Annotated in this window: 43 protein-coding genes, 20 pseudogenes and 2 riboswitches (2 of these 65 running past the window's edge); of the genes and pseudogenes, 20 read left to right on the forward strand and 43 right to left on the reverse strand. The window is 36.5% G+C overall.

Annotated features, from left to right (window positions below; translation table 11 throughout):
* On the reverse strand, window positions 1–665 hold the 5' portion of the coding sequence (gene treR, locus D0Z64_RS07855) for a trehalose operon repressor (protein WP_080882007.1). 61 nt of this gene lie to the left of the window's left edge; the window shows 665 of its 726 coding nt (coding positions 1–665); it begins with the start codon at window positions 663–665; the stop codon falls past the left edge of the window.
* Between the two features lie 183 nt (window positions 666–848).
* Here treR and D0Z64_RS07860 point away from each other — a divergent pair, with 183 nt between their 5' ends.
* The 4 genes and pseudogenes from D0Z64_RS07860 to D0Z64_RS08860 form a co-directional block, all read left to right on the forward strand.
* Entirely contained in the window at window positions 849–2,780 is a 1,932-nt protein-coding gene (locus D0Z64_RS07860; RefSeq protein ID WP_080882008.1) for a glucose PTS transporter subunit IIA, read from the forward strand.
* Between the two features lie 317 nt (window positions 2,781–3,097).
* Window positions 3,098–3,169: pseudogene (locus D0Z64_RS08850) on the forward strand (hypothetical protein); the annotation flags it as partial.
* Window positions 3,170–3,286: 117 nt separating this feature from the next.
* Window positions 3,287–3,437 (forward strand): annotated as a pseudogene (locus D0Z64_RS08855) (IS3 family transposase); the annotation flags it as partial.
* Window positions 3,419–3,577, forward strand: a pseudogene (locus D0Z64_RS08860) (IS3 family transposase); the annotation flags it as partial. The pseudogenes D0Z64_RS08855 and D0Z64_RS08860, both read left to right, overlap by 19 nt.
* A gap of 194 nt (window positions 3,578–3,771) precedes the next feature.
* On the opposite strand, the pseudogene D0Z64_RS07870 reads toward D0Z64_RS08860, so the two are convergent.
* The 3 genes and pseudogenes from D0Z64_RS07870 to D0Z64_RS07880 all read right to left on the reverse strand — a co-directional run.
* Window positions 3,772–4,141, reverse strand: a pseudogene (locus tag D0Z64_RS07870) (MFS transporter); the annotation flags it as partial.
* Between the two features lie 214 nt (window positions 4,142–4,355).
* Window positions 4,356–4,613: a hypothetical protein gene (locus D0Z64_RS07875; protein ID WP_006351348.1), complete on the reverse strand. Its 258-nt coding sequence runs from the start codon at window positions 4,611–4,613 to the stop codon at window positions 4,356–4,358.
* A 74-nt stretch (window positions 4,614–4,687) separates the two neighbouring features.
* Window positions 4,688–5,281 (reverse strand): NAD(P)-dependent oxidoreductase, encoded by a 594-nt coding sequence (locus D0Z64_RS07880; protein ID WP_236943554.1) that lies wholly within the window; start codon window positions 5,279–5,281, stop codon window positions 4,688–4,690.
* Window positions 5,282–5,569: 288 nt separating this feature from the next.
* Between D0Z64_RS07880 and D0Z64_RS07885 the strand changes: the two genes are divergently transcribed.
* Window positions 5,570–6,601, forward strand: a complete 1,032-nt coding sequence (locus tag D0Z64_RS07885; protein ID WP_006351345.1) for a branched-chain amino acid aminotransferase — start codon at window positions 5,570–5,572, stop codon at window positions 6,599–6,601.
* A gap of 121 nt (window positions 6,602–6,722) precedes the next feature.
* On the opposite strand, the pseudogene D0Z64_RS07890 reads toward D0Z64_RS07885, so the two are convergent.
* Window positions 6,723–7,044, reverse strand: a pseudogene (locus tag D0Z64_RS07890) (DapH/DapD/GlmU-related protein); the annotation flags it as partial.
* Between the two features lie 170 nt (window positions 7,045–7,214).
* On the opposite strand from D0Z64_RS07890, the gene D0Z64_RS07895 reads away from it, so the two are divergent.
* The gene (locus D0Z64_RS07895; protein WP_241244180.1) at window positions 7,215–8,003 is read left to right on the forward strand and encodes a lysophospholipid acyltransferase family protein; all 789 of its coding nucleotides are present in this window, start codon (window positions 7,215–7,217) and stop codon (window positions 8,001–8,003) included.
* 152 nt (window positions 8,004–8,155) lie between these two features.
* A complete protein-coding gene (locus D0Z64_RS07900; protein WP_164742144.1) occupies window positions 8,156–8,911 on the forward strand; it encodes an SDR family NAD(P)-dependent oxidoreductase in 756 nt (251 codons plus the stop codon).
* A 35-nt stretch (window positions 8,912–8,946) separates the two neighbouring features.
* Here the strand turns inward: D0Z64_RS07900 and D0Z64_RS07905 are convergent, their stop codons facing one another.
* Together D0Z64_RS07905 and D0Z64_RS07910 are read right to left on the reverse strand one after the other, a co-directional pair.
* The gene (locus tag D0Z64_RS07905; protein WP_080882012.1) at window positions 8,947–9,570 is read right to left on the reverse strand and encodes an NUDIX hydrolase N-terminal domain-containing protein; all 624 of its coding nucleotides are present in this window, start codon (window positions 9,568–9,570) and stop codon (window positions 8,947–8,949) included.
* A gap of 101 nt (window positions 9,571–9,671) precedes the next feature.
* Window positions 9,672–10,067, reverse strand: coding sequence for an MFS transporter (locus tag D0Z64_RS07910; protein ID WP_127345884.1), 396 nt, complete (start codon window positions 10,065–10,067; stop codon window positions 9,672–9,674).
* Window positions 10,068–10,219: 152 nt separating this feature from the next.
* Window positions 10,220–10,386: riboswitch (M-box (ykoK) riboswitch) on the forward strand.
* Window positions 10,387–10,463: 77 nt separating this feature from the next.
* Between D0Z64_RS07910 and mgtA the strand changes: the two genes are divergently transcribed.
* Window positions 10,464–13,145 (forward strand): magnesium-translocating P-type ATPase, encoded by a 2,682-nt coding sequence (mgtA, locus tag D0Z64_RS07915; protein WP_080882014.1) that lies wholly within the window; start codon window positions 10,464–10,466, stop codon window positions 13,143–13,145.
* A gap of 95 nt (window positions 13,146–13,240) precedes the next feature.
* Here mgtA and D0Z64_RS07920 read toward each other — a convergent pair whose 3' ends face one another.
* The 5 genes and pseudogenes from D0Z64_RS07920 to D0Z64_RS07935 form a co-directional block, all read right to left on the reverse strand.
* Window positions 13,241–13,429 (reverse strand): hypothetical protein, encoded by a 189-nt coding sequence (locus D0Z64_RS07920; RefSeq protein WP_006351337.1) that lies wholly within the window; start codon window positions 13,427–13,429, stop codon window positions 13,241–13,243.
* Window positions 13,430–13,448: 19 nt separating this feature from the next.
* Window positions 13,449–13,571: pseudogene (locus D0Z64_RS08885) on the reverse strand (Fic family protein); the annotation flags it as partial.
* Window positions 13,572–13,605: 34 nt separating this feature from the next.
* Window positions 13,606–14,106 carry a GNAT family N-acetyltransferase gene (locus D0Z64_RS07925; protein WP_080882015.1) on the reverse strand — a complete coding sequence of 167 codons (501 nt, stop codon included), beginning with the start codon at window positions 14,104–14,106 and terminating at the stop codon, window positions 13,606–13,608.
* Between the two features lie 36 nt (window positions 14,107–14,142).
* The gene (locus D0Z64_RS07930; protein ID WP_006351335.1) at window positions 14,143–14,697 is read right to left on the reverse strand and encodes an RNA 2'-phosphotransferase; all 555 of its coding nucleotides are present in this window, start codon (window positions 14,695–14,697) and stop codon (window positions 14,143–14,145) included.
* A gap of 337 nt (window positions 14,698–15,034) precedes the next feature.
* A complete protein-coding gene (locus tag D0Z64_RS07935) occupies window positions 15,035–15,331 on the reverse strand; it encodes a hypothetical protein (RefSeq protein WP_080882016.1) in 297 nt (98 codons plus the stop codon).
* Window positions 15,332–15,543: 212 nt separating this feature from the next.
* Here D0Z64_RS07935 and D0Z64_RS07940 point away from each other — a divergent pair, with 212 nt between their 5' ends.
* A complete protein-coding gene (locus D0Z64_RS07940; protein ID WP_127345885.1) occupies window positions 15,544–16,383 on the forward strand; it encodes a site-specific integrase in 840 nt (279 codons plus the stop codon).
* On the opposite strand, the gene D0Z64_RS07945 is transcribed toward D0Z64_RS07940, so the two are convergent.
* The 9 genes and pseudogenes from D0Z64_RS07945 to D0Z64_RS08635 all read right to left on the reverse strand — a co-directional run bounded on the left by D0Z64_RS07945 (window position 16,366) and on the right by D0Z64_RS08635 (window position 22,288).
* Complete coding sequence (locus tag D0Z64_RS07945) at window positions 16,366–17,004, reverse strand: hypothetical protein (RefSeq protein WP_080882018.1); 639 nt, start codon at window positions 17,002–17,004, stop codon at window positions 16,366–16,368. The two genes, D0Z64_RS07940 and D0Z64_RS07945, sit on opposite strands and share 18 nt — an antisense overlap.
* 310 nt (window positions 17,005–17,314) lie before the next feature.
* Window positions 17,315–18,421: an ABC transporter ATP-binding protein gene (locus D0Z64_RS07950; RefSeq protein ID WP_080882019.1), complete on the reverse strand. Its 1,107-nt coding sequence runs from the start codon at window positions 18,419–18,421 to the stop codon at window positions 17,315–17,317.
* 121 nt (window positions 18,422–18,542) lie between these two features.
* Window positions 18,543–19,382, reverse strand: coding sequence for a helix-turn-helix domain-containing protein (locus tag D0Z64_RS07955; protein WP_080882020.1), 840 nt, complete (start codon window positions 19,380–19,382; stop codon window positions 18,543–18,545).
* Between the two features lie 21 nt (window positions 19,383–19,403).
* Window positions 19,404–19,529 carry a helix-turn-helix domain-containing protein gene (locus D0Z64_RS07960; RefSeq protein ID WP_080882051.1) on the reverse strand — a complete coding sequence of 42 codons (126 nt, stop codon included), beginning with the start codon at window positions 19,527–19,529 and terminating at the stop codon, window positions 19,404–19,406.
* 56 nt (window positions 19,530–19,585) lie between these two features.
* Window positions 19,586–20,168 (reverse strand): annotated as a pseudogene (locus D0Z64_RS07965) (NUDIX hydrolase N-terminal domain-containing protein).
* Window positions 20,169–20,215: 47 nt separating this feature from the next.
* Window positions 20,216–20,715 (reverse strand): annotated as a pseudogene (locus D0Z64_RS07970) (GNAT family N-acetyltransferase).
* A 13-nt stretch (window positions 20,716–20,728) separates the two neighbouring features.
* A complete protein-coding gene (locus tag D0Z64_RS07975) occupies window positions 20,729–20,914 on the reverse strand; it encodes a hypothetical protein (protein WP_006352310.1) in 186 nt (61 codons plus the stop codon).
* A 155-nt stretch (window positions 20,915–21,069) separates the two neighbouring features.
* Entirely contained in the window at window positions 21,070–21,387 is a 318-nt protein-coding gene (locus D0Z64_RS07980) for a hypothetical protein (protein ID WP_080882021.1), read from the reverse strand.
* 346 nt (window positions 21,388–21,733) lie between these two features.
* On the reverse strand, window positions 21,734–22,288 hold the full coding sequence (locus D0Z64_RS08635; protein WP_236943555.1) for a Rossmann-fold NAD(P)-binding domain-containing protein: 555 nt from the start codon (window positions 22,286–22,288) through the stop codon (window positions 21,734–21,736).
* Window positions 22,289–22,627: 339 nt separating this feature from the next.
* Between D0Z64_RS08635 and D0Z64_RS07990 the strand changes: the two are divergent.
* Window positions 22,628–23,161: pseudogene (locus D0Z64_RS07990) on the forward strand (transposase); the annotation flags it as partial.
* Between the two features lie 140 nt (window positions 23,162–23,301).
* Here the strand turns inward: D0Z64_RS07990 and D0Z64_RS07995 are convergent.
* From D0Z64_RS07995 to D0Z64_RS08025, 7 genes are all read right to left on the reverse strand, one after another.
* Window positions 23,302–24,504, reverse strand: coding sequence for an IS110 family transposase (locus tag D0Z64_RS07995; RefSeq protein WP_080881115.1), 1,203 nt, complete (start codon window positions 24,502–24,504; stop codon window positions 23,302–23,304).
* Between the two features lie 233 nt (window positions 24,505–24,737).
* A complete protein-coding gene (locus D0Z64_RS08000; RefSeq protein ID WP_080882023.1) occupies window positions 24,738–24,932 on the reverse strand; it encodes an ATP-binding cassette domain-containing protein in 195 nt (64 codons plus the stop codon).
* Between the two features lie 114 nt (window positions 24,933–25,046).
* Window positions 25,047–26,489, reverse strand: coding sequence for a sucrose phosphorylase (gene gtfA / locus D0Z64_RS08005; RefSeq protein WP_080882024.1), 1,443 nt, complete (start codon window positions 26,487–26,489; stop codon window positions 25,047–25,049).
* Window positions 26,490–26,503: 14 nt separating this feature from the next.
* Entirely contained in the window at window positions 26,504–28,705 is a 2,202-nt protein-coding gene (locus D0Z64_RS08010) for an alpha-galactosidase (protein WP_080882025.1), read from the reverse strand.
* An 18-nt stretch (window positions 28,706–28,723) separates the two neighbouring features.
* Window positions 28,724–29,557, reverse strand: coding sequence for a carbohydrate ABC transporter permease (locus D0Z64_RS08015; protein ID WP_080882026.1), 834 nt, complete (start codon window positions 29,555–29,557; stop codon window positions 28,724–28,726).
* A 14-nt stretch (window positions 29,558–29,571) separates the two neighbouring features.
* Window positions 29,572–30,447, reverse strand: a complete 876-nt coding sequence (locus tag D0Z64_RS08020; protein WP_080882029.1) for a carbohydrate ABC transporter permease — start codon at window positions 30,445–30,447, stop codon at window positions 29,572–29,574.
* Window positions 30,448–30,458: 11 nt separating this feature from the next.
* Window positions 30,459–31,715, reverse strand: a complete 1,257-nt coding sequence (locus D0Z64_RS08025) for an extracellular solute-binding protein (protein WP_080882028.1) — start codon at window positions 31,713–31,715, stop codon at window positions 30,459–30,461.
* Between the two features lie 198 nt (window positions 31,716–31,913).
* On the opposite strand from D0Z64_RS08025, the gene D0Z64_RS08030 reads away from it, so the two are divergent.
* Complete coding sequence (locus tag D0Z64_RS08030; RefSeq protein WP_080882030.1) at window positions 31,914–32,867, forward strand: LacI family DNA-binding transcriptional regulator; 954 nt, start codon at window positions 31,914–31,916, stop codon at window positions 32,865–32,867.
* 51 nt (window positions 32,868–32,918) lie between these two features.
* Here D0Z64_RS08030 and D0Z64_RS08035 read toward each other — a convergent pair.
* A pseudogene (locus D0Z64_RS08035) lies at window positions 32,919–33,316 on the reverse strand (DNA-3-methyladenine glycosylase I); the annotation flags it as partial.
* 12 nt (window positions 33,317–33,328) lie between these two features.
* Window positions 33,329–33,663, reverse strand: a pseudogene (locus tag D0Z64_RS08040) (putative quinol monooxygenase).
* A gap of 383 nt (window positions 33,664–34,046) precedes the next feature.
* Between D0Z64_RS08040 and D0Z64_RS08045 the strand changes: the two are divergent.
* Window positions 34,047–34,580, forward strand: a pseudogene (locus D0Z64_RS08045) (transposase); the annotation flags it as partial.
* 140 nt (window positions 34,581–34,720) lie between these two features.
* Here the strand turns inward: D0Z64_RS08045 and D0Z64_RS08050 are convergent.
* From D0Z64_RS08050 to D0Z64_RS08080, 7 genes are all read right to left on the reverse strand, one after another.
* Complete coding sequence (locus tag D0Z64_RS08050; protein ID WP_080881115.1) at window positions 34,721–35,923, reverse strand: IS110 family transposase; 1,203 nt, start codon at window positions 35,921–35,923, stop codon at window positions 34,721–34,723.
* A gap of 233 nt (window positions 35,924–36,156) precedes the next feature.
* A complete protein-coding gene (locus tag D0Z64_RS08055; protein ID WP_080882023.1) occupies window positions 36,157–36,351 on the reverse strand; it encodes an ATP-binding cassette domain-containing protein in 195 nt (64 codons plus the stop codon).
* Window positions 36,352–36,465: 114 nt separating this feature from the next.
* Entirely contained in the window at window positions 36,466–37,908 is a 1,443-nt protein-coding gene (gtfA, locus tag D0Z64_RS08060) for a sucrose phosphorylase (protein ID WP_080882024.1), read from the reverse strand.
* Between the two features lie 14 nt (window positions 37,909–37,922).
* Window positions 37,923–40,124, reverse strand: coding sequence for an alpha-galactosidase (locus tag D0Z64_RS08065; RefSeq protein WP_080882025.1), 2,202 nt, complete (start codon window positions 40,122–40,124; stop codon window positions 37,923–37,925).
* Between the two features lie 18 nt (window positions 40,125–40,142).
* Window positions 40,143–40,976, reverse strand: coding sequence for a carbohydrate ABC transporter permease (locus tag D0Z64_RS08070; RefSeq protein WP_080882026.1), 834 nt, complete (start codon window positions 40,974–40,976; stop codon window positions 40,143–40,145).
* Between the two features lie 14 nt (window positions 40,977–40,990).
* The gene (locus tag D0Z64_RS08075; protein ID WP_080882029.1) at window positions 40,991–41,866 is read right to left on the reverse strand and encodes a carbohydrate ABC transporter permease; all 876 of its coding nucleotides are present in this window, start codon (window positions 41,864–41,866) and stop codon (window positions 40,991–40,993) included.
* An 11-nt stretch (window positions 41,867–41,877) separates the two neighbouring features.
* Complete coding sequence (locus tag D0Z64_RS08080; protein WP_080882028.1) at window positions 41,878–43,134, reverse strand: extracellular solute-binding protein; 1,257 nt, start codon at window positions 43,132–43,134, stop codon at window positions 41,878–41,880.
* Between the two features lie 198 nt (window positions 43,135–43,332).
* Here D0Z64_RS08080 and D0Z64_RS08085 point away from each other — a divergent pair, with 198 nt between their 5' ends.
* A complete protein-coding gene (locus tag D0Z64_RS08085; RefSeq protein ID WP_080882030.1) occupies window positions 43,333–44,286 on the forward strand; it encodes a LacI family DNA-binding transcriptional regulator in 954 nt (317 codons plus the stop codon).
* A gap of 51 nt (window positions 44,287–44,337) precedes the next feature.
* On the opposite strand, the pseudogene D0Z64_RS08090 reads toward D0Z64_RS08085, so the two are convergent.
* A pseudogene (locus D0Z64_RS08090) lies at window positions 44,338–44,735 on the reverse strand (DNA-3-methyladenine glycosylase I); the annotation flags it as partial.
* Window positions 44,736–44,747: 12 nt separating this feature from the next.
* Window positions 44,748–45,082, reverse strand: a pseudogene (locus tag D0Z64_RS08095) (putative quinol monooxygenase).
* Window positions 45,083–45,465: 383 nt separating this feature from the next.
* On the opposite strand from D0Z64_RS08095, the pseudogene D0Z64_RS08100 reads away from it, so the two are divergent.
* A pseudogene (locus D0Z64_RS08100) lies at window positions 45,466–45,999 on the forward strand (transposase); the annotation flags it as partial.
* Window positions 46,000–46,139: 140 nt separating this feature from the next.
* Here D0Z64_RS08100 and D0Z64_RS08105 read toward each other — a convergent pair.
* On the reverse strand, window positions 46,140–47,342 hold the full coding sequence (locus D0Z64_RS08105) for an IS110 family transposase (RefSeq protein ID WP_080881115.1): 1,203 nt from the start codon (window positions 47,340–47,342) through the stop codon (window positions 46,140–46,142).
* A 665-nt stretch (window positions 47,343–48,007) separates the two neighbouring features.
* Window positions 48,008–48,122: riboswitch (FMN riboswitch) on the forward strand.
* Window positions 48,123–48,225: 103 nt separating this feature from the next.
* On the opposite strand from D0Z64_RS08105, the gene ribD reads away from it, so the two are divergent.
* From ribD to ribH, 4 genes and pseudogenes are all read left to right on the forward strand, one after another.
* Window positions 48,226–49,290, forward strand: coding sequence for a bifunctional diaminohydroxyphosphoribosylaminopyrimidine deaminase/5-amino-6-(5-phosphoribosylamino)uracil reductase RibD (ribD, locus tag D0Z64_RS08110; protein WP_080882031.1), 1,065 nt, complete (start codon window positions 48,226–48,228; stop codon window positions 49,288–49,290).
* Window positions 49,283–49,894 carry a riboflavin synthase gene (locus tag D0Z64_RS08115; protein ID WP_080882032.1) on the forward strand — a complete coding sequence of 204 codons (612 nt, stop codon included), beginning with the start codon at window positions 49,283–49,285 and terminating at the stop codon, window positions 49,892–49,894. Before ribD ends, D0Z64_RS08115 begins: the two co-directional genes overlap by 8 nt.
* Window positions 49,884–51,062, forward strand: a pseudogene (gene ribA, locus D0Z64_RS08120) (GTP cyclohydrolase II). The gene D0Z64_RS08115 and the pseudogene ribA overlap by 11 nt, the downstream one beginning before the upstream one ends.
* 9 nt (window positions 51,063–51,071) lie before the next feature.
* Window positions 51,072–51,536: a 6,7-dimethyl-8-ribityllumazine synthase gene (gene ribH, locus D0Z64_RS08125; protein WP_080882034.1), complete on the forward strand. Its 465-nt coding sequence runs from the start codon at window positions 51,072–51,074 to the stop codon at window positions 51,534–51,536.
* Window positions 51,537–51,583: 47 nt separating this feature from the next.
* Here ribH and D0Z64_RS08130 read toward each other — a convergent pair.
* Window positions 51,584–52,087: pseudogene (locus D0Z64_RS08130) on the reverse strand (GNAT family N-acetyltransferase).
* 134 nt (window positions 52,088–52,221) lie between these two features.
* Window positions 52,222–52,560: pseudogene (locus D0Z64_RS08135) on the reverse strand (FAD-binding oxidoreductase); the annotation flags it as partial.
* A 38-nt stretch (window positions 52,561–52,598) separates the two neighbouring features.
* Between D0Z64_RS08135 and D0Z64_RS08140 the strand changes: the two are divergent.
* Window positions 52,599–54,067 (forward strand): annotated as a pseudogene (locus tag D0Z64_RS08140) (MDR family MFS transporter).
* Window positions 54,067–54,598, forward strand: a pseudogene (locus D0Z64_RS08145) (DUF4811 domain-containing protein). Before D0Z64_RS08140 ends, D0Z64_RS08145 begins: the two co-directional pseudogenes overlap by 1 nt.
* A 61-nt stretch (window positions 54,599–54,659) precedes the next feature.
* Here D0Z64_RS08145 and D0Z64_RS08150 read toward each other — a convergent pair.
* Window positions 54,660–57,671: the 3' portion of a DEAD/DEAH box helicase gene (locus tag D0Z64_RS08150; protein WP_127345887.1), read on the reverse strand. The gene runs 261 nt beyond the window's last position; the window shows 3,012 of its 3,273 coding nt (coding positions 262–3,273); the start codon falls outside the window, past its right edge; its stop codon occupies window positions 54,660–54,662.

Genomic DNA, 57,671 nt, shown 5'->3' on the forward strand with positions numbered 1-57,671 from the left:
AAAGATAATGTCAACTGAAATAGCGTGGTATCCCCCACGAAGTTGTGACTAGCAATTAAAACAGCCAAACGATCTTCCAAACACAATTTCTTTTGCATTTCATGGTCAATTTTTTCAACAGTAATCACCTTTCTCGCATAAGAGATATCCAACTTCAATTTATTCTCAATATAATCATAAATTGAATTCTCCGCAGCTTCTCTTGGCAAATCTTCAATTGGTGGGCTGAATAAATAGTCGCAATCAAGAACAACTGGCTGATCATCAATTAAACGCAGTCTTTCGAGATAAATTCCCGCTTGCTTTTTTTGTTCAGGAAATTTTTTCTTAAACAAGGCAGGCAAATCATGCATTTTTTTCAAAGTTAAGACTTGCGTTTCTGCATGCATGCCCAGCGACTTATTTAATTCTTGAAAGCTTGTGATTCCAGAAATTGGGAAGGAATAACGATCAATATTTAAAACGATTGATCCCTTTCCCCTTATTTTTTGGATCATACCTACTGAATCTAATTGCTGCAATGCTTTGCGCACCGTTTCCCGCGAACTGCCATATAAGGTTGTCAGATCATTTTCGCTTGGCAAAAAGTCACCGGCTTTAAATTGTCCGTGCTGAATCTTAGATGCAATATCTTGCGCAATCAAATCGGATTTTGATTTAGCCATTTCAATCTTTCCTTTCTCAAATCATTTTAAATATATCATCGTTGTCTAGACAAGTAAAGATAATATTTAAATGCTATAGCTATGCTTATGTAATCTCTTTCAAAAAATATGTTGACAACTTGTATAGACAAGTTTATTATAATCGGTGAATTTAATGTAAACGCTTTAGAGGAGAAAAAAGCTATGAAAAAGAATAACGAAACTGCAATTCTTGCTCCTGCAAACGGTAAAGTTATTGCTTTGAGCAAGACTAGTGATCCAATTTTTAGTAAAGGAACAATGGGACAAGGTTTTGGCCTTACCCCATCAGATGGTGAAGTTGTGGCACCAGTTAGTGGTAAGATTTCCATGATTGCGGAAACCAAGCACTCAATTGGAATTACTACTAATGACGGACTTGAAGTATTAGTTCACATGGGTGTTGATACTGTTGGACTTAAAGGCGAACCATTTGAAATTTTGATTAAAGATGGGGCTAGCGTTGAAGCTGGTCAAGATATTGCCACAATGGATCTTGATTTTATTAAAGGTAAGAATTTAGATACCACCATCATGGTATTAATTACCAACTCTAATGATAAAATCGACGGTTTAGACGTTGAAGAAGGTCCGGCAAAAACCGGTGATATCGTCGCTCACGCTTACTTGAAAGAAGCCGGCGAAGATACTTCAGACAAAAAGCTTTCTTATGATGAGCTGGCAAGCTTTATCATCAAAAATGTTGGTGGCAAAGACAACATCAACAATTTAACTCATTGTATTACCCGTCTGCGTTTCTACTTAAAAGATGAAAGCAAGGCCAATGATGATGTCCTCAAGAATCAACGCGGAATTTTGGATGTCATGCATGCTGGTGGTCAATATCAAGTTGTTATTGGAAATGAAGTTACCAATGTCTTCGATGCCGTCATGAAACAGTTGCCAGGACTAAGCGATAACCCTGCTCCAACAACTAATGAAAATGACAATCGCAACCCTGTTTCAAAAGCATTCGGCAATTTGATTGGTTTCATTACTGGTTCAATGAGTCCAGTAATTGGGGTAATTGCTGCTTCAGGTATTATCAAGGGATTGTTGGCATTATTAACATTGCCACAACTTGGTTCTTTGCTTAACGTTAAAAGCCCGGTTTATATTACTGTTAGTGCAATGGCTGATTCGGCATTCTTCTTCCTGCCAGTGATTGTTGGTTTCTCCGCTGCTAAAAGATTAAACAGTGATCCAATTATCGCTGCTGTCATTGGTGGTTTCCTTACCTATCCGCAAATGGTTACCTGGGGAGCCGAATTTAAGACCATGTTCAGCTTGGGTTCTTGGAATTTCCAATTCCTGAAATATAGTTACTCAATTTTCCCAATGATTTTAGCTGCATGGCTTGCTGCTAAATGCGAAGATTGGCTTAAAAGGGTATTGCCTGCATACTTGCAAATGATTTTCGTACCATTAATTACTATTCTTGTTGTTTCAACCATCACTTTAGTAATCACAGGACCAGTTATTCAAGGTGCAGCCAACGGAATCGCTGTCTTCATTAATTGGTTGGTATCTGCTTCAGGCTGGATCGGTGGCTTGGTAATCGGTGCCTTCTACCAATTACTAGTCATCTTTGGTTTGCACTGGGGTGTTGTGCCTTTGGTTGCCCAACAAATTGCTGGTACTGGTCAAAGTGCCTTGAACGCAATTATTTGTTCAACCATGATTTCTCAAAGTGCAGCTGTTTTGGCTGTTGCCATTAAATCTAAGAAAGCTGACATGAAAGAATTGGGAGTCGCTGCTGCTATCTCGGCATTCTGCGGTGTTACTGAACCGGCTATTTATGGTATCAACTTAAGATACAGGAAAGTCTTTGCTTCAGGCTGTATTGGTTCTGCCTTTGGTGGTCTGGTAACAGGCTTAATGCATGGAACAATGTTTGGCTTTACTGGTGGTTTAATTGGTTTCTCAAGTTTCTTTGATCCTAAGAATCCAACTAATTTAAACAGTTTCTATGCTTTTTTAATTGCTAGTGCCGTTTCAATCATCGTTGCCTTCATCGTAACTTGGGTATGGGGCTACAACGACAACATGACGATGGGCAAGAAAGTTGAAAAGAAGAAGCGCCCAGGTACCAAGTAAAAAATAATTTCTAATATAAAAGTGCCAGTAGATTAATTTCTTGAAGTTAACCCCCAGAGTTGGACGAAAATCCAACCTGGGGGTTTACTATGGTCAAATATTCAGTTGAAACAAAATTAAAAGCAGTTAGTTTATATCAAAATGGAATTGGGCCAAGAGAAATACGAGCAAGATTAGGAATTAAATCGGATAGCCTTATTTATCCTTGAATAGAACAATACAAGAAGCATGGCAAGAAAGGGTTAAAAACTAAAGAACCAAAAATAAATATAGCGGTCAGTTCAAGCTTGAGGTTTTAAACTGGAGAAAACAACATAATGAAAGCTATCAAAAGACCGCTGCGCACTTTAAGACGCGATTATAACTTAAAAATTAATCATAAGAGAGTTTATCGCCTAATGAGAGAATTTCATTTGCTCGCTAGAAAATATAATTTGCGTGCAGGCAAATATGTTCTTGAAGGTTTAAACAAGGTGTTTGAAAGCAGAACTGAAGGCCTGAAATATCGAATGACGGTCCATAGTGACCAAGGAGTGCAGTATCAATCAAATATTTATCGTCATACTTTGCGTAAGCATCGTGTCTTTCAAAGCATGTCGCACAGAGCAACCTGTCATGACAATGCGGCAATGGAAAGCTTCTTCCACATTATGAAGGTGGAAATGGATTATTTTACTCATCACTTTGAAACCAAAAAGCAGCTTGTCAAAGCCATGAAAGAATGGATAGAATACTATAATCACAAAAGAATCAGACACAAGCTAAAAGGCCTAACTCCGATAGAATATCGGAATTAGACCTTAAGTAAATTTATTTAGAAATTAACGTCCAGTTTTAGGGGGTTAACTTCATCATAAGTCCTTTTTTCATTACATTGTTAAATGTTCATCATGCAAATGTGATAATCTGATACCTGCTTGTTTTAAGTTCCTCTTAACCTTCAATACAACATTGGCTGAACCAACGATGAAATATTGACCATGTTTTAGCTCATCATTTTAAACGGATGCATCGCCATGTTGGCAGAAACATCCAAAATTGCAATCGCAATCGCACCGAAGACTAGTGCGGCAATTGAACCGTAGCCTAATCCCAAACTACCAATATTTGGCAGAATCAGCATCATTACTACGGCAAAAATCATTCCGACTAACAAATAAGGCAATCTCCGGCCACCTAATTCCGGTGCCCAAGTCTTGTGTACCAATCGCAGGCTGCACAACCAAGCCGGCTAATGGTGGCAAAATAAAGAACCATCCCAATTTAGTTGGATCAGCACCTAACGTTTGGAAAATTCTGCTCATTTGTGAGGTTTCCAAAGTAAAGGCAATTTGGATCCCAAGATAGCCAAAGTTGATCATCCAAATTACGCTTTTGGCCAGATCCGGTAAACCTGTCTTCTTCTGTTTTTACGTCATTTTTATCTCCTTTAACCTTCAAGCGCTTACAGTGTAAAATAATATTGTTAAACGCTTTCAACACAAAAATCATTGTTATCGGTAACAAAATAAGCAGCCAAAAGAGGCGCTCAAGCCTTCTCCTGACTGCTTTTTATATATTAATTCTGATTTCTAATTAATACTTAATTGGTTGATAGCCGTGATTAATTGCATCTGCCTTAAGATTCTTAACTTCATCATCGTTTTGAGCAGAAACATCTTCAACTGGAGCTACACCACGATCTTCTGTTTCATCTCCAGCTTCAATGCTAGGAACTTCTTGATCGTTTAAACCTTCGTCTTTGTGTTTATCAAGAACTCCTTTTACTACAGCACAAGCTGCCAAAGCAAGAGTGCCAATTCCAGCACCTAAGATCCATTTATTCTTTTTCATAATATTTGCACCTCTTTTAAATCGCTTTCATTAATCACATTATAAGACATTTATAGTAGCAAATGCCACTATTATCACCAAAGAATCTGATTATTTAAGTAAAAATTTACAATTGCCTTTTGTCTGCATTTCATGAAGTTTTCGTATGAAATAGAAATCATATCTTCGAGTGCTGGTTTAGTAAATGAATACATATGCGGTGTCATCAAAACTTTAGGATAAGGACTCATTAATTCTCTAACTGCCGGATCAGGTTCCTGTCCGATTGACTCAAACTTTTTGCCAACGAGGTGCTTTTCATCAACAATTACGTCGCCGCCATAGCCCGCAATTTCGCCACTTCTAATCGCATCAACGATTGCTTGGGTATCAGCTAGTTCGCCACGCGCGATATTAACCAAATAAGCCGATGTTTTCATCTTTTTAAGAAAATATGACACATGAACAGAGACAACATCGCTCTTTTGGACCAATTCATCCTGAGAGACAAAATTAACGTACTGCTTAGCTTGATCAGATGGAAATGGCTCATATGCAAGTACCGTAGCACCAATTCCGTCCCATAATTTAGCTTCTGCGACACCGATTTTGCCAGCGCCGAAGATACCGATTGTTAGACGATTAAATTCTGTCGCAAAATATTGGGGATGCATTATGAAATCGCCCAAATGTACCTCTAATTTCAATTGGTAGTTTTATTTTATTTAAATTTTCAAAATATGGTTTTTCCAATGGTCGAACGCCATAACATGCTATTTTCATAATTAGAACTCTTTTCTTAAGTGTGTATTTAAGACTTTAATTCTATTTTATTGCTTTACAATAGCATATAGTGACGTATTTCAACACATATATTATATTTTTACTATTTTATCTGGTTATAAATTTAATTGACAAATCATATATTTTTAACTATTATTTTATCAAATTCTAAAACGCATTAAGGAGGTCTTATTATGACTAAAACAAAATTATCAGATCTTGATTGGAATAACTTAGGCTTTCATTACCATGACTTGCCCTATCGCTGGACTGATACTTTTAAGGACGGAAAATGGCAAGGCGGTCATTTGACCCAAGATTCTACTTTAACTTTTAACGAGGCGGCCGAAGAGCTGCACTATGGCCAAGAAGTATTCGAAGGCCTTAAAGCTTATCGCAGAAAAGACGGCGGCGTTAACTTGTTCCGTCCAGACCAAAACGCCAAAAGAATGGTGAATTCCGCTAAGAGATTGTTGATGGAACCTTATCCAGAAGAAGAATTTTTGAAAGCAGTCAAGGCTGTCGTTAAGGCCAACCAAGAATTCATTCCGCCTTATGGAACAGGGGCAACTTTGTATATTCGTCCATTCATGATGGGTGTTTCACCTTTGACAGGTGTAGCTCCTGCCGAAAATTATATTTTCCGTGTTTATGCAACGCCAGTTGGTTCCTATGTTAAAGGCTTGAAGCCAATGCCTTACACAGTAAGCGAATACGACCGTGCCGCTCCATTTGGAACTGGTCAAGCCAAGACGGCCGGCAACTATGCGGGAAGTTTGTTGCCTTCTCTTTTAGCTAAAAAAGAAGGCTTCGCTGATTGTTTGTATTTGGATCCAGCTCAGCACAAGTACATTGATGAATTTGGTGGTGCTAACTTCTATGGCATTACTAAGGATGGTCAATTCCAAACTCCAAAATCTGATTCAATTTTGCCTTCAATCACGAAATACTCAATTTTGAAGGTAGCCAAAGACCTTGGGATGAATCCAATTGAAACCAAGATTCCAGTAGATGAAGTAGATAAATTCGAAGAAGCTGGTGCGATGGGGACAGCCGCAGTTATTTCACCAGTTGGTTCTTTAACTTATAAGGGTAAAAAGCATATCTTCCACAGTGAAACGGAAGCTGGTCCATTGACTCAAAAGCTTTATAACACTCTATTTGGAATTCAAGTTGGGGATTTGCCTGACAAATATGGTTGGACCGTTCAACTTGATTTGGATTAATACTAAAATTAAAAAAATAAACGCCTTAGCATAAGCTAAGACGTTTTTTGGTTAAATTCTTTAAAACATACTTTAATGTTTTCCATTTTTAGGCATTTTTATAAAGTATGTTTTATAAAAATTAATATGGATAATTATTCAATCGATCTTTTTCGGTTATTTTTCTAACCACTCTGCCTGGCACGCCAACAACCAAAGAATTATCCGGTACATCTTTAGTAACCAAGGCACCTGCGCCAATAACGCAGCCATTGCCAATCGTTACTCCTGGACAAACAGTTATGTTGCTTGCAAGCCAGCAGTTATCGCCAATCGTAATCGGCGGGCGCACCATATTCAACAGTATCGACTTCACCATCAGCTTGCATTCTTGGATTGCGTTGTTGATACATCAAGGGATGGAGTGGTGTAATTAAGGAAACATTCGGACCACACATCACATTCTTTCATCTTTTCCAGGACGATAAGGCTGTCCTGCCAACATTTTTCAATATTTTCTTTCATCGATTTCCCTCTTCCTATGATTTTCATTTTATCATGAAAGCGCTATTAGCAAAATGTTTACAGTAAATACGCTATAATGATTATAAGTTTAGGAAGAAGGTAGAAATGCATGATTATCGCCCGTCATCGACGACAAGTAATTGAGAAAATAAAAAGCAACGCCGAGCAGAAAAAATTTCATAAAAAAGCGGAAATAGGCGACCCGGTTTTAAGCAAAGAACAGAGCAACGCCCTGATTCGCAAGTTTTGGGCAAATAAGGACAAGGCGCCTTATCTTTTCTTTAATTATTTGCTGCGTGGAGTTTTCAATTTGATCACCCCCATTTTTTCTACTGATGTACAATTTCGCGGTTTAGAAAATTTGCCACACTCTGAGCACGCCTTTATTACTAGCAATCATTACAACCAACTTGACGTGTTGCCCATCAAAAAATTAGCCATGAGGCAGCATCGGCGTTTGTTTTTTATTATCAATGATACCAACTTAGTCATGCATTTCCCGATAGGACTGATTGTTCGCAATGCCGATACTATTCCGATCAATCATGATCTGCACTATTTGGGACACACTTTGCCGAACAAAATCAAAGAAGTTTTTCAGAAAAAAGCATGGGTGCTCGTTTATCCAGAACAGGAAATGTGGTTCAACTACTGCAAGCCCCGCCCTCTTCAAAAAGGAGCCTACTATTATGCAGCTAAGCTGCAGGTACCTATTATCTCCTGTTTTGTCGAGATTCGTCCACGCAAGTCAAAAGAATGGTTCCACCGCGACTTTTATAAAACCAACAAAATCGTGCATATTCTGCCAACCATTTATCCCGACGCTAACAAATCGATCATTCAAAATACAAAAGATATGAGAGAAAAGGATTATTTACAAAAGAAAGCAGGCATTTGAACGAGCATTTAACATAAAACTGGACTATCATTTTTCTTATAGTGATATAGCTGGATTTGATAAAAAATAGAAAACGTATAAATATGAAAACATGAATTATTACTGGAGCATCAACTGGAATCGCATTAGCCGCATTGAAGCACGGTGAAAAGGTGATTGTAACTTCCCGCAAGACAGAAAAATTGCAAAGTCTCGTTGACCAATACCCAGATCGTTGCATCCCCAAGCAATTGGATCTAACCGACACGGACTCGATGAAAAAGTTTATGACTTATGTTCAAGACCTGGATCACATTGATATTTTGGTCAACAACGCAGGTTATGGCTACCTCGCCGCCGTAGAAGAAGGAAAATATCACGAAATCAGAAAGGTTTTTGATACCAACCTCTTTGGGCCAGTCGACTTAACTCAAGCAGTTCTGCCAAAAATGTGGACTCTTAAAAAAGGTGCGATTATCAATATTTCATCTGTCGATGCTGTTCGCGGCAGCACGGGCTCCAGTTTTTACGCAGCTACCAAGGCAGCTTTAGAGTCAATTTCTGATGCTTTGGAAAGAGAAATTGCTCCATTTAACATTAAGGTGATGATCGTTGAACCTGGCGGTTTCCAAACTGACTTTTATGCTAGCTTGGAAGAAACAAAGGACAAAGTTAAAGATTACGATCAGCAAAAGTATTCTGGCGATAATGAATTGGATCGCAAGAAGAATATTCCTGCAGATTTAAACGTTCCTGGTGATCCAATGAAGGCCGGCGAAGTCATCTATGAAGAAATTCAAAAAGATGATTATCCAAAGCGGCTTTTGTTAGGCAGCGATGCATTGAATTTCATCCAAAAAGAATTACAACGTAGATTAAATGAAACGAAAAAATGGGCCGACACAAGCAAAAAACAGATAAATAATTAAAAATGCAAGCAATAAAATGCTTGCATTTTTGTTTCTTAATCAAATTTTGTTCTCCAATGATTATCCTTAGACGCTTCATAGCACATCTTTATTTGTTCAGGAGTATTACGATCAATCGAAAGTTTAGGCAAATTATCTAAAGCAAAATAACGGCAATCACTTGTCTCATCATTTTCTTCAAACTCTCCACCTATTACTTGGCACAAATAAAAGGCCTTCATTATTCCTGTAGCTAGAATTGGTTTATTATGCTTATTTCTATCCTGCAAAGCAATCAACAAAACAGGTTTAACATCCCTGCCTGATTCTTCCTTTGCTTCTTTAATGCAATTTTCCTCAGTCGAAAGATTAGCTTCACACCACCCTCCTGGCATTGACCAATCGTCCGTAAGTTTTTCATGCACAAGCAGAATTTTATCATCTTTAAAAATAGCCGCCCGTGTTTCAATTTTGGGTGTTTGATATCCTTCATCACCACAAAACAAAGTTTTGACTTGCTTGATCGACATCTCTGTTTTGATTTCCATCATTTGCGCTGCAATTTCACGAACTTGCTGATAACGTTCACGATCAAAAACATCATGGCTGTACTTAAGACCATTCTGCGCAATACTCTGTAACTCAACAGCCCAGTCAGCAAATTGATCATTTGTTTTCATGTGATTTTCTCCTGACGCTATTCATATAAACTTACTCAAGTTTATTTTAAACATATAAAGTGTCTCACTTTTAGGTCTCAGTTCATATTCAATATGCTTTTTTATTCTATTGGGCCACCAATAGATGTACTTGTTCGAATTGTAGTTAAAATTCTACCTAATATTTGATCATCTGAAACTATTTGAATCATAGATTCGGATAAAATATTATGAATGCTTGTAATAAAACCAAAAGAAAAAATCAATAAACTAAATCCAAACCAATTTTTAGTTAAAAAAAGCATCAATAAAACCAGTAAAGCACTTAGTAACCAAGTAATACTTATTGTCTTTACTTTCACTTTCATTTTTTCTGTCATAATCGAACCAGCTATAAAACCAATTATAAAGCAGATATAAAAAGCACTATAAAAAGTCGCATTTTTAAATTCTTGTGCAACTTTTGGAAGTAGAATTGTCAAGGCAGGAGTGACAAAAGAATAAAGCAACGATGACAAAAAATAGTGCCTATTCACTCAATCGTTTCACAATCTTTACTTATTCTTTACTTATTCTTTACCAAATCGATATAAAATATATAAATGTGTTAAGTAAATTAACACACTAAATTCAGAGCTTTAGGATAGTCACTGAAAATTGAATAGCAAAGCAAATGAACTGTTAGGTGAGACTCCTACGTGAACATATGCTGATGCCCAGCAACATCTAGAGATGCCAACGAGTAAAACAAGAATGGTCGATACAAGGCTTTTCTCAGTCAGCTAATTTAACCAATTTACGTCACGTAGTGTTAAAACTGAACGACGAGTAAAAATCGCTTGGTGAAGCTGGTGCAGTGCCTGCACCAGCTTTTTTGTTTATTTGCCGAGTATTTTTTAGAAGGAGAATTGATAATGTTAAAGATCAATCAATCCAGAAAAATAACTCCGGATACCAAGTTTATGCAAGAAATGTCATTAGCAGACAAAAATACTGTTTTAACTAAACTGCATACATCTGTTAACGGCCTTACATCTAATGAAGCGAGAGCGCGATTAGAAAAGTATGGCCCTAATGAAATTGCTAATAAACAAAAGCATACGACCCTTCATTATCTAGTCGAATCATTTCTAACCCCATTCACTATCGTGTTAGTGATTCTTGCAACTTTGTCTTTTTTCACTAATTATCTCTTAGTTCCAAATGATCAAAAAGACTTAAGCACTGTTATCATCATGCTAACCATGATTGTTATTTCCGGTTTGACGAGTTTTATTCAAAATGTCAAAACCAATAACGCTGTTGAATCCTTGCTCAAGATGATTTCCGTCACGACTAATATTCGCCGTGATGGGAAGAATCAAGAATTACCTACAAAGGATGTCGTTATCGGCGATGTGATCAACTTAGCTGCGGGCGATTTGGTTCCTGCTGACATGCGCTTAATTCGCAGCAAAGATCTCTTTTGTTCATCAAGTTCTTTGAACGGTGAATCAAATCCGGTTGAAAAAATGGCCGATAAAAAGCCAAAGCCTGATTCTAAAACTTATTTAGATTATCCAAATATTTTATACGAAGGAACTGTCATCGTTTCAGGTTCTGGCACCGGCGTTGTGTTTGCTACAGGAGAACAGACCGTTTTTGGTAAATTAGCCAAAAGCATTTCCAACAATAAAGTTAAAGAGACTACTTTTGACGTCGGCATTAAAAAAATTTCAAAAATTTTGCTGCTAATGACGGCAATAATCGCTCCGTTAGTTTTTATTATTAACGTTTTAACTAAAGGAAATTGGCTCAACGCTTTAATTTTTGCGATTGCTACTGCTGTTGGCCTTACTCCAGAAATGTTGCCTGTTATTGTTACCAGCAACTTGGTCAAGGGTTCAATCGAAATGTCCAAGCACGGCACGATTGTTAAAAGAATGAATTCAATTCAGAACTTCGGTTCCGCAGACATTCTTTGTACCGATAAAACTGGTACTTTGACTCAAGATAAGGTTGTCCTAGAGCGACACTATGATCTTAGTTTAAAAGAGACTAAAAAGGTCCTAGGTCTTTCCTATTTGAACAGTCATTATCAAACAGGGATGAAAGATCTGATCGATAAAGCAATTATCGATGCGGCCAAAAACGAAATCGATACCGCAAAAATTAAAGCAAACTACCAAAAGATTGATGAAATTCCATTTGATTTCAAGCGTCGCCGGATGAGTGTTGTGGTGATGAATAAAGATCATGAACATTTATTAGTTACTAAAGGCGCTGCCGAAGAAATGCTTGCTTGTTCAAGCCAAGTTGAAATCGATAACCAAATCAAACCATTAAATGACAAAATTCGTCAAGATATTTTGCAAAAAATCAAAGATCTCAATAATGATGGCTTGCGCGTTGTCATGCTCGGTTATAAGAAAAATCCCGCTCCAGTTGGCGAATTTAGCGTTGAAGATGAAAACAATTTAACTTTAGCAGGATTCTTAGCTTTCCTTGATCCACCTAAGGAAACGGCTAAAGAAGCATTGACTAATCTCAAAAATGACGGTATCACTGTCAAAATTTTAACAGGTGATAACCAAGAAGTAACTCGCAATGTCGGTTCAAAAGTTGGACTCAATGTTGATAAAGTTTATCAAGGTAGCGATTTTGAAAATAAAACCGATGAAGAAATGAAAAAGATGGTGGAAGAATGCAATATCTTCGTTAAGCTGGCACCTGAACTAAAGGCTAAGATTATTGATTTGCTCAAAGAAAATGGCCACACAGTTGCATATATGGGCGATGGCATCAATGATGCTCCAGCAATGAAGTCAGCCGATGTTGCTATTTCTGTTGATACTGCGGTCGACATTGCTAAGCAGTCAGCTGATATTATTTTGCTGCACAAGGATTTACGAATTCTTGAAAAAGGAGTCCGCATTGGCCGGCAGATCTTTGGCAACACCATGAAATATATTAAGATTACCCTTTCCTCCAATTTCGGCAATATTTTATCCATTTTGGTTGCATCATCACTCTTGCCATTTTTGCCAATGTTGCCACTGCAATTGTTAATTTTGGACTTGATCTACGGAACAAGTTGTTTAGCTATTCCGTTTGACACGATGAATGAAAAATACTTGTCTGTTCCACGAAAATGGAGCACGAAGACGCTGCCTAAATTTATGTTTTTCTTCGGCCCTACCTCTTCAATTTTTGATATTATTACCTTCGCTTTACTATTCTTTGTGGTTTGTCCGCACGCTGTTGGAACAAGTTTTGCAAATGCGAATGCAATGCAGAAAATAATTTTCAGTTCCATCTTCTGGACTGGATGGTTTATTGAATCTCTTTGGACGCAGGAAATGGTCATTCACGCTTTGAGAGATCCTAAGGTTCCATTCATTAGTCAGCATGCTGCTCCTGTGGTTACTTTTGCTACGATTGGCGCGGCCCTTATTGGAACAGTTTTGCCATTCATTAATTCAATTGCACATGCGATGAAATTTGGAGCTATTCCTGTTTACTATTTAGGGATTGTTGCGATTTTATTAATGCTTTACATTCTGCTCACGGCTGTAGTTAAGAAGTGGTATTTGAAGAGCGAAACATATTTAATTTGATGATATTGACAAACATAAATCTTTTGCTCACATGCAATGGTCAAAAGAAGCAGTTCAACTTTATTTAGTTGAGCTGCTTCTTTCTTCTAATTGTTTTATTTTCTAAATTGTTCGATGCAGTAAACATTGCTGAAAGTCAAAGTATTGCCTTTGCGGGTCAAACCGCCTGTTCTTGAATTTTCATATTCCCAATAAAATGATTGATCAAATGAAAAGCCATTCTTTTGTGATTCACTTACTGAGAGCAATCTGTGTTTGGCAACATAATTATCAATCTTTCTCATTTTGCTAAGTGAATAGTGACGGCTTGGATCCTTGTAGAATATACTGCCATCCGCGTTTTAATTGAACAATCACATTGGTATCATCAATCGAAACTCCAGCAGCACTCATCCCATCAATAATTGTCTGTGTTTGTGGCAGTGAAATTAATCTGGAAACATAAGCTTATCCTTTTTCTTTAAACTTCTCTCAACATATTGTAACTTTGTTTTCCATCAGGATCAGGCAAATCATGTGTTTTACCTTCATTGACAAAACCATTGCTCTCATAAAATGGAAAAAGTTCACGGTAACAAGTTAAAGAAATTGCCACTCTACCCTGACTCTTAGCAATTTCCGTCATTTTATCCAACAAATGTGAAGCAATTCCCCGATGGCGATATTCGGGAGCAACTACAATTGACAAGATCATTTGGTATTTGTCTTCAGCGCGATTAGGATGATTTTTAAAATAAAGCTTATCTTCGATGTAACGCTTGGCAAAAGCTGGACCAAAAGTATGACCAACAATTTTTCCAGTCTCTTCATATTCTGCAACTAAAAAAGTATCAGGATAGTTCTCAATTCTGCCGATCATGTCTTTTTCAGTCATTTCTTTATTCATATGAAAAGCTGCTGATTCAAGATCAATAATCGTTGGTAAATCGGCTTTTTTTACTGTACGATAAATTATTTTCATTAATTATTCCTACTTCTTAATTCTTCTTATTGAATTTTACAGAGTTAAATACTTGGTCGGCACATGATCACAAAGCCACACTTCATTATTGCCAATATAAAATTTAATTCCATCTTTCACTGCTTGTTTAGCATTAATTTTTAAAATAACCGGATGGTTATCGCGTCTTTTACCAACAGACTCGGCCATTTCAATATCAGTCGACAAATTAACATATTGTCTGCCCATTGGTAAAAGTCCCTCTTTCATAATGCTAGACAAAAAGGAATGCGTCGTACCATGATATAAAATATCTGGCGGTATTGCCTGCTTTCTTTTGATAGGAATAGAATGGCCATATAAAGCACAGATTTTCCCATTTTTTATTTCAAATCGTTCTTTATCACTAAAATTCATAATTTCCCGAATTTTCATCTCAGTTAATTTTGGCTGAAAATGGTGCATCTTGTTCATTGCATTCAAGAATTTTTGTAAATCAACAGAACCGTATTCATCAAGCTTTAGGCCATATTTTTCTGGATTATGGCGCAAACAGTAAGACATTTTTTTGCTAATAAAGACATCTGAACGATGAGTAGAATAATTGTTCATATATTTACCTTCCTTATCTTTATTTTAAAAGCAATTTGGTCTGTTTTTCCTATTTGCCCAGACCAAAATTTTACAGGAAAATTATTAATATTAACCATACTTAACTTGGTTTGAATTAATAAAATATCTTTTAACTATACCTTCCTTGTTTTATAGACCAGTATTTACAGATAAATATTTTTATTGATTTTAATACACATACTCGATTAGAGTATGTGTATTTATGTGGTAGGTTTTAAAATTTTAGTAACATTCTACTTTAAACATTACAAAAATGATTAACACTAGGATTAAAGTACTTATAAAATAGATTTTTTCTTTCGAGTTGCACTTTAAATTATTTTCTGCTAAATAACACTATAGATTTATCAGAGTTAAATTCTTGAGATACTATTTTTATAATGGTCTTTCCCTTATCAAATTTTTTCATTCTATGTAAATTTAAAATTGATTGTGGTCGAGCAGTAGAATTAAGGCTTGGTAAATCGCCAATCGTTTCGAGCTTACCATGCAATTTATTGACCTTAGTATCTAAGGTACAGGTCATAACAACAGGAGCATTCTTGTAAATTTGTTTTTTCTCTCCTTCTTTTGCTATCCTTACTAAGATTGGATCCTTAACGATTACAGGCAAAATATCAGATAATTCAACTGCCTTAGAACCTTTACTATCATTTACATGGGTCTGTATTAAAATATAAAGGAACTGGTAAATTTGTCCGGTAGTTTTATGCTATCTGTTTAATTCAGAATTAATCTTCTTAGAATATGGAATAAAAACATATTTGTAAATTGTAACGGCAATAGTAACTTGAAATTTCATATAAAAATTCCCGAGGCGATCATGTGTATCCTTATCAAAAAAATTTAAATGAATTTCTTCAAATGCAGCATTCATCCAAAAGTGCAATAGACAACTGTAATAAGTCGCTTTCAGCTTTCTGGGCTTTCTATACAGCTAATGCTCACTATGAAGCAACCCTAGAAAACGTTAATGCTGAAACTCTTAGGACATTCCTTGATTATTTAATGCAGGAAAAAAACTACAAGAGCAGCACTGCACTCAAATACGCTACATATTTGAAGAAATACTTTCACTATCTTTACGTTCATAACATTATCAAGAACTATCCAATAGCCGATTTGAAATTCCCTCAAAAGAATCGAAAAAGAACAGTTATCGTGGGATGGGTTAAATACATGCCTGGTATTCTTAAGGATGATCAAATCTCTGAAACTCTCAAAGAGGTTTTGTTGGCTATTGGATCAGGTTATGAGCCTAGAGAACTCTGTGATCTTAAAACTTCAACAGTTCTCAGCAATAAGAATAGCCCATTACATGAAATAATCGTGAAAAGCTTATGGCACTTCGAAAACGTTAAAAAAGCTAAAAATGATACGTATTTTATCCTAGATAGATTCGGCAGAAAGTATTCATCTTATGAAGCAATTAACAATCATATAAACCTTCAGGATAAAGGTAAACTCAATATGCCTTTAGGATTAAAACAACTCAGGACAAGTTACATTTTTACGTTTGTAAGCAACGAAAAGTTCTCAGATGAAGAATTGATGGATAAACTCCATCTTTCCAAAAAATCATTAGCTTACTACAAGACGGCTATACAAAAAGATGTTGAGCTGGTTGATTTTGACTTCAACTCTAAATCAGAAAAAAAGAACTAATTTGCGATCTTCGTATCCAGTATTATGGGCTTTTGCACCAAATTCAAAACTACCCTTAACATTTTTGATATTAGCTATGTTTTTATTGAATACAACTAAAACACGATCGAAATCAAGATTAAACGTACCATATTCAATTTTGTCTTGAACTAAAGGAATACCGGTTTTAAAACCAAAAATTGCTCCAGTATTTTCATCTGTATTCCAATTGAGTCTAATGTAATCATTGGGAACAAATCTGTCTTTTCCTTGTTCATCATCAAAGTCAACTTTTACGTTGATACCATCACCATTTTTGATTTCAGAATTATGCTCATCACCATGTTTAGTGATTACAATATTTCGAATATGATCACTAACCTCTTTAGGATTACGTTTAGGTTGATCATTGTTATGCTGAGAAACAACAGCCTTTTCCTTATCACTAAGTTGAGCATCTCTATCAAAATCGTCAGGGTCTGCACCCTTTTCAAAATTAACTTGGTCAGTATTCATAGTTTCAGACTGACCATCTTCACTAGCAAAGACCGTTCTTTCCCTAAAACAAAACGCAGTCGTAATAACTGCAAAGATTGCTATAAAAGCAATCACAAATTTAATTTTTGTATCTCTTCTTTTCACTTCTATTCTCTATACTCCATATCTCATATCTCTCTCAAAATAAAATATGCACTCAAATTTTATATTATAAGCTCATATATTTGTTTACTCTTTTTTTGCATTTTAATTGTTATTTTTATTTTTCTAATTTTTATGTACCTGCAAAAGTCATAAAAATATTTTTAAGCGGTTACAAGCCTAGTATCATCAAATATAAAGTACGTTATACATATACGCATAAAGAATAATTTCAAGATTAAAAAAATACTCGACATTTCAAATTAATGTCGAGCATTTTTAAGATTTGATCCAAATATAATAGTTATCCTAATTAGTTAACAATAGCCTTCGTTGTCTTCTTGTCAAAGAAGTGTGCTTTGTTAACATCGAAGCCCATTCTTACCACATCTCCCGGCTTATGATAGTCACGAGCGTTAACGATGGCTACAAATTCAGTGCCGTCAACTTTTTGGTAAAGCTGAATTGTTGAACCTAAAAGCTCAGAAACAACAACTTGTGATTTCACAACGTCATTCGGCCAAGTTTCCAAGAAGGCTTCTTCTGAGTGGATGTCTTCTGGACGAATGCCAAAGACAACATCCTTGTCCGCATAGCCCTTTTCTTCAAGCATCTTTGCCTTGCCTTCTGGAACCTCGATGTCAAGACCCTTGCCATCTGAAATTCTTTGGTCCTTGTAGTGAACGTTGAAGAAGTTCATTTGCGGTGAACCAATGAATCCGGCTACGAATTGATTGACTGGGTGGTTGTATACCTCCAGCGGCGTGCCGATCTGTTCTACCTTGCCGGGCGACATAACGACAACTCTGTCGGCCAAAGTCATGGCTTCAGTCTGGTCGTGCGTTACATAGATGGTGGTGGTGCCAAGTCTTTGGTGCAGCTTGGCAATTTCAGCACGCATGGACACACGAAGCTTGGCATCCAGGTTTGACAATGGCTCGTCCATCAGGAAGATCGGCGCATCACGCACGATCGCACGTCCTAAGGCTACACGCTGACGCTGACCACCTGAAAGGGCTGCCGGCTTCTTGTCAAGATAGTCGTTCAAGCCCAGGATGTCGGCTGCGTGGTGAACACGCTTGTCGATGTCTTCCTTCTTGTAGTGGCGCAGCTTCAAGCTGAAGGCCATGTTGTCGTAAATGCTCATGTGCGGGTACAAAGCGTAGTTCTGGAAAACCATGGCAATACGACGGTCCTTTGGGGCAACGTCATTCATTACCTTGTGGTCAATTTCCAAAGTACCCTTTGAAATGTCTTCCAAGCCGGCAATCATTCTCAAAGTAGTGGACTTACCACAACCTGATGGACCTACGAAAACGATGAATTCCTTATCTTTGATATGTAAATCAAAGTCGTTTACTGAATAAAAGTCATTGCCTTCGTATTTCTTGTAAATATGGTTTAAATCAACTTCTACCATGTTTTTACCTCTTTTGATTTTTATTATTTTTGTCTTCGTAACTTACATTTATAGAATACGTTTTTTACGAAAGCGCTTCAATGTAGAAGTAAACAAAAAAGTGAACAAATTTTTGGTCACTTTAAACAATTGCAAGATAACAAAAGGTCAAATCAGTCATAGACCGTAGATTCAAGGCAAACTCATTCTTTAGTTTATCAATCCGGTATTCCAAAGTATTGCGATGAACGTACATTGCCTTTGATGCCTGCGAAACATTGCCCCCGACCTGATAAAGAGCACGAATCAAATTAATCGCATAATCCAGCTCTTCAAACATTTGCCGATAAGTTTGAAGGACTAAGCTATCTTGATTAAAAGAATGCAAATAGAATTTCAAAGCATAGTCAGGTACCGTTGCCACCGCTTGCTGTTTTTGTGAAAAAGTACTAATTTGCCGCTCTTCCTCAAACAAGGCCCGCAAATCGCATTTCCGCTTCCAGACTAAACCGATCAACAAACGACTTTCTGAATCAAAATCGCTATCGACTGTATCCAACATCCCGCTTAGTTCTTCTTTTGACAAAGTGCAGGCTTCATCTACAATTACTAACTGCTCATCCTTTGCCCAAAATGATGCTGTCGTATTCGAAAAGAACGTCAAGATCATTTGCTGCCATTTAGTCTTTTGCTCTTTATCAAGCTGATGAACAGTAATATAAAGAAAGCGCAATTTGATTGAACTTTTTGGTTTCAAGCCATCACCAAAAAGGTATTTTTCCCAAGGACTATTACGCTGAATTTTTAGTTGATTATTTTGTCTCAACAAGTCAATAAAGCATAATTCGCGTGGACTCAAATCGTTAAGCGGAATACGTATCAGATGATTATCTACACGCAATTCCACATTTTTAATTCCTTCAGCAAATGACTTATCAATTAATGCAGTTGGAAAAAAGACCTTTATTTTTTCAATTGTCACTAATTATTACCTTCTTCTACCTTAATTTTTCTTCTTCTCCTTAATCATCCGGCGATATTCACTAGGAGTCATCTTAGTTTGTTCCTTAAAAACACGGAAGAAATAGTTGGAATTATTATAACCAACATTGGCAGCAATTTCATTAATATCTCGATTTGTTTCTACTCAAATACTGTTTGCCAATTTCGATCGTGTGCCGCACGTTAGCACATTTCAATTTGCTCCTTAGTATTGCGGCCCAGTGAAAGCTTAGGCAAATTATTTAAACTAAAGTAGCGACAATTGCAAGTTTCATCGTTCTCTCTGAATTCACCACCAAGAACTTTACACAAATAAAAGGCTTTAATAATACCAGTAGCCAGAAGCGGTCGATTGTGTTTATTTCTCTCTTGCAGCGCGATCAATTTGATGGGTTCAACATCGGCGACCAGATTCTTCTTTTGCCTCTTTAATGCAATTTTCTTTTGTAGACAAATGAACTTCACACCAACCACAAGGCATAGACCAGTCATCAGATAATTTTTCATGAACTAGCAAAATCTGATCATCTTTAAAAATTGCAGCTCGCGTATCAATCTTCGGCGTTTGATAACTTTCGTCTCCTAAAAAGAGAGTTTTTATCAGCTCTTGCGGAAGGCCAGTTTTTGCTTGCATCATTTCGCCTGCAATTTTGCGAATTTCTTCATAACGCTCTTTGCCAAAGGCATCATGGCCATAATGAAGTCCGGCTTGGGTAAGGCTTTGAAGTTTTAAAGCCCATTGAGTAAATTGATCGTAATCTTTCATTTTTTATCATTCAAAATTTGTAACTAACTTATGCCATTGACTTTATCTTAAAGTTCTTTCACCATATTATAACTTTGTTTGCCATTAGGATCCGGCAAATTATGTGTTTTACCTTCATTAATAAAACCATTGGCCTCATAAAATGGAAAAGTTCAGGATAGCAAGTTAAAGATATCGCCTTTCTGCCCTGCTTTTTAGCAATTTCCGCCATTTTATTTAACAAGTTTGAAGCAATTCCCTGATGACGATGTTTAGGGGCAACTGCAACTGATAAGATCATTTGGTATTTATCTTCTGAGTGATTAGGATGATTTCTAAAATAAAGCTCATCCTCAATGTAGCGTTTGGAAAAAGCCGGGCCGAAGGTGTGGCCAACAACTTTTCCAGTTTCTTCATCTTCAACTACCAAGAAAGTATCAGGATAATTTTCTATCCTACCGACCATATCTTTTTTAATCATTTCTTTACTCATGTGAAAGGCCGCTGATTCTAAACTAACGACCATCGGTAAATCTGCTCTTTGAACAGTACGATAAATTATCTTCATTGGATATTCCTATTTATTCCCAACCATCATTCTCATCTTCTTGGACATCATCTAATTCATTCTTACCAAATAGTTCTATTTCAGAATATGATTTATATTTTTGATTTATCCTTTTAGCCGAAATTCGATCTATTTTTCGATCCAATAAATATTCTTCTATATTTTTAATAATTTTATTCATATCTTTATCATCACGCATCCTTAATTTGCCAAAATATTGATTGCTTCAGCTTAATTCATCTTGTCACCTATCAACTTCTGTTTTTTCTAAATATAAAACTTAGACAAAAATTGGGCAAGAAAAAATCGAAATTGCTAAACAACAATTCCGATCCTTAATTATCATCTTTAAATTTATTCTGCTTCTTCAACTGCAACGCATTGATTTTGGCGACTATGAACTAATCTCATTGCAAAACGAGCAGTTGGTTGTACAATCAAGCTTTGCATGCAGAAAGCAATCCCGAAATTACGTAGCCATAAAGTTAAGTAACGTTGGAAAATACTCATATCAATCTGTCCTTGACCAGCCCATGATTTGGCAATCGTCATAATCATTGACATGAAAACAACATTGCTAATGATATTCAGAGCAATTTTGGCATCATAAGAGTCAGTTTCTTCGGATAAAAATTTCTTTAATTTTCCTACTGGATAACGCGTTACTGCCAAACAACTGACAGTTACTACCTATATCATTGGAAAGGTTTTTACTACACCCATATAAACATTCCAGCTCAATCCTTGTTGGCAGAAATTAATAGCCGGCGTAATTGTGGCAACATCCAAGCATGAAACGATTAATGTATATAATAATTTTTCTTTTTTATTTTGTGGGAAACTGAGAACCTTCATTCAAACATCATTTCTTAACTTAAAAAAAGACCCGCTAGACTTACGCCTATCAGCCCTTTTCCTCTTAGATAAAAACATCTGTTTGCGTTGATTATAGCAAAAATTTCTTAGAAAAATCAAGAAAAGTTTTATATACGATAGTGTGCGTATAATAGTTTAAGTTCTATTTCTGATATTTTCTCATCAAGAAATGTTCTATCGTTTCTGGTTCATGTCCTGTAATATGAGCAAAAGCATCACTCAAGCCATGAAGGTAACCCTTCGCACCACCAGCATACATTGAAGCAAGTTCATGACCATCACCTTCAGAAGCATAGATCTCGCCGAATTCTTCAACCGTCACTGGATGATAACCAATCTCATGACCCGTAACTTTAGTCATAATCTTACCAAGTTCAGGCATTGTGTATGACCGGCTTTGCGTGAGCAAATAGCTTTTTCTGGTCTTTAAAATTTCTGAATTCAAAACCATCGTTGCCATTGCTACAACATAGCCTTGCTGGGCCACCTTGATCATTTGCGGCAAGTGCAAGCTTAAATTCTGCTTATGAAAGGCTGAACCTTGCACCCACATTATCAAAGGAAAAAGTTGTTGTTCTTTTTTCAAGGCTGGAATAATGATATGCAAATGTAAGTCTTTCTTACTTTTATGTGCATAAATAATATTCAACAAAACAGATGGATACTGCTTTTTAAGATCAACTTGCAATGTTTTCATTCCTGCCGGTGCTGCTTTTTATGGCTCTATAATTTTTATTTATCAAGGTGTTAGCTATGTCCTCTTACAACAATTGTATTAAATTTTCGCTTGATATTGAAAAGCAGAAAATCTATCAGGCCGTTCTGCTTCAGCCGGCCTGTCCTTTCTGCAGCTCCAAGGATTTGATTCACAATGGCCGCTTAAAAACTGAGATCCGCTATATCGCTGCCAATGCCAGCCGGCCAATTATTATTCGTTTATTTAAACAGAGAGTCCTCTGCCGCTCACATAAAAAAGCCCAATGCCACGCCAAACACTACTGTATTTACAATGCTTCCAAGAGAAAGGTGTTCACCGCGCTCATTCAATTCTCTGCGTGTCAGAGCCATAAAGACATTTGACAAGCAATCCCGAGAATACAAGCTTTTGAAATCTCTATGGAGGCTCTATTTGAAAAAATATGATGATTTGGACAAGATTCATCCGCGCTACAATTGGCACTACATGGATTCGCTTACTCAGGAGCAGATTGTTATGCAAGAAATTAGTCCTAATACGACGCTGGAAAATTCATACAATCGAATGCAGGATTTCTTTACAGCCTTAGAAGACAATGACAGTCAGAAGCTTAAAAGAATCATCTGCTCAAAAAAACCGGTGGGCGGTCTAATGCATAAAACGCTTTTAACGTTCAAGCATAATTTAAAGGCCGTATTAAATGGAGCACAGTCAAGCTATTCCAATGGCTGCCTAGAAGGCTTCAACCGCAAGATTAAACAAATTGAACGAACTGCCTTTGGTTATTCTGATTTTATTAATCTCTTAACAAGAATCAGACTGGAAGAAAACAAAGTCAAAGAAAAAGGATTAAGCAATTTATTAATTGCTTAATCCTTAAACTTTACTCTTCATCAACAGGAATTCTTATAGAATGTCAAGCATTACTACAGAGAAAAAAAGAGTATACTAAACATAGCCCCAAAAGACTAGTCTTTTGGCAGTTTTTTCACTTATTATGTGCTAAACATCTATTAATTAATCGCCTTAGAATAATTATAAAGTTGATGTGTGTGGACCAAATTTATAATAGTGCGATTCAAATGATTGGCGCATGCTATTAAAGCTACCTTGTCATGCTTATTGAAAGGCGGCTTTTTTAATTTGTAATAGTAATCAATTAAATGATTTTGAATTTTGCCTTGATTTCTTAACATACTTCGAATCATGTCTGTTTCAACAGCTCTGCCTTGACTACTACCTCTACGATTAATTGTATCGCCTTTAATGTATTTACCAGACTGATATCTATTTAAATCCAAACCTAGGAAAGCATTGAGTTGTTTATAATTATCAAAGCGAGCAATATCACCAGTAAAGCCTAATAATAGAGCGCTATTTAATTGACCGGCTCCGGGAATACTGGAAATAACTTTGAAATCATCCAAGCCAACAGCCGTCTTGATTAACTTGTTTTGAATATAGGCTATTTCTTTATTGTAGCTTTCTATCTCATCGCAATATTCTGAAATAATTTCAATTTCTAAAGAATTTGCTGGAACAGCAGGATAAGAATCTTTAGCTGCTAACCAAACTTGAGCACAATAACTTTGAATTACATCTTTATGTATTCGCCTGCTAACAGATTGGTAAACTCTAGTGGTCATTTCTTTAAGAGTTAATCCTACCAAAAAGTCAGGATGACAATACATTCTAAATACTTGAAGGGCTAAAACTGCATAAGCATTTTTAAAAATCTGATTTAGTTCTGGGAAAGTAAGCTCTAAGCTAGAACGAAGGAAATTAAGTATTCTGGTTCTACATTTAATTAACTGCTTATATCTCAAAGATAAAATCCGTAAAGATTCATACAACGAATTAGATTGTTTATTACAGTGATTCTTTATTTCCGCTAATTGAGTTTTACCCAATAAAGCTAATTTAAATGAATCATTCTTGTCAGTTTTATTTCTTCTCAAAGAAGCCATTCTTAATTTTGCTTCTAGGGGATTTAGCTCATAAAATTTGACCTTTTTATTTTTTAAATAAGTAGTAAGCTGAGCCGAATAAACACCTGTAGTTTCAAATATTATTATTGTACCGGGTTTAATATAAGAATTTAATATTTGGAAACCGCTCTTATTATGCTTAAATTTAAAAGCTATTTCTTCCGCTTCTTTTGTTATCAAAGTGGCATGACTTTCACCTTGACTAACATCAATACCAATAATATTCACCTAATCACCCCGTTTTAAATCAATTGAGGCAAATATTTATTTTCAGCTCCATTTCTTGATTATACGATCTCTGAGATCCACACCCTTAATCTAGTTTGATTGAAAATAAACATTTATGGGCCCGTTTGACAGTCGAATTTAATATTCCATTCTGTTGTCGACCTCAACCTCAATCTAAGTATAAGAAAAAAGGTAGATAAAAACATCGTCATGTTTCTATCTACCTTTATACTTTAGGGTGTTTGACAAAGAGCCTTGCCAGCAGTTGGTGAGATCAGTGAAGCGACTACTTTCAGGATCGTGCTTTTTCCGCTTCCTGAAGGACCAACAAGCGTTAAGAAATCCCCTTTATTTAGCGCAAAGAAAATATCATGCAAAATTGTTTTATCTTGTACTTGGTAGGAAACATTTTCTAAATCCAAAAGCATGATTATTTGCCTTTCCTATCTTTCAAGATTCATCTTAATTATACCCATCTCGACTAGACTGGAGGTAAAGAAAAAGCAGGCATTCTTTATTGAATGTCCGCTTTAAATGTTTTATTAAAATTTAACTTGTTCACCATTGACTGTAACTTGGTAAGTCATGTCTTGCAGATTTGCGTGAAGTTTAGCAACTCTTGAGCCATCATGATTTTGACGTGTAATCTTTATTTCATTTTCATTTGGAGTTGTCACTTCAATCTTGCCCTCCAGATCAAATGCAGCCTCATTATTTCTAAAAGTAAATAATTTAAGCAGTGAATGAACAACAGGCCGTTTAACTTCCTGTTCCACTTCTTCTTTAGTGTAGTAGTGTCGATTAATATTGCGACCCTCTTTAGTTTTTTCTAGCAGTTTAATGTCATTTTTGCCTGCCAGCATTCCAACATAATATACTTGCGGAATTCCTGGTGCAAAGACCTGAAGAAGCCGAGCCATAAAGTATCTGCGATCATCATCGCCAAGAGCTGAGTAAAAAGTAGTATTGATTTGATAAATATCAAGATTATGATATTCGGCACTTGAATACTTCTTTTTAACATTTGCCCCAACTTTATAGAGTTCTTTACTAGTGTAATCGATTTGCTCGGGAGTTAAAATATCGCGGGCATCTACAACGCCAATTCCATCATGCGTGTCCAGTGTCGTAAATTGTTTCATTGGGCACATTTTGAGCCAATTTGCCAAACGATCAGTTTTGCCGCTATAAAGCGAATACAAAGTCACCATTGGTAAAGCAAAATCATAAATGAAGTAGCCATGCTTGCTAATCTTGAACGGCATTGAATAATGTTCATGAATTTCTGGAAGAATCATGGCACCTTTATCAGCAATGTCGTCACGAACTTGGGCTAACAAATCCCAAATTTCTGGTTCAACAAAGAAATCATTCGTATTAAGCTTCTTAACTGCGTAAGCAAAAGCATCTAAACGAATAATGTCAGCACCATGAGCAATCAATTCATTCAGGGTTTGGCGAATGAATTTTTGGGTGACCTTTTTGCGTACATCAAGATCAATCTGTTCAGGACCAAAAGTGTTCCATAATTTTTCTTTACTGCCATCAGCAAAAGTAATTTCTTGATAAGGGGCACGATCTTTCCGCTTATAAATTAGATCAACGTCTTTCTTAGTTGGACGACCTTTAGGCCAAAATTTATCCCAACTCAGGAAAAGATCTGCGTAAGGACTTTGATCTTTATTCTTCTGAAAATCTTCAAAATACTTTGAATGACGGGAAATGTGATTAATCATAAAGTCAAACATTAAGTAATATTGTTGACCTAATTCTTCCACATCTTTCCAAGTACCAAATTTTGCATCAACCTTTGTGTAGTCCGTTGGTGCAAAACCACGGTCACCGGTTGAGGGGAAGAATGGCAATAAGTGAATCCCACCTACTGCACCTTTTAAGTCAGTTTTTAGAACTTCTTTTAATTCCTGAATATTCTTACCCAAACTATCAGGATAAGTAATCAGCATGACTTTATTTGAAATTGGCATTACTTTTTCTCCCCCTAATCTACTGCTTTAAAGTGGTACATTTTAGCTTGAAAATCTCCATTAGCAAATGGATCATAGAAGCCAAGATTCATTAATTCATCCCCACCAAAGATTTCTTGAGTAGCAACATCTTCATAACGCTTGCTTGGATCAAGACCCATTAACTTGGTCTTAGTGCAATATGGTTGAGCATAAGCCATGATATCAACCACTGTAACTACTGCCTCACTTTGATCTGGTGAAACAGTCATCCAGGCACACTGATTGCCCGTCATTGGTGACTTTAGACGATAAAATTTACCATATTGAGTAATTTGACGAATCTTTTTATACTTAGAAACTTGCTTAGCTACTTTTCGGCTATCTGCAGCACTTAATTTAGTTAAGTCAAGTTCATAGCCTAAATCGCCCCACATTGCAACTGCACCGCGCGTATCAAAAGGCGTAATTCGACCATTTTGTTCGTTTGGGCTGACTGACACATGGGAAGTCATCATTGATTGCGGATAAACTAAACTCGTACCATATTGAATTACTAGCCGAGCAATCGCATCTGAATTATCACTGGCCCAAATTTGCGGCGTATAGTAAGCTTGACCAGCATCAAAACGGCCACCACCACCTGAACAACCTTCAAATAAAATATTTGGATATCTAGTAACTAAGCGATCGAGCAAATCATAGTAGCTCAAAACATAGCGATGATAGGCCTCGCCCTGTCTATCGGCTGGTAAATCTGCTTCATAAATATCAGACAAATGCCGATTCATATCCCATTTGATGTAGTCAATTTTGCCGCCATCTAGGATTTTGATCATTTGTTCATAGATATTGTCCCGAACTTCTTTACGTCCTAAATCTAAAAGATATTGATTGCGTGATGGACTTGGTTTACGACCAGGAACATGCATTAGATAATCCGGATGTTGTCGATAAAGATCTGAATCATAAGAGATCATTTCGGGTTCAAACCAAAGACCAAATTTTAAGCCCTGATGATGAACGTAATCAGCAAAATGACCTAATCCTTTCGGAAACTTCTTATGATCAACATACCAGTCCCCAAGTGAACTATTATCATCATCACGATGACCAAACCAGCCATCATCTAAAACAAACATTTCAATGCCGAGATCTTTAGCCTTATCAACAATTGGTCGCAGCTTATCTTCATCAAAATCAAAGTAAGTTGCTTCCCAATTATTCACCACAATTGGCCGCAGTTGATCTTTAAACTTGCTACGCATGATTCGATCATGAATCAAACGATGGAATGTTTGACTCATCTGATTTAAACCATGAGCTGAATATACCATCAAAACTTCCGGAGTTTGAAATTCAGCCTTAGGTGCTAACTGCCACTTGAAATTAAAATCATTGATACCAATATTTAAGTGAATTTGATTAAATTGATCGCGTTCAACTTCAAACTTATGGTTGCCAGAATAAACCAAACTAAAACCATACGCATCACCATTATTCTCTGTTGTCTCTGGGTCTACCAAAGCCAAAAACGGATTCATTTGGTGACTTGAGGTACCACGAATACTTGAGTAAACATGAATGCCCTGCCCAATTTTTTCTCTTTCAACATGACGTTCATTAGCATGCGCACCTGGCAAAGTAATCACTTCAAAATTGCGATCGGCAAAATCAATTTGCATTGAAGCTGCTTTTTCAAGAAAAACAGTCTCTTGCCCGTTATTGAGTACTTGAACTGAACGCGTAACTACGGGACGATCACGATAAATGGTGTAGTACAAATCAAAATCAAGTTGGCTTTTCTTGTCTTCCAATCTGATAATTAAAGTTTGCGCTTCATTTTTATTTTTGACCCATGCATGTGGAAGACCCTTTAAATCAGGCTTGCCATCCTCAATCCGATAAGATTGATAGGTTAAAAACAAAGCATTTGCACCATCTGGATGGCGAACAATAGCAGCTGGCGTATGATAGTCCATTTCACCGGCCGTACTGTACTCTTTTAAAATAGAATCACGTGAAAACGTTCGATCAAGTGAACCTGGAAGATTGCCTGAGAAACCGCGATCTCTTCTTGGATAACGCAACTGACCATGATAGTTTTTTACTCGTTTACCAAAATACAAATGACTTAGCGTACCGCCATCTTCAATGGCTAGCAAGTATGAAATTTTGTCATTATGCAAATGAAAAACTTTTTGCTCTTGATCAAAGGTGATTAGTTCGTGGTTCATTTTTTCTCCTAATTGTAATTACTTAACAGCACCGTTACTCATACCAGCAATAATGTTCTTTTGGAAAATCAAGTAGACAATGGTGATTGTGATGATACCAATGACGTATGATGCAAAGCATGGACCGTAGTCGTTGAAGTATTGGCCAGTGTAGTTGTATTGGAACAATGGCAAAGTCCACATCTTAGAATCTCCATTCAAGATCAGCAATGGAAGCATAAAGTCGTTCCAGAACCACATTGCATTTATAATCAAAGTCGTAGCATGCATTGGTTTTAACAATGGGAAGATAATCTTAAAGTAAGCCGTTAATTTGTTGGCACCATCAAGTTCAGCAGCTTCATCCAAACTAGCTGGAACACTTTGCTTGATGTAAGAAACATACAAGAACAAAGTTTGTGGAATAGCATAAGTTAAGTAAAGAATAATTAAGCCCCACATGTTGGCTAAACCAATCTTACTCATCATAACAGTAATTGGAATCATAATAACTTGGAATGGAACAAAGATCCCAAGGATCAATAAAATGTACATCCAGTTATAAGCTGTTCGCTTTGACATATTACGAGCAATTGAATAGGCAGCCATTGGAACAAAGATCATGACTAAGACAACTGATAAGACTGTAATCACAATTGAGTTCCAGAAGTAACCCATAACACCATCCGCAAACAATCTTTGGAAGTTTGCCAATGTCCAAGGATTTGGCCAAGCAAAGAAGTGTTCCATAATTTGTTTGGTCGTCTTAAATGAACTTAAAAACGTATACAGAATTGGAACTAGAATTAAAATTCCGCCTACAACTAACAAGGCATAGTCCCAAAATGTTTTTGTGCTATTTTGTTTTTTCATTGTGATACTCCCCTTTAATCAACGGCATACTTATTAGAAATCTTGATTTGAATGAATGAAACAATGGCAATCAAGACGAACAAGACAATGGCAACCGCATTGGCATAACCGAATGAGTTGTTGTTAAAGGCATAGTTGTAAACCAAAAGCCCTAATGAAGTAGTAGAGTTGTTTGGCCCACCAGCAGTCATCGCAAAGATTTGGTCAAAGGCAGTTAAACCTGACTTCAATGCTAAAATGAAGACCATTGAAATACTTGGCAACATATATGGAAGTTCAATCTTCCAGAAAATTTGTTTGCTATTAGCACCATCAACAGAAGCAGCTTCCTTAATTTCATCAGGAATGCTTTGAAGTCCTGCTAAAAAGATGATGATTGGCATTGCGACCCCTTGCCAAAGCAGAACAAAGACTGTCGCAATAACCGCACCAGTATTAGTACCAAGCAAACTAGTTTGAAGCCAGTTGATATGAAGAGCATTACCAATTGCTGGCAAACCGTAGTTGAAGACTTGTTTGAAAATCAAGGCAACAGTCAAGCCTGAAAGAACAGCTGGGAAGAAGAACCATGCTCTAAAGAATGTCCGGCCCTTGATCTTTGCATTTAAGGCACGTGCAACCAAGATACCAATTACAATTTCACCAACAATCAATGAAATCGTTAGGATTAAGGTAAAACCAATTGACTTACCCAAATTTTTATCAAGCATTAACAGTTTGTAGTTATTAATCCCAACAAACTTATAGTTATAGGTTAAACCAGTCCAGTTAGTTAAACTATAGAAAGCTCCTTGAAATAGTGGGAAGTAGAAGAACACTAACTGTAAAATCAATGGGACAATTAAAAACAGCCAGCCCCAATGTTTTTCAAAAAAGTTTTTGGATTTCATTTTTACTCCTCCTAGTTTGCAGCCTTCATTGGGTTAAAGAAGGTATTCATCGCGTCAACCATTTGTTGTTTATTGCCTGACATTAAGTAGCCTGCAGTTAAAACGAAGAAATCATTTTCTGAAGTCCAGTGTTGTGCAAGCCAAACCATATCATGATTGGTAAAGGCTAAAGTATATAAACCACCAAGTTCTGAATTGACACCCTTTTGCTTTATTCCTTTAACAGCAACAGGCTCACCATCAACGTTGTAGTATTTCTGCATAGCAGCTGGGGTCGTCATATAGGCAACAAACTTTTCACAGGCTTTTCTGTGCTTAGTCGAAGCAGAAATTGACAGTGCTAGGTCACCTGAACCAACTGTCATTTCGTGGCCAGCTTTATCTGCTGGGAAGGCAAAGGTTCTAACTTTGAATTTTGGCTTTTGCGCATTAATTAAAGGTAAAGCCCATGAACCGTTTGGCATAATCATGCTCTTGCCGCTAGCAAAGGAAACAATGGCATCGTTGTAACTAGCACCACGCCAGTTGGTTTGTGAATTAAAGCGAAGCAAATCCAACCGGTTGAAATCTTTTTGAATGGCCGGATTATTAACCTTAATACCATTTGGTGCTGAATAACGAAGCAGTTTGTTGGCTTGAGTAGCACCACCAGTAATAGTTGCAAGTGATAATTGATGATAACCATTTAAAGTCCATGGTTCACTTCCGGCAACAGCAAATGGAGCTTTGCCGCTAGCCTTAATTTTCTTCACAATTTGTTCGAATTGAGCCCAAGTCTTAGGTGGCTTAATACCTAACTTTTTAAATTCAGTTGCATTGTAGAAAAAGCCATAGACATTAGCACTAAGTGGAACATTATAAATCTTGCCATTTACTTTGAAGGAATCAGCATAGTGATTCTTAATGTTCTTAATATATGGTGCATGCGTCATATCTAAGAAGTAGCCAGCTTTAGCCCACTCTTGGAAGTCAATATTTTGCGGATAAATATTGATTACATCTGGTACATCCCCAGCTAAAATTCTTGTTTTAAGAACAGTACCTGGATTTGGGACATCCACTTCTTTAACGCGAATGTTAGGATTTTTCTTTTCGAAATCTTTGATGATTTCTTTCAAAGTTCCTGACATTTCCTTCTTTTGGTTGAAGTATTCAATTGTAACTTTCTTGCTTGAACTGCTATTTTGCTTTTGACCACAAGCTGACAAGCTAAGTGCAGCAACAGCAGTTAGGCCAGTTAAAGCTACTTTTCTCAGCCACTTATTCATATTGATCACTCCTCATCAAAATAACTAAACCCGCTAAACTTTCCTCTCTGGAAAATTAAAGCGCTTTCATTTGATACACTTATCATACCGCAATGTGTAATTTTTACAACCTATTTACAGAAATTTACACATTTATTTTCACATTAGTGCTATAATGATTAGGCTATGAAAGCGATTCTTTAAGATGGGGATGTAATTATGACTGCTACGATCAAAGAACTTGCAAATGAGGCTGGTGTTTCAATTGCAACTGTCTCACGTTTTTTAAATCAAAATGGCTATGTTGGTCCAAACTCGGCTTCTAAAATTCAGTCTGCAATTGATAAGTTGGGTTATAAGCATAAAGATCCCATTTTAACAACTAAAATGAAAGTAATTGAAGTAAACTTTCCTAACATTGATAACCCATTTTATGCGGAATTATTTCAAAATCTTTCTACCTATTTAAAAGAAAAAGATTACGATTGCATCCTTCATTTGGATCATTTTCACATTGAAAATTTTGATTACTTTTTAAAGAGATTCCAAGAGAAAAAGATTTGTGGTTTAATTACAAGTTCACTGCTCAATATTTCTAAAAAAGATTTGCAACCTAATCTGCCGATTGTCAGTTTTGATCGCAAAATTAGTCCATCAATTCCGACTATTCAGTCAAACAACTATGATGCAGGGATGCAAATCGCACAATTCATTTTAAGAATGGGTAAAAATAAAATCGCAATTATAGCTGGAGCTAAAGAAGATTACTATCCAATTAACGATCGCATTAAGGGCATGATTAAAGTCTTTAATACTTATCACAAAGAAGTTGATTTGACCTCCTTAAACGCTAGCGATTCAATTATTGCTAAAAAAATTACAATTCAGCAAATTCTCAAACATACTCAATATGAAGCAATTTGTTGTACGGATGATATTACAGCGTTATTAGCAAAACAATGTACAGATGATTTAGGATTGACTCCTGTCATTACGGGATTTGATGGTACAATTTTGATCCAAAATCTGTTTCCACATTTAATTACTGCTCAGCAGCATATCAAAGAACTGGCTGAATTGATGAGTGACCTGCTTCTTCATCAAATTAATCAACCACATGAAAAACTAGAAAGTGTTTACACTCTGCCGGTTAGTTTAATTAATCAGATCTAAAAAGATCCTCAGAATTTTGTTTAATTCTGAGGATCTTTATTTTTCTATTTACATTTGCTCAAAATGATGAACAATCGGTTGAGGCAGATAATCCGTTAAAAATTTCGAAAAAGTTTTGCCAGATCGATCCATTTAACAAGCACACGCACATTGTTAATCGCTGCATTAATTTTCAATTTATTACGAATAATGCCTGCATCATCCATCAATCTTCGAAAATCTGTATCTGTAAATTTTGCCACTTTCTCAACTTTAAAACCAGCAAAATCCTGGCGGAAATTCTCACGCTTATGTAAGATTGTTGACCAAGAAAGTCCAGGTTGAAAACTCTCAAGCACTAGCATCTCATAGAGATACTTTTCATCTAAATTTAGTTTGCCCCATTCCTGATCATGGTAATTGCGATAAAGCTGATCATCAGTTTCGCCCCAAGGACAGCGTTTGACCATTTCTTGTTTTCCTTATTTCCGAATAAATTTATCGTCGCTACTTGGTTCTTCAACAGAAACAAACCGTTCAACTTTCATGTGCAGATCATATTTTTCACGCAAAGCAGCTAACTCTTTCATCATTGGTGAAGCATGGTGCTTGTCAATCGCCTTTTGGTCTTTCCAGCTGTCAATTAACAGCACTGTTTTAGGATCATTTGCTGGTAAGCTGGTAAAAAGTAATCATAGCGTTCATTTCCATCTTCTTCACGAATTCGCTTAGCAATGCCACTTGATTCCATTTCATTCATAAACTTGCGGGCATCCCCGTTTTTACCGGTATAGTAAAGATTAATGGTAAGGCTCATATTAATTCCTCCTATTTGAATTAAGAAGCATGTACTTTTTCTTTTATTTTAGCAAATTTGTCTCAGAACCGATTATTAAAAATACTTTCCTACGAAAAAAGCTCAAGAACTGCATCTTTAGCAATTCTTGAGCTTTTATTTTTGGCTCTATAATTTTTCCTGTTGATGGCTTATCTCTGTGATAAGCTGTTAACAGGTTTTTATTTCAAAAAAAAGAGGACATAGTCCTCTTTTATAAAAATCTATCAGGCCGTTCTGCTTCAGCCGGCCAATTATTATTCGTTTATTTAAACAGAGAGTCCTCTGCCGCTCACATAAAAAAGCCCAATGCCACGCCAAACACTACTGTATTTACAATGCTTCCAAGAGAAAGGTGTTCACCGCGCTCATTCAATTCTCTGCGTGTCAGAGCCATAAAGACATTTGACAAGCAATCCCGAGAATACAAGCTTTTGAAATCTCTATGGAGGCTCTATTTGAAAAAATATGATGATTTGGACAAGATTCATCCGCGCTACAATTGGCACTACATGGATTCGCTTACTCAGGAGCAGATTGTTATGCAAGAAATTAGTCCTAATACGACGCTGGAAAATTCATACAATCGAATGCAGGATTTCTTTACAGCCTTAGAAGACAATGACAGTCAGAAGCTTAAAAGAATCATCTGCTCAAAAAAACCGGTGGGCGGTCTAATGCATAAAACGCTTTTAACGTTCAAGCATAATTTAAAGGCCGTATTAAATGGAGCACAGTCAAGCTATTCCAATGGCTGCCTAGAAGGCTTCAACCGCAAGATTAAACAAATTGAACGAACTGCCTTTGGTTATTCTGATTTTATTAATCTCTTAACAAGAATCAGACTGGAAGAAAACAAAGTCAAAGAAAAAGGATTAAGCAATTTATTAATTGCTTAATCCTTAAACTTTACTCTTCATCAACAGGAATTCTTATAGAATGTCAAGCATTACTACAGAGAAAAAAAGAGTATACTAAACATAGCCCCAAAAGACTAGTCTTTTGGCAGTTTTTTCACTTATTATGTGCTAAACATCTATTAATTAATCGCCTTAGAATAATTATAAAGTTGATGTGTGTGGACCAAATTTATAATAGTGCGATTCAAATGATTGGCGCATGCTATTAAAGCTACCTTGTCATGCTTATTGAAAGGCGGCTTTTTTAATTTGTAATAGTAATCAATTAAATGATTTTGAATTTTGCCTTGATTTCTTAACATACTTCGAATCATGTCTGTTTCAACAGCTCTGCCTTGACTACTACCTCTACGATTAATTGTATCGCCTTTAATGTATTTACCAGACTGATATCTATTTAAATCCAAACCTAGGAAAGCATTGAGTTGTTTATAATTATCAAAGCGAGCAATATCACCAGTAAAGCCTAATAATAGAGCGCTATTTAATTGACCGGCTCCGGGAATACTGGAAATAACTTTGAAATCATCCAAGCCAACAGCCGTCTTGATTAACTTGTTTTGAATATAGGCTATTTCTTTATTGTAGCTTTCTATCTCATCGCAATATTCTGAAATAATTTCAATTTCTAAAGAATTTGCTGGAACAGCAGGATAAGAATCTTTAGCTGCTAACCAAACTTGAGCACAATAACTTTGAATTACATCTTTATGTATTCGCCTGCTAACAGATTGGTAAACTCTAGTGGTCATTTCTTTAAGAGTTAATCCTACCAAAAAGTCAGGATGACAATACATTCTAAATACTTGAAGGGCTAAAACTGCATAAGCATTTTTAAAAATCTGATTTAGTTCTGGGAAAGTAAGCTCTAAGCTAGAACGAAGGAAATTAAGTATTCTGGTTCTACATTTAATTAACTGCTTATATCTCAAAGATAAAATCCGTAAAGATTCATACAACGAATTAGATTGTTTATTACAGTGATTCTTTATTTCCGCTAATTGAGTTTTACCCAATAAAGCTAATTTAAATGAATCATTCTTGTCAGTTTTATTTCTTCTCAAAGAAGCCATTCTTAATTTTGCTTCTAGGGGATTTAGCTCATAAAATTTGACCTTTTTATTTTTTAAATAAGTAGTAAGCTGAGCCGAATAAACACCTGTAGTTTCAAATATTATTATTGTACCGGGTTTAATATAAGAATTTAATATTTGGAAACCGCTCTTATTATGCTTAAATTTAAAAGCTATTTCTTCCGCTTCTTTTGTTATCAAAGTGGCATGACTTTCACCTTGACTAACATCAATACCAATAATATTCACCTAATCACCCCGTTTTAAATCAATTGAGGCAAATATTTATTTTCAGCTCCATTTCTTGATTATACGATCTCTGAGATCCACACCCTTAATCTAGTTTGATTGAAAATAAACATTTATGGGCCCGTTTGACAGTCGAATTTAATATTCCATTCTGTTGTCGACCTCAACCTCAATCTAAGTATAAGAAAAAAGGTAGATAAAAACATCGTCATGTTTCTATCTACCTTTATACTTTAGGGTGTTTGACAAAGAGCCTTGCCAGCAGTTGGTGAGATCAGTGAAGCGACTACTTTCAGGATCGTGCTTTTTCCGCTTCCTGAAGGACCAACAAGCGTTAAGAAATCCCCTTTATTTAGCGCAAAGAAAATATCATGCAAAATTGTTTTATCTTGTACTTGGTAGGAAACATTTTCTAAATCCAAAAGCATGATTATTTGCCTTTCCTATCTTTCAAGATTCATCTTAATTATACCCATCTCGACTAGACTGGAGGTAAAGAAAAAGCAGGCATTCTTTATTGAATGTCCGCTTTAAATGTTTTATTAAAATTTAACTTGTTCACCATTGACTGTAACTTGGTAAGTCATGTCTTGCAGATTTGCGTGAAGTTTAGCAACTCTTGAGCCATCATGATTTTGACGTGTAATCTTTATTTCATTTTCATTTGGAGTTGTCACTTCAATCTTGCCCTCCAGATCAAATGCAGCCTCATTATTTCTAAAAGTAAATAATTTAAGCAGTGAATGAACAACAGGCCGTTTAACTTCCTGTTCCACTTCTTCTTTAGTGTAGTAGTGTCGATTAATATTGCGACCCTCTTTAGTTTTTTCTAGCAGTTTAATGTCATTTTTGCCTGCCAGCATTCCAACATAATATACTTGCGGAATTCCTGGTGCAAAGACCTGAAGAAGCCGAGCCATAAAGTATCTGCGATCATCATCGCCAAGAGCTGAGTAAAAAGTAGTATTGATTTGATAAATATCAAGATTATGATATTCGGCACTTGAATACTTCTTTTTAACATTTGCCCCAACTTTATAGAGTTCTTTACTAGTGTAATCGATTTGCTCGGGAGTTAAAATATCGCGGGCATCTACAACGCCAATTCCATCATGCGTGTCCAGTGTCGTAAATTGTTTCATTGGGCACATTTTGAGCCAATTTGCCAAACGATCAGTTTTGCCGCTATAAAGCGAATACAAAGTCACCATTGGTAAAGCAAAATCATAAATGAAGTAGCCATGCTTGCTAATCTTGAACGGCATTGAATAATGTTCATGAATTTCTGGAAGAATCATGGCACCTTTATCAGCAATGTCGTCACGAACTTGGGCTAACAAATCCCAAATTTCTGGTTCAACAAAGAAATCATTCGTATTAAGCTTCTTAACTGCGTAAGCAAAAGCATCTAAACGAATAATGTCAGCACCATGAGCAATCAATTCATTCAGGGTTTGGCGAATGAATTTTTGGGTGACCTTTTTGCGTACATCAAGATCAATCTGTTCAGGACCAAAAGTGTTCCATAATTTTTCTTTACTGCCATCAGCAAAAGTAATTTCTTGATAAGGGGCACGATCTTTCCGCTTATAAATTAGATCAACGTCTTTCTTAGTTGGACGACCTTTAGGCCAAAATTTATCCCAACTCAGGAAAAGATCTGCGTAAGGACTTTGATCTTTATTCTTCTGAAAATCTTCAAAATACTTTGAATGACGGGAAATGTGATTAATCATAAAGTCAAACATTAAGTAATATTGTTGACCTAATTCTTCCACATCTTTCCAAGTACCAAATTTTGCATCAACCTTTGTGTAGTCCGTTGGTGCAAAACCACGGTCACCGGTTGAGGGGAAGAATGGCAATAAGTGAATCCCACCTACTGCACCTTTTAAGTCAGTTTTTAGAACTTCTTTTAATTCCTGAATATTCTTACCCAAACTATCAGGATAAGTAATCAGCATGACTTTATTTGAAATTGGCATTACTTTTTCTCCCCCTAATCTACTGCTTTAAAGTGGTACATTTTAGCTTGAAAATCTCCATTAGCAAATGGATCATAGAAGCCAAGATTCATTAATTCATCCCCACCAAAGATTTCTTGAGTAGCAACATCTTCATAACGCTTGCTTGGATCAAGACCCATTAACTTGGTCTTAGTGCAATATGGTTGAGCATAAGCCATGATATCAACCACTGTAACTACTGCCTCACTTTGATCTGGTGAAACAGTCATCCAGGCACACTGATTGCCCGTCATTGGTGACTTTAGACGATAAAATTTACCATATTGAGTAATTTGACGAATCTTTTTATACTTAGAAACTTGCTTAGCTACTTTTCGGCTATCTGCAGCACTTAATTTAGTTAAGTCAAGTTCATAGCCTAAATCGCCCCACATTGCAACTGCACCGCGCGTATCAAAAGGCGTAATTCGACCATTTTGTTCGTTTGGGCTGACTGACACATGGGAAGTCATCATTGATTGCGGATAAACTAAACTCGTACCATATTGAATTACTAGCCGAGCAATCGCATCTGAATTATCACTGGCCCAAATTTGCGGCGTATAGTAAGCTTGACCAGCATCAAAACGGCCACCACCACCTGAACAACCTTCAAATAAAATATTTGGATATCTAGTAACTAAGCGATCGAGCAAATCATAGTAGCTCAAAACATAGCGATGATAGGCCTCGCCCTGTCTATCGGCTGGTAAATCTGCTTCATAAATATCAGACAAATGCCGATTCATATCCCATTTGATGTAGTCAATTTTGCCGCCATCTAGGATTTTGATCATTTGTTCATAGATATTGTCCCGAACTTCTTTACGTCCTAAATCTAAAAGATATTGATTGCGTGATGGACTTGGTTTACGACCAGGAACATGCATTAGATAATCCGGATGTTGTCGATAAAGATCTGAATCATAAGAGATCATTTCGGGTTCAAACCAAAGACCAAATTTTAAGCCCTGATGATGAACGTAATCAGCAAAATGACCTAATCCTTTCGGAAACTTCTTATGATCAACATACCAGTCCCCAAGTGAACTATTATCATCATCACGATGACCAAACCAGCCATCATCTAAAACAAACATTTCAATGCCGAGATCTTTAGCCTTATCAACAATTGGTCGCAGCTTATCTTCATCAAAATCAAAGTAAGTTGCTTCCCAATTATTCACCACAATTGGCCGCAGTTGATCTTTAAACTTGCTACGCATGATTCGATCATGAATCAAACGATGGAATGTTTGACTCATCTGATTTAAACCATGAGCTGAATATACCATCAAAACTTCCGGAGTTTGAAATTCAGCCTTAGGTGCTAACTGCCACTTGAAATTAAAATCATTGATACCAATATTTAAGTGAATTTGATTAAATTGATCGCGTTCAACTTCAAACTTATGGTTGCCAGAATAAACCAAACTAAAACCATACGCATCACCATTATTCTCTGTTGTCTCTGGGTCTACCAAAGCCAAAAACGGATTCATTTGGTGACTTGAGGTACCACGAATACTTGAGTAAACATGAATGCCCTGCCCAATTTTTTCTCTTTCAACATGACGTTCATTAGCATGCGCACCTGGCAAAGTAATCACTTCAAAATTGCGATCGGCAAAATCAATTTGCATTGAAGCTGCTTTTTCAAGAAAAACAGTCTCTTGCCCGTTATTGAGTACTTGAACTGAACGCGTAACTACGGGACGATCACGATAAATGGTGTAGTACAAATCAAAATCAAGTTGGCTTTTCTTGTCTTCCAATCTGATAATTAAAGTTTGCGCTTCATTTTTATTTTTGACCCATGCATGTGGAAGACCCTTTAAATCAGGCTTGCCATCCTCAATCCGATAAGATTGATAGGTTAAAAACAAAGCATTTGCACCATCTGGATGGCGAACAATAGCAGCTGGCGTATGATAGTCCATTTCACCGGCCGTACTGTACTCTTTTAAAATAGAATCACGTGAAAACGTTCGATCAAGTGAACCTGGAAGATTGCCTGAGAAACCGCGATCTCTTCTTGGATAACGCAACTGACCATGATAGTTTTTTACTCGTTTACCAAAATACAAATGACTTAGCGTACCGCCATCTTCAATGGCTAGCAAGTATGAAATTTTGTCATTATGCAAATGAAAAACTTTTTGCTCTTGATCAAAGGTGATTAGTTCGTGGTTCATTTTTTCTCCTAATTGTAATTACTTAACAGCACCGTTACTCATACCAGCAATAATGTTCTTTTGGAAAATCAAGTAGACAATGGTGATTGTGATGATACCAATGACGTATGATGCAAAGCATGGACCGTAGTCGTTGAAGTATTGGCCAGTGTAGTTGTATTGGAACAATGGCAAAGTCCACATCTTAGAATCTCCATTCAAGATCAGCAATGGAAGCATAAAGTCGTTCCAGAACCACATTGCATTTATAATCAAAGTCGTAGCATGCATTGGTTTTAACAATGGGAAGATAATCTTAAAGTAAGCCGTTAATTTGTTGGCACCATCAAGTTCAGCAGCTTCATCCAAACTAGCTGGAACACTTTGCTTGATGTAAGAAACATACAAGAACAAAGTTTGTGGAATAGCATAAGTTAAGTAAAGAATAATTAAGCCCCACATGTTGGCTAAACCAATCTTACTCATCATAACAGTAATTGGAATCATAATAACTTGGAATGGAACAAAGATCCCAAGGATCAATAAAATGTACATCCAGTTATAAGCTGTTCGCTTTGACATATTACGAGCAATTGAATAGGCAGCCATTGGAACAAAGATCATGACTAAGACAACTGATAAGACTGTAATCACAATTGAGTTCCAGAAGTAACCCATAACACCATCCGCAAACAATCTTTGGAAGTTTGCCAATGTCCAAGGATTTGGCCAAGCAAAGAAGTGTTCCATAATTTGTTTGGTCGTCTTAAATGAACTTAAAAACGTATACAGAATTGGAACTAGAATTAAAATTCCGCCTACAACTAACAAGGCATAGTCCCAAAATGTTTTTGTGCTATTTTGTTTTTTCATTGTGATACTCCCCTTTAATCAACGGCATACTTATTAGAAATCTTGATTTGAATGAATGAAACAATGGCAATCAAGACGAACAAGACAATGGCAACCGCATTGGCATAACCGAATGAGTTGTTGTTAAAGGCATAGTTGTAAACCAAAAGCCCTAATGAAGTAGTAGAGTTGTTTGGCCCACCAGCAGTCATCGCAAAGATTTGGTCAAAGGCAGTTAAACCTGACTTCAATGCTAAAATGAAGACCATTGAAATACTTGGCAACATATATGGAAGTTCAATCTTCCAGAAAATTTGTTTGCTATTAGCACCATCAACAGAAGCAGCTTCCTTAATTTCATCAGGAATGCTTTGAAGTCCTGCTAAAAAGATGATGATTGGCATTGCGACCCCTTGCCAAAGCAGAACAAAGACTGTCGCAATAACCGCACCAGTATTAGTACCAAGCAAACTAGTTTGAAGCCAGTTGATATGAAGAGCATTACCAATTGCTGGCAAACCGTAGTTGAAGACTTGTTTGAAAATCAAGGCAACAGTCAAGCCTGAAAGAACAGCTGGGAAGAAGAACCATGCTCTAAAGAATGTCCGGCCCTTGATCTTTGCATTTAAGGCACGTGCAACCAAGATACCAATTACAATTTCACCAACAATCAATGAAATCGTTAGGATTAAGGTAAAACCAATTGACTTACCCAAATTTTTATCAAGCATTAACAGTTTGTAGTTATTAATCCCAACAAACTTATAGTTATAGGTTAAACCAGTCCAGTTAGTTAAACTATAGAAAGCTCCTTGAAATAGTGGGAAGTAGAAGAACACTAACTGTAAAATCAATGGGACAATTAAAAACAGCCAGCCCCAATGTTTTTCAAAAAAGTTTTTGGATTTCATTTTTACTCCTCCTAGTTTGCAGCCTTCATTGGGTTAAAGAAGGTATTCATCGCGTCAACCATTTGTTGTTTATTGCCTGACATTAAGTAGCCTGCAGTTAAAACGAAGAAATCATTTTCTGAAGTCCAGTGTTGTGCAAGCCAAACCATATCATGATTGGTAAAGGCTAAAGTATATAAACCACCAAGTTCTGAATTGACACCCTTTTGCTTTATTCCTTTAACAGCAACAGGCTCACCATCAACGTTGTAGTATTTCTGCATAGCAGCTGGGGTCGTCATATAGGCAACAAACTTTTCACAGGCTTTTCTGTGCTTAGTCGAAGCAGAAATTGACAGTGCTAGGTCACCTGAACCAACTGTCATTTCGTGGCCAGCTTTATCTGCTGGGAAGGCAAAGGTTCTAACTTTGAATTTTGGCTTTTGCGCATTAATTAAAGGTAAAGCCCATGAACCGTTTGGCATAATCATGCTCTTGCCGCTAGCAAAGGAAACAATGGCATCGTTGTAACTAGCACCACGCCAGTTGGTTTGTGAATTAAAGCGAAGCAAATCCAACCGGTTGAAATCTTTTTGAATGGCCGGATTATTAACCTTAATACCATTTGGTGCTGAATAACGAAGCAGTTTGTTGGCTTGAGTAGCACCACCAGTAATAGTTGCAAGTGATAATTGATGATAACCATTTAAAGTCCATGGTTCACTTCCGGCAACAGCAAATGGAGCTTTGCCGCTAGCCTTAATTTTCTTCACAATTTGTTCGAATTGAGCCCAAGTCTTAGGTGGCTTAATACCTAACTTTTTAAATTCAGTTGCATTGTAGAAAAAGCCATAGACATTAGCACTAAGTGGAACATTATAAATCTTGCCATTTACTTTGAAGGAATCAGCATAGTGATTCTTAATGTTCTTAATATATGGTGCATGCGTCATATCTAAGAAGTAGCCAGCTTTAGCCCACTCTTGGAAGTCAATATTTTGCGGATAAATATTGATTACATCTGGTACATCCCCAGCTAAAATTCTTGTTTTAAGAACAGTACCTGGATTTGGGACATCCACTTCTTTAACGCGAATGTTAGGATTTTTCTTTTCGAAATCTTTGATGATTTCTTTCAAAGTTCCTGACATTTCCTTCTTTTGGTTGAAGTATTCAATTGTAACTTTCTTGCTTGAACTGCTATTTTGCTTTTGACCACAAGCTGACAAGCTAAGTGCAGCAACAGCAGTTAGGCCAGTTAAAGCTACTTTTCTCAGCCACTTATTCATATTGATCACTCCTCATCAAAATAACTAAACCCGCTAAACTTTCCTCTCTGGAAAATTAAAGCGCTTTCATTTGATACACTTATCATACCGCAATGTGTAATTTTTACAACCTATTTACAGAAATTTACACATTTATTTTCACATTAGTGCTATAATGATTAGGCTATGAAAGCGATTCTTTAAGATGGGGATGTAATTATGACTGCTACGATCAAAGAACTTGCAAATGAGGCTGGTGTTTCAATTGCAACTGTCTCACGTTTTTTAAATCAAAATGGCTATGTTGGTCCAAACTCGGCTTCTAAAATTCAGTCTGCAATTGATAAGTTGGGTTATAAGCATAAAGATCCCATTTTAACAACTAAAATGAAAGTAATTGAAGTAAACTTTCCTAACATTGATAACCCATTTTATGCGGAATTATTTCAAAATCTTTCTACCTATTTAAAAGAAAAAGATTACGATTGCATCCTTCATTTGGATCATTTTCACATTGAAAATTTTGATTACTTTTTAAAGAGATTCCAAGAGAAAAAGATTTGTGGTTTAATTACAAGTTCACTGCTCAATATTTCTAAAAAAGATTTGCAACCTAATCTGCCGATTGTCAGTTTTGATCGCAAAATTAGTCCATCAATTCCGACTATTCAGTCAAACAACTATGATGCAGGGATGCAAATCGCACAATTCATTTTAAGAATGGGTAAAAATAAAATCGCAATTATAGCTGGAGCTAAAGAAGATTACTATCCAATTAACGATCGCATTAAGGGCATGATTAAAGTCTTTAATACTTATCACAAAGAAGTTGATTTGACCTCCTTAAACGCTAGCGATTCAATTATTGCTAAAAAAATTACAATTCAGCAAATTCTCAAACATACTCAATATGAAGCAATTTGTTGTACGGATGATATTACAGCGTTATTAGCAAAACAATGTACAGATGATTTAGGATTGACTCCTGTCATTACGGGATTTGATGGTACAATTTTGATCCAAAATCTGTTTCCACATTTAATTACTGCTCAGCAGCATATCAAAGAACTGGCTGAATTGATGAGTGACCTGCTTCTTCATCAAATTAATCAACCACATGAAAAACTAGAAAGTGTTTACACTCTGCCGGTTAGTTTAATTAATCAGATCTAAAAAGATCCTCAGAATTTTGTTTAATTCTGAGGATCTTTATTTTTCTATTTACATTTGCTCAAAATGATGAACAATCGGTTGAGGCAGATAATCCGTTAAAAATTTCGAAAAAGTTTTGCCAGATCGATCCATTTAACAAGCACACGCACATTGTTAATCGCTGCATTAATTTTCAATTTATTACGAATAATGCCTGCATCATCCATCAATCTTCGAAAATCTGTATCTGTAAATTTTGCCACTTTCTCAACTTTAAAACCAGCAAAATCCTGGCGGAAATTCTCACGCTTATGTAAGATTGTTGACCAAGAAAGTCCAGGTTGAAAACTCTCAAGCACTAGCATCTCATAGAGATACTTTTCATCTAAATTTAGTTTGCCCCATTCCTGATCATGGTAATTGCGATAAAGCTGATCATCAGTTTCGCCCCAAGGACAGCGTTTGACCATTTCTTGTTTTCCTTATTTCCGAATAAATTTATCGTCGCTACTTGGTTCTTCAACAGAAACAAACCGTTCAACTTTCATGTGCAGATCATATTTTTCACGCAAAGCAGCTAACTCTTTCATCATTGGTGAAGCATGGTGCTTGTCAATCGCCTTTTGGTCTTTCCAGCTGTCAATTAACAGCACTGTTTTAGGATCATTTGCTGGTAAGCTGGTAAAAAGTAATCATAGCGTTCATTTCCATCTTCTTCACGAATTCGCTTAGCAATGCCACTTGATTCCATTTCATTCATAAACTTGCGGGCATCCCCGTTTTTACCGGTATAGTAAAGATTAATGGTAAGGCTCATATTAATTCCTCCTATTTGAATTAAGAAGCATGTACTTTTTCTTTTATTTTAGCAAATTTGTCTCAGAACCGATTATTAAAAATACTTTCCTACGAAAAAAGCTCAAGAACTGCATCTTTAGCAATTCTTGAGCTTTTATTTTTGGCTCTATAATTTTTCCTGTTGATGGCTTATCTCTGTGATAAGCTGTTAACAGGTTTTTATTTCAAAAAAAAGAGGACATAGTCCTCTTTTATAAAAATCTATCAGGCCGTTCTGCTTCAGCCGGCCAATTATTATTCGTTTATTTAAACAGAGAGTCCTCTGCCGCTCACATAAAAAAGCCCAATGCCACGCCAAACACTACTGTATTTACAATGCTTCCAAGAGAAAGGTGTTCACCGCGCTCATTCAATTCTCTGCGTGTCAGAGCCATAAAGACATTTGACAAGCAATCCCGAGAATACAAGCTTTTGAAATCTCTATGGAGGCTCTATTTGAAAAAATATGATGATTTGGACAAGATTCATCCGCGCTACAATTGGCACTACATGGATTCGCTTACTCAGGAGCAGATTGTTATGCAAGAAATTAGTCCTAATACGACGCTGGAAAATTCATACAATCGAATGCAGGATTTCTTTACAGCCTTAGAAGACAATGACAGTCAGAAGCTTAAAAGAATCATCTGCTCAAAAAAACCGGTGGGCGGTCTAATGCATAAAACGCTTTTAACGTTCAAGCATAATTTAAAGGCCGTATTAAATGGAGCACAGTCAAGCTATTCCAATGGCTGCCTAGAAGGCTTCAACCGCAAGATTAAACAAATTGAACGAACTGCCTTTGGTTATTCTGATTTTATTAATCTCTTAACAAGAATCAGACTGGAAGAAAACAAAGTCAAAGAAAAAGGATTAAGCAATTTATTAATTGCTTAATCCTTAAACTTTACTCTTCATCAACAGGAATTCTTATAGAATGTCAAGCATTACTACAGAGAAAAAAAGAGTATACTAAACATAGCCCCAAAAGACTAGTCTTTTGGCAGTTTTTTCACTTATTATGTGCTAAACATCTATTAATTAATCGCCTTAGAATAATTATAAAGTTGATGTGTGTGGACCAAATTTATAATAGTGCGATTCAAATGATTGGCGCATGCTATTAAAGCTACCTTGTCATGCTTATTGAAAGGCGGCTTTTTTAATTTGTAATAGTAATCAATTAAATGATTTTGAATTTTGCCTTGATTTCTTAACATACTTCGAATCATGTCTGTTTCAACAGCTCTGCCTTGACTACTACCTCTACGATTAATTGTATCGCCTTTAATGTATTTACCAGACTGATATCTATTTAAATCCAAACCTAGGAAAGCATTGAGTTGTTTATAATTATCAAAGCGAGCAATATCACCAGTAAAGCCTAATAATAGAGCGCTATTTAATTGACCGGCTCCGGGAATACTGGAAATAACTTTGAAATCATCCAAGCCAACAGCCGTCTTGATTAACTTGTTTTGAATATAGGCTATTTCTTTATTGTAGCTTTCTATCTCATCGCAATATTCTGAAATAATTTCAATTTCTAAAGAATTTGCTGGAACAGCAGGATAAGAATCTTTAGCTGCTAACCAAACTTGAGCACAATAACTTTGAATTACATCTTTATGTATTCGCCTGCTAACAGATTGGTAAACTCTAGTGGTCATTTCTTTAAGAGTTAATCCTACCAAAAAGTCAGGATGACAATACATTCTAAATACTTGAAGGGCTAAAACTGCATAAGCATTTTTAAAAATCTGATTTAGTTCTGGGAAAGTAAGCTCTAAGCTAGAACGAAGGAAATTAAGTATTCTGGTTCTACATTTAATTAACTGCTTATATCTCAAAGATAAAATCCGTAAAGATTCATACAACGAATTAGATTGTTTATTACAGTGATTCTTTATTTCCGCTAATTGAGTTTTACCCAATAAAGCTAATTTAAATGAATCATTCTTGTCAGTTTTATTTCTTCTCAAAGAAGCCATTCTTAATTTTGCTTCTAGGGGATTTAGCTCATAAAATTTGACCTTTTTATTTTTTAAATAAGTAGTAAGCTGAGCCGAATAAACACCTGTAGTTTCAAATATTATTATTGTACCGGGTTTAATATAAGAATTTAATATTTGGAAACCGCTCTTATTATGCTTAAATTTAAAAGCTATTTCTTCCGCTTCTTTTGTTATCAAAGTGGCATGACTTTCACCTTGACTAACATCAATACCAATAATATTCACCTAATCACCCCGTTTTAAATCAATTGAGGCAAATATTTATTTTCAGCTCCATTTCTTGATTATACGATCTCTGAGATCCACACCCTTAATCTAGTTTGATTGAAAATAAACATTTATGGGCCCGTTTGACAGTCGAATTTAATATTCCATTCTGTTGTCGACCTCAACCTCAATCTAAGTATAAGAAAAAAGGTAGATAAAAACATCGTCATGTTTCTATCTACCTTTATACTTTAGGGTGTTTGACAAAGAGCCCGAAAAATCAACTCCATCAGGTAGTTACATAAACATTATCTAGTAGTAAATTAACATATCCTCATAAAACAAAAAACAAAATAGGAAAATTAAACAATGTTATCTCGATGGATCAGATCCTCTCTTTCTGCTTTTTCCTTAAAACTCTGTCTTGTATTATAAATATTTTCGTCAAAAAACAGCGAAAATTTATAATTTACTGTTAATTATGAAGATGATACTAATTTCAGTAATTTAATATATACTTTTTTAATCTTGTTCATAATCCATTTACTAGCAAAAAACTCAAAAAATTTTTCTTCTCTTAAGCTTAGGTACACTTGAGATTTTTAGTTTTTGCACATATTATTTTATAAATTTCATGTTGACATAATATAAGTAAGCGTTTTACTATAAAAGCGAATTGAATAAATGTTCTTCGAGGCAGGGTGAAATTCCCGACCGGCGGTAAAGTCCGCAACCCGCATATGCGGTGGAATCCCATTTGGGTACCGATAGTTACAGTCTAGATGGCAGAAGAAAGATAGGTCTACGCTTTTTTGTGTTGGATTTATTTAACTCTACGATAAATAATTGGAGTCTCGAGAAATCGAGACTCTTTTTTTGTTCTTAAAGGGAATGAATTTAAATGGAAAATGATAAATACTTCATGCAATTAGCTTTGCAAGAAGCATGCAAAGGTAGACATCAAACTTGGAAGAATCCTCTAGTTGGTGCCGTAATTGTTAAAGATAATCATGTTTTAGCTACAGGCTATCATCATCATTTTGGTGAGCAGCATGCTGAACGTGATGCAATTTCCAAATTAACCCCAGAACAATTATTCAATTCAACACTTTATGTAACTTTAGAGCCATGTAATCACTTTGGCAAACAACCACCATGCTCACAATTAATTGTTAATAAGCATATTAAGCGCGTGGTAATTGCCCAAATTGATCCGCATAAATTAGTAACTGGAAAAGGAATTGCCGCTTTAAAAGAAAATGGTATTCAAGTTGCTACAGGAATTCTCGCAAATGAGGCACGAAAGCTAAATGAGCACTATACCTATTTTTACGAAACGAATCAGCCGTGGATTACGGTTAAGCAAGCTATTTCGCTTGATCATAAAGTTGCAGTCAGAACAAATCAGCGAACTAAGATCACCAATGATTTAGTTTATCAAAAAGTCCACAGCGAGCGGGCTGATTATCAGGCTATTGTAATTGGCAGCTCTACAGCAATTATTGATAATCCTAGTTTATTGACCAATGTCTATACCGATTACTCACCTATTCGCATCGTACTTGATCGGCGTGGACGATTATTAAAGCATCTTGATTTAAAACTATTTACTGATCAAAAAGCGCAAACTTGGATTTTTACTGAAAATAAGTCATTATCCTCGCATCCCTTTAACAACAAATTCGTACATTGTTTTTTCAGTAAAAATGACAGTATTGGCGCCATGATTAACGAACTTAAAAATCAAGAACTCCAATCGATTTACGTTGAAGGAGGACCTACCTTGGAAAAATCATTTTTAGATAATTATCTTGTTAACGAATTAATTACTTACATTGCGCCTGATTTACTTGGAGCAAACGGCGTTTCTGCAGTTTCTCCTTCTTCTTTTCATCATTTCAGTGATGTGAAAATTGATAAGCTTAATAATAACGTTCGGATTGATGAAAGGAAGCAAAATGTTTAGTGGCGTAGTTGCTGGCAAAGCAGAAATTGCCAGCATTAATAAAAAAGACGAAACAATTCAAATGACAGTTGCCTACACACGGAATCTTTTAACAAATATCAAAATTGGTGACTCGATTTCAATTAACGGTACGTGTTTAACAGTAGAAAAATTTAATGACCATCAATTTCAAGTAACGATGATGCCACAAACTTATGAAAAAACCACCTTCAAAAATCTTCAAGTTGGTGACAAGGTTAATGTCGAACAAGCAATGAAAGCTGACGGACGTTTTGAAGGACATATTGTTACTGGTCATATTGATAATGTTATTAAAGTTGCTAAGAGAAAAATCAACGAAAATGCAATTGAACTTTGGTTTACTATTCCAGCTAGATTAGAAAGCCAAATCGTTCCTCAAAGAAGTGTAGCCTTAAATGGTGTAAGTTTAACTGTCATGGACGTTAAAAATCACAAATTTTTAATTGGTTTAATTCCTCATACTCAAGACAAAACTAATTTAGCTCACTTACAGGTCGATGATGAAGTAAATCTTGAAACCGATATTTTAGGCAAATATGTACAAGCAAATTTAAATAAGGAGAAATTTCAAAATGGACGTTAAAAAAATTCAAAATGCAATTCAATGGATGAAAAATGGTGGTTTAGTAATTGTTGCTGATGATGAAGATCGTGAGTCTGAGGGTGATATGATCGGAATTGGCTCTAAAGTTACTCCTGAAAACGTAAACTTCATGACTAAATATGCTCGTGGTCTGCTCTGCACAAGCGTCGGTCGTAAAGTAGCCGAAAGATTAGAGCTTCCACAAATGGAAACAAATAATACTGATCCATATGGCACAGCTTTTACAATTAGCGTTGATTACAAAACGACAACAACTGGAATTTCCGCATATGATCGTGCCGCAACTATTAAAGCAATTGCCGATCCCAGCTCCAAGCCTGAAGATTTCTTCCGCCCTGGTCACTGCTTCCCTCTTGTTGCTAAAGATGGTGGCGTTTTAGAAAGAAATGGTCACACTGAGGCCTCAGTAACTTTAGCTAAGCTTGCCGGCGAACCCGAAGTTGCCTATATTTGTGAAGTTATGAAAGCTGACGGCCATATGGCTCGTCGTCCGCAGCTTCGTGAAATTGCTAAGGAACATCATATGCCATTTTTAACTATTGCTGAATTACAAGAATAAGTTAAAAGTCTTGCGAGTAAACCTTCAGAATTTGTAAATTTTCCAACTAAATACGGTAATTTTAAAATTAAAAGTTTCGCTGGTGAAGATCTCGCAATCTTAAAAGGAAAAATTGATCCAAATAAGCCTATGCTCGTTCGTCTTCATTCTGAATGTATGACTGGCGATACATTCGGTTCAATGCGTTGCGATTGTGGCGACCAATTACACAATGCTATGAAGCAGATCGAAGAAAATGGCAATGGTTTAATTCTTTATCTGCGGCAAGAAGGACGTGGAATTGGTTTAAGCAATAAACTAAAAGCTTATGCTTTGCAAGATCAAGGTTACGATACTTACGAAGCCAATAAAATTTTAGGTTTTGAACCAGACGAACGTAAATATCAATCAGCTGCTAAAATCTTGAAAGAATTAGGCATCTCGCGTATTAATCTTTTAACTAATAATCCAGACAAGATTGATCAATTAGAAGAATATGGTATCAAAGTCGAGAAAAGAATTCCATTAGAAATTCCAGCCAATAAAATTAATCATGATTATTTAGTAACTAAACGCGATAAATTTCATCATATGTTAAAAGCAATATAAAAGGAAAAAATGACAAGATACGAAGGAAAATTTCAAAATAGTAATGCAAGAATTGCAATCGTTGCTTCAAAGTTCAACGAAATTGTTACTCATCATTTAGTCCACGGAGCTCTAGCCACATTAAAGCAGTTCGGTATTAGTGAAGAAAACATTGATGTATATTGGGTTCCTGGGGCTTTTGAAATTGGTTTTGCTGGCAAAAAGATTCTTAATAGCAATAAGTATGACGGCATCATGACCTTAGGAGCCGTAATTAAAGGCGAAACAGATCATTACAGCATGATTATTCAAAATGTTACTAATGCAATTATGCAAATGAATTTAGAAACTGAAATTCCCGTTACTTTTGGAATTTTAACTACCGAAAATATCGAGCAAGCTTTACAGCGGTCAGGTTTAAAGGTCGGCAATGAAGGCAGTTCAACGGCACAAAGCTTATTAGAAATGATTTCATTAAACAAATTAATTGCATAAAATAAATCATATCATAGTAAAACGCACCTCTAATGAGGTGCGTTTTACTATTTCAATTCTTTCACCATGTTATACATAGTTTCACCTTCGGGTGTTGGAATATTATTGGCTTTGCCTTCATTTGTATATCCATTTAATTCATAAAAAGCTATCAACGGTGTCAAACAATTAAGCGAAATCGCCTTTCTTCCCTGCTTTTTGGCTACTTCATCCATCTTCTTCAATAAGTGACTGGCAATTCCATTAAGACGATATTTTTATCAACGATTATAGACAGAATCATCTGATATAGATCAATTCTTGCGATTAGGATGATTGGCAAAATAAATTTCATCCTCAATATATCGTTTAGAAAAAGCTGGGCCAAAAGTATAGCCAATAACTTGATCTTTTTCTTTATCCTCCGCCACCAAAAAAGGTATCAGGATAATTTTCAATGCGGCCAATCATATCCTTTTTAGTTATATCTTTTTCATATGAAAGGCTTCAGACTCTAAATTTACAACAGTATTCAAATCATAATTTTTCACGTTGCGATAAATTATTTTCATCAATATACTCTCCTAAAATAAATTTATTTGACGCATTTTGACAGTCTCATTTGTTAGTATTAATGGCGATATATTTTATCAAAAAGGCCCAAAATTCAAAAGAAATTCTGGACCAAAAATTATTTTATAAAACTTTATTTATCTTTTAAAGGAAATGCCTTATCTGGATTAATTACTTCATTTGGATCAAAGACATGTTTAATCCTCGTTAATAATTCTACATAATCTTTACCATAAAATTTTTCAAAGTAATCTTTTCGCGCATATTCAATTCCATGTTCGCCGGACATATTGCCATCCACTTCACGTGCTTTCTTATAAAGTTCTGAAATAACCAGATGACTCTTTCTAGCAAATTCTTCCTTTGAATCATTATCTGAACAAAGATAAATATGCAAATTACCATCACCAGCATGTCCAAAATTAGGAATTCTCATTCCAACTTCCTGTTCAAGTTCTTCTATTCTAGTTAATGCTAACAGTTTTTACAATGAGTAAAGGAGGACAAAGCATGAATAAACAACCTGTTGACATTCATGACAAAAAATACAATCGAAACTTGCTTGTATTAGTGCTGATCATCGGCTCATTCTGTACGATTCTAAATAGTACCCTGCTTTCAACCGCACTTCCTTCAATTATGAAAGATTTCAACATTAGTACGGCGACCGCAGAATGGCTTTCAACTGCCTTCTTGCTGGTTAACGGCATTATGATTCCAATTTCTGCTTGGTTAATCAATCGTTTCGGTTCTAGAAAAATGTATCTGCCAGCAATGGCAATTTTCTTCATCGGAACAGTTACTGCGGCCGTTGCGCCTAACTTTGCACCTTGCTTGCCGAAGAATCATTCAAGGCTTAGGTGTTGGTGTTACCATGCCGCTGCTTCAGACGATTATGCTTTCCATTTTCCCAGCTGACAAGCGTGGGGCTGCCATGGGAACCGTCGGAATCGTTATTGGTCTGGCACCCGCCATTGGCCCAACGCTTTCCGGTTTGATCATCGACAATTTATCATGGCGCTACCTTTTCAGCATTATCGCACCAATTGCCGGCATCGTCTTGGTACTAGCATTTTTCTTAGTTAAAGACGTGCTGCCAACCAAAGAAGAAAAAATCGACATTATTTCCGTTGCTACTTCTACTATTGGATTTGGTTCACTCCTATACGGTTTTTCAGAGGCTGGAAATAAAGGCTGGCCCAATCTGGAATTTTAGCCTTCATCGAATTCGGAATTATCTTCATTATTCTATTTGGCATTCGTCAGCTTAAAATGTATGATCCCTTCCTGGACATCACCGTTTTCAAGCATTTTGAATTCTCACTGGCCGCTATTCTTTCAGGTGTTACCTACCTTGCTATGGTCGGAATTGAAATGGTGCTTCCGCTTTACATTCAAAACTTACGAGGTGAATCAGCCTTCCATTCAGGTTTGATTTTATTACCCGGGGCATTGATGCTTTGAGTTATGTCACCAATTACTGGTAGAATTTTCGATCGCTATGGTGCCAGAAAGATGGCTACCACCGGTATGACATTGCTAACACTTGGTACAATTCCATTTGTTTTCTTAACCGAAAATAGCTCATTCTTGATGATTATTATTCTTTATGCAATCAGAACGATTGGTGTTGCCCTCGTTATGATGAACTTACTACTTCCGGTATGAACTCTCTCCCACTAGATAAGATTTCACACGGAACCGCAGTTAACAATACTTTCAGACAAGCCTTGTCATCAATCGGTACTGCCATTTTGGTTTCTGTTTTGACAACAACTCCCACCAACAATATGCCGGCAAAATCAATGCTTAAGACTTTGCCATTGCAATACAAGAGCGGTGCAATCAATGCCACATTGGATGGTTTCCATGCTGCTTTTGCAATTAGTATCGTCTTTGCTTTGATCGCACTTGTTCTTTCATTCTTATTGAAAAAAGGCAACCGAGCTCGTGAATGTGCAGAGGAGGTAAATGGTTAATGATTTTAATTATTCTGATTTTGGCAGTCATTGCTTTCATCTACTTTAACGTCATCCCTAAAAAGGGCCATACCCCTCGCTTGGCTTTCACTAATTATCGCTGTGCTCTGTGTTGTAGGGATCGTTGAACATGACTACAATCATTTTGGTATGAAAGCCGAAACGACCACGGCCAAGAAAGATTTAGTATCCTCCGCATCCCCGAAATTACCCATTCTTCTTTATCAACAATTAGGCAATGGCACGGAAAAGGTTTATTTATACAAAACCAATAATGCGGACAAAAAGCTTACGCCAACCAAGACTGATAAAACAACTTCAAAGGTAGTTAAAAATGCATCGAGCGCTAGCGTTACAGTTACAGCTAAGCGTTATGTCTTCAATAAAGTTCTTGATGCGTTCTTATTTGGCTGGTTCGGCCATAATAATGAACTCAAGAGTCGGGAATATACTTTCTCAGTACCAAAGACTTGGCAAGTTCTATCAGTAAAGCAGGCTAAGTCACTAGCAAACCAGCAAACGAAAAAATAAAATCCATTTCCCGGGAAATTACAAAACCAAAAAAAGGCATTGCCACACAGCAATGTCTTTTTTATCTTTCCAAAATATTCAGCAAATCTGCGCGATCTAGCGTACTTGAGCCAAAGCCTTTGCCACTTAAGACTTCATCAGCGAGTTTTTCCTTGCGTTCTTGCAATTCCACGATTTTTTCTTCAATCGTTCCTTTGGCTACCATCTTATAGATCTGGACATTATGTTTCTGTCCGATTCTGTGGGCTCGGTCAGTAGCCTGATTTTCCGCTGCTACGTTCCACCATGGATCATAATGGATTACAACATCGGCACTTGTTAGATTAATACCCGTACCTCCAGCCTTCAATGAAATCAAAAAGATGGCCGGATGGTCCAATTTATTAAACTGCTTGATCAATTCTTGGCGCTTTTGCTTTGGTGTTGAGCCAGTGATTACGAAAGTTACAATTTTAGCTTGCTTAAGTTTTTGTTCAATTAGCTCAAGCATTGAAGTGAATTGCGAAAACAGCAGGATCTTGTGTCCATCCGCAATTGAGTCTTCAATCAATTCCATTGTTGCAGCCAGTTTAGCCGACTTGCCACGATAATCTTCATACAAAAGATGCGGATCACAACAGAGTTCACGCAGTTTTGTGATTGCCGCCAGGACTTGAAATCTTTGCTTCTTGAAATCTTTATCATCCTGCTTATTCAACTGGGCAATCAATTTTTGCGTTTGGGCTTGATACAATTCATCCTGTCTGCCAGACAATTTTGCATAAATCACTTGTTCATCCTTTTCAGGCAAATCTTTCAGCACATCTTTCTTTAGCCGGCGCAAAACAAATGGCGCAATAATCTGACTTAGCTGCTTTCCCTTCTTTTTATCTTCATCTTTGACGATCGGCTTTTCGTAATTGCTTCTGAAGTATTCATACTCACCCAAAAATCCAGGCATCAAGTAGTCAAAAATACTCCACAATTCGCTCAAATTATTTTCAATTGGCGTGCCTGTCAAAGCCAAACGATGTCGAGCATTAATGATCTTAACTGCTTTTGAAACTGCGGCCTTAGCATTTTTGATATTTTGGGCTTCATCGATGACTTCAAGATCAAAGCCAATTTTTTCATACAATTTCAGATCCCGCTTTAAGGAATCATAGGAGGTAATTAAAACCTGATCGGTTACCCTTTCCAGTTGTTCACGCCGTTCCTTTTTACTTCCGCCCAAAACAATCATTTCGAGTTCAGGTGCAAATTTCTTAATCTCGGCTTCCCAGTTATAAACAACTGAGGCAGGCACCACGATTAAGCTTGGCAGCTTGGTCTTTGCTTTACGAGCAAGCAAGACGGAAATTACCTGCAGCGTTTTGCCCAGACCCATTTCATCTGCTAAAAGTCCGCCCAAGTTATAATCCAGCAAAGTCGTCATCCACTGGTAGCCTTTGACCTGATATGGCCGCAATACCTTCTTTAATGAAGCCGGAATTTTGTTTTTCTTCACCTTTCCCTGCTCCAGATCGGCAATCAAGCGATCAAACTCATCATTACTGGTGAATTGCAGACTATCGCGATTTTCGAGCATTTTTTCGAGGTAAAAAGCACGATAAGCAGGTACGGTCATTTTCCCTTTAACAAACTGCTTTAAGCTGATCCCCAGGTTCTTCATAATCAAAGAAAGATCTTCCAGGGAAGGCGATTCCAGATTCTTCATTTGCCCATTGCGCAACATGAAGTAATGCCGCTTTTGCTGGTAGGCATTTAAAATTGCCTGAATATCCTCTGCTGCCAATTTTTCACCGGAAACAGTCAAATCAAGCGTATTCTCACCCAGTCGAATCCCTAAACTGACATTAAACTTGGTCTTCAAATTGCCTAACAGCCGTTTAAAAGCAGCGGTGGCCTTCACCTGCCCTGCTTTCTTCAGCTGGTTAATGCCATCGTCAAAGAAAGCATCGATCCGGTCACTGGCATCAATTGCCAGGCTGTATTTCTGCTGCTCCTTGTCAAAGGTAAAACCTTGCTCTTCAATTAACTGCTTTGCAGCCTTTTCTTTCTCAAATTCACGTTCCGTTTCATCATTGGCCTTTTTCTCTAATTGATACTCTTTTTCACCGTATTTCGCTACTGGAGTACAAATAATTTCCTTATCTTGAAAGTCCAAGTTAAAAATAATTTCTGCTTCAGGCGGCAGCGTATCGACCAGCTTTTTCATCCCCGTCACAGAAAAATTGCCGCTCTTTTTGATTTTAGGCAAAATCTTGTGGCCCAACGTCTGCAAAGTTTGCGCACCAAAAGTGAGCTCCTCGCCCATATGCAGGCCATAACGTTTCAAAAATATTGGATCAATATTTTCATATTTGGTCCAGCTGTTCATCCAAAAGTAGTAAAATGCCCGATTTCCTTCGATTAAATTGTCCATCTCATATGATGGCACTAGATAATCGATCTTAATTCTTGCAGTCTCATTTTCTGTATCAGTGCGAATCTTGAATTGCAATCGATCCTGACTGACGCTATAATCAATCGGACGATTGTCATGATAGAGCGTAACGCCACGCGCCATCAGTTGATCGATTTGATCTGCTAAACTTTCATTAATCGGTAATTCTTTAAAGGCACGCAGAGAAAAATCATCGCGTGCAATCTGTACGGTTTCATCGTGATCAATAATGCTCTCAATCAGGCGGTACCAAGCCAAACTGTCATCATCAAAGTCATCTATTTCAACCGTTCGATTGAAGTATTTTCCTAATTCCAATTCGTGGTGATCGCGCACACTATCGACTAAGCCAGGCAAACTCTGCAGCTTATACAAGTGCGAATCCTGACCAATTTTAAAAGTTAAAACGGGAAGGCCGCTGTAGCTGACTGGATCAAACTGTGCCCGCAATTTAACCGGCAGCCTATTTTCGTCTTCAGCAAAATGATTAAGCACGATGCGCGCCGAAGAGTTGGTATTTTCAGTAGGATTTTCAATCATGAAGTAATACAAAAATTCGATCAATGCGACAATTTTGAAAGCATCGGTCGAAAAGTTGCGAATCATGGAGTTAACGGTGATCTTTTCGACTTTTTGTCTGCTAAATTT

It is taken from the genome of Lactobacillus amylolyticus (assembly GCF_003999355.1).
Taxonomy (GTDB): domain Bacteria; phylum Bacillota; class Bacilli; order Lactobacillales; family Lactobacillaceae; genus Lactobacillus; species Lactobacillus amylolyticus.

What these genes read in the sequence shown, in the direction of transcription:
- D0Z64_RS07905 (WP_080882012.1), bottom strand. Translation starts at nt 9,570, where the DNA reads ATGAAAACAAATGATCAATTTGCTGACTGGGCTGTTGAGTTACAGAGT.
- D0Z64_RS08000 (WP_080882023.1), bottom strand. Translation starts at nt 24,932, where the DNA reads ATGCTTTTGGATTTAGAAAATGTTTCCTACCAAGTACAAGATAAAACA.
- D0Z64_RS07895 (WP_241244180.1), top strand. Translation starts at nt 7,215, where the DNA reads ATGATTATCGCCCGTCATCGACGACAAGTAATTGAGAAAATAAAAAGC.
- D0Z64_RS08070 (WP_080882026.1), bottom strand. Translation starts at nt 40,976, where the DNA reads ATGAAAAAACAAAATAGCACAAAAACATTTTGGGACTATGCCTTGTTA.
- D0Z64_RS08075 (WP_080882029.1), bottom strand. Translation starts at nt 41,866, where the DNA reads ATGAAATCCAAAAACTTTTTTGAAAAACATTGGGGCTGGCTGTTTTTA.
- D0Z64_RS07950 (WP_080882019.1), bottom strand. Translation starts at nt 18,421, where the DNA reads ATGGTAGAAGTTGATTTAAACCATATTTACAAGAAATACGAAGGCAAT.
- D0Z64_RS07975 (WP_006352310.1), bottom strand. Translation starts at nt 20,914, where the DNA reads ATGCGTGATGATAAAGATATGAATAAAATTATTAAAAATATAGAAGAA.
- D0Z64_RS07885 (WP_006351345.1), top strand. Translation starts at nt 5,570, where the DNA reads ATGACTAAAACAAAATTATCAGATCTTGATTGGAATAACTTAGGCTTT.
- D0Z64_RS08015 (WP_080882026.1), bottom strand. Translation starts at nt 29,557, where the DNA reads ATGAAAAAACAAAATAGCACAAAAACATTTTGGGACTATGCCTTGTTA.
- D0Z64_RS07925 (WP_080882015.1), bottom strand. Translation starts at nt 14,106, where the DNA reads ATGAAAATAATTTATCGTACAGTAAAAAAAGCCGATTTACCAACGATT.
- D0Z64_RS07920 (WP_006351337.1), bottom strand. Translation starts at nt 13,429, where the DNA reads ATGAGAAAGATTGATAATTATGTTGCCAAACACAGATTGCTCTCAGTA.
- gtfA (WP_080882024.1), bottom strand. Translation starts at nt 37,908, where the DNA reads ATGCCAATTTCAAATAAAGTCATGCTGATTACTTATCCTGATAGTTTG.
- D0Z64_RS08635 (WP_236943555.1), bottom strand. Translation starts at nt 22,288, where the DNA reads ATGAAAACATTGCAAGTTGATCTTAAAAAGCAGTATCCATCTGTTTTG.
- D0Z64_RS08080 (WP_080882028.1), bottom strand. Translation starts at nt 43,134, where the DNA reads ATGAATAAGTGGCTGAGAAAAGTAGCTTTAACTGGCCTAACTGCTGTT.
- D0Z64_RS08085 (WP_080882030.1), top strand. Translation starts at nt 43,333, where the DNA reads ATGACTGCTACGATCAAAGAACTTGCAAATGAGGCTGGTGTTTCAATT.
- ribD (WP_080882031.1), top strand. Translation starts at nt 48,226, where the DNA reads ATGGAAAATGATAAATACTTCATGCAATTAGCTTTGCAAGAAGCATGC.
- D0Z64_RS07860 (WP_080882008.1), top strand. Translation starts at nt 849, where the DNA reads ATGAAAAAGAATAACGAAACTGCAATTCTTGCTCCTGCAAACGGTAAA.
- D0Z64_RS08030 (WP_080882030.1), top strand. Translation starts at nt 31,914, where the DNA reads ATGACTGCTACGATCAAAGAACTTGCAAATGAGGCTGGTGTTTCAATT.
- D0Z64_RS07930 (WP_006351335.1), bottom strand. Translation starts at nt 14,697, where the DNA reads ATGAACAATTATTCTACTCATCGTTCAGATGTCTTTATTAGCAAAAAA.
- D0Z64_RS08010 (WP_080882025.1), bottom strand. Translation starts at nt 28,705, where the DNA reads ATGAACCACGAACTAATCACCTTTGATCAAGAGCAAAAAGTTTTTCAT.
- D0Z64_RS08020 (WP_080882029.1), bottom strand. Translation starts at nt 30,447, where the DNA reads ATGAAATCCAAAAACTTTTTTGAAAAACATTGGGGCTGGCTGTTTTTA.
- D0Z64_RS08065 (WP_080882025.1), bottom strand. Translation starts at nt 40,124, where the DNA reads ATGAACCACGAACTAATCACCTTTGATCAAGAGCAAAAAGTTTTTCAT.
- gtfA (WP_080882024.1), bottom strand. Translation starts at nt 26,489, where the DNA reads ATGCCAATTTCAAATAAAGTCATGCTGATTACTTATCCTGATAGTTTG.
- D0Z64_RS08055 (WP_080882023.1), bottom strand. Translation starts at nt 36,351, where the DNA reads ATGCTTTTGGATTTAGAAAATGTTTCCTACCAAGTACAAGATAAAACA.
- ribH (WP_080882034.1), top strand. Translation starts at nt 51,072, where the DNA reads ATGACAAGATACGAAGGAAAATTTCAAAATAGTAATGCAAGAATTGCA.
- D0Z64_RS08115 (WP_080882032.1), top strand. Translation starts at nt 49,283, where the DNA reads ATGTTTAGTGGCGTAGTTGCTGGCAAAGCAGAAATTGCCAGCATTAAT.
- mgtA (WP_080882014.1), top strand. Translation starts at nt 10,464, where the DNA reads ATGTTAAAGATCAATCAATCCAGAAAAATAACTCCGGATACCAAGTTT.
- D0Z64_RS07875 (WP_006351348.1), bottom strand. Translation starts at nt 4,613, where the DNA reads ATGAAAAAGAATAAATGGATCTTAGGTGCTGGAATTGGCACTCTTGCT.
- D0Z64_RS08025 (WP_080882028.1), bottom strand. Translation starts at nt 31,715, where the DNA reads ATGAATAAGTGGCTGAGAAAAGTAGCTTTAACTGGCCTAACTGCTGTT.